The following is a 57,671-nucleotide window of genomic DNA, read 5'->3' on the forward strand; positions in this document are numbered from 1 at the left end:
GGGACAGATACTGGCTGACCGCGTCTCCCTTCATCATGCGCGGCAGGAAGAAGTTGATCGTGAGAGCCGCCCACAGCGTGAACAGGTAGAACGCGGCACGTCCACCAAGGAAGCGCCACGGGATGCGTGATCGACCGGCGATCACCTTCGTCGCCGTGGTTCCGATCTCGACGCCGTCGACGGGCTGCTGATCGACGGAATGCTGGTCGGTGGGATACCGGTCGGTGACGGGCAACTGGGGTTCGACGGCGGTCATCGTGCACCTCCGATGGTGTCGGCGAAGAATCGCTCAGGGTCAGGGGATGCTGCGCGCAGCTCCTGGGTGTACGGGTCCTTCGGACGCAGGATGACGTCGTCGGCCGGGCCATGCTCGACGACCCGACCCTGATTGAGCACCATGATCTCGTCACTGAAGTGGCGGGCGGTGGCGAGGTCATGCGTGATGTACAGCACACCCAACCCCTCCTCGCGCTGCAGGTCGGCGAGCAGGTTCAGCACTCCGAGACGGATGGAGACGTCGAGCATCGACACCGGTTCGTCAGCGACGAGGATCGAAGGATGGGATGCCAGCGCTCGAGCGATCGCGACGCGCTGACGCTGCCCGCCGGAGAGCTCATGCGGACGGCGATCGATCACGGTATCCGGATCCAGCCGCACGCGTTCGAGCAGACGGCGCACCTCCGCCTCGGTCTCCTCCTTCGGCACTACGGCGTCCAGACGCAGCGGGCGCTCCAGGTGGTAGCGGATCGAGTGGTACGGGTTGAGGGACGCGAAGGGGTCTTGGAAGACCATGCGCAGCTGCTGTCGATAGGTGCGAAGGCCCTTGCCGCGGCGTGGGATGGGCATGCCGTCGAGCAGTACTTCACCGCTGGTCGGCCTTTCCAACTGGGTGAGGATCTTCGCGATTGTCGACTTGCCGCTGCCGGACTGGCCGACAAGGCCCAGCGTCCGTCCGGACTCCAGCGTGAAGCTGACGTCGGAGAGCGCGGCGATCTGCCCTGCGCCCCGCACGTTGTAGACCTTCGTGATGTTTCGGACCTGGAGAATGCTCATCTGAGAACCACTCCCTTCTCTCCGGTGAGGCGCGGGAATGATGACAGCAGCGTCTGCGTGTACTCGTCCTGCGGAGCGTTCCAGATGCGCTCCGCGGTGTCGAGCTCAACGATCTCGCCCGCGCGCATGATCGCGATGCGGTCACTGATCTCCAACAGCAGCGGAAGGTCGTGTGTGATGAAAATCACCGAGAATCCGAACGCTTCGCGAAGCTGCGAGATCTGACGCAGGATCTCGCGCTGGACGAGCACGTCCAGCGCGGTCGTCGGCTCATCCATCACCATCAGCTGCGGTCGGAGTGCCAGCGCCATCGCGATCATCACGCGCTGACGCATACCGCCGGAGAGCTCGTGCGGGAAGGAACGGATGCGCTGGGCGCCCACCTTGACGATCTCAAGCAGTTCTATGACGGCCTCGCGGCGCTCCCGCCTGCTCATGCCAGGGCGATGAATCTCGAAGACGTCCTCGAGTTGGGAGCCGATCGTGGCGACGGGATTGAGCGCGTTCATCGCTCCCTGGAAGACCATCGAGATCTTGTCCCAGCGGAACCGGCGCATCTGCTCGGCATCGAGGGTGCCGACGTCGATGTCGTCACCCGTCCCATCATGGAAGGTGACGGATCCGCTCGTGATCACCGCTGGCGCCTTGAGGAGTCGCTGGATGCCGTAGGCGAGGGTGGTCTTGCCGCATCCGGATTCTCCGGCAAGGCCGAGAATCTCGCCGCGTTGCAGTTCGAGACTGACGTTCTTCACCGCCGCCACGGGCGGGTCCACGTCGTACACGACCGAGAAGTCGCGAACGGAAAGCAGGGGGTCTGACATGGGTATCACTTTCATGCCCACCACACCGCGAGACTTCACGTATGTCACGGAATCCGAGGAAAACGGTGACATACGCGAAGTCTCGCGGGAGGGTTTAGGACGTGGGGGTCAGGGCCGTCAGGATCTGGACGATTCCGGGCTGGGTCGGGTCGGCTGAGGCGTACTGATCGTCGTCGGTCGGCCACCCGGTGTAGTTGCGGGTGTTGTACTGCCCGAGCAACGGGTGCGAACCGAGCGGGATCGCCGGCACGTTCTCAGCGAAGGCCGTCTCCATCACCGTCAGAGCGGCTGCGCGATCCTCGTCAGAGGAGGCGTTCGCGTAGGTATTCAGTGCCTCGGTGACCTTCGGGTCATCGAAACGGCCAAAGTTGAACTGCGCCTTGTCGTCGACGATCCACTTGGGGTCCATCGTCGAGGTGTAGAGACCATAGGCGTTGCCGGTGTCCTCGAGCCAGTGGATGATCGCCTGGAACGTGCCCTCTTGGCGTGCGACATCCCAGCCGCCCCAGTCGGGCTGGTCGATCTTGACTTCGATGCCAAGGCCCTCGTCGAGCTCTTCCGCGATGAGTGCCTGCTCGGTGTTCCAGTCGCTCCATCCGGCGGGGACCGAGATCGAGAAGGACACTGCCTCGCCGTCGGGGTCGATCAGATCTTCGTCCTTCCAGGTGTAGCCGGCATCTGTGAGGATCTGCTTCGCCTTGTCGATGTCGACGGAGTAGTCAGTGCCCTGGTACTCAGGGATGATCTCGTCTTCGAGCAGGGATCCGAGTCCCGTCGCGTTCCAGATGACCTCGCTCGCGCCCTCACGGGCGATGTCGACGTAGGCCTGCCGATCGATCGTCCACGCCAGAGCTTCGCGAAGTGCCGGATCGTTGAACGGCTTGGTCTGCAGGTTGAAGAACAGCGTTCCGGCACCGGCCGTCGATGAGACGAGGTAGTGGTTGTCCTCATCGACTGCGAGGTAGCTGTCCTCGATCTGCGGGATGAACGCCTGCGCCCAGTCCGCTTCGCCGGATGCGAGCGCAGTTGTGAGTGCGGCGTTGTCGCCGTAAGAGACGTAGTGCAGTTCGGGGACCGCGAGCTCGCCGCCCCAGTAGTCGTCGTTCGCGGCGAGGGTGACTGATTCCGTGGTCCAGCTCGACAGCGTGTATGGGCCAGTGCCGACGACGAGCCCTTCATCGGTGAGCGGGTCGGTATTGGGGTCTTCGATGTTCTCCCAGACATGCTTGGGCACGATCGGGGTGTGCAGCACGCGTGACTGTGCGATGTACTTCGAGTCGGCGAAGTTCAGAGTGATCGCATCGCCGTCGACGGTGGCGCCGGTGTACTTGAGCCCCTGCGAATCGGTGAGCTTGCCGCTGAGGAACTGATCGAACGTGAAGATGATGTCATCGCCGGTGAAGGGTTCGCCGTCACTCCAGTTGACTCCGCTGCGGGGCACGACCGTGACCGCCGTGTAGTCGTCATTCCATTCGACCGATTCGGCCAGCCACGGAGTGGTGCCGAGGTCACCCGTCGGGTTGACGAGAGCGAGTGGCTCGAAGATCGCCTTCGCGTAGCCGTACTTCGAGGCGGAGGAGTCGCCGAGGTAAGGGTTGTGCGATTCGGTGGTGATCGCGCCGTCTGGCTTGGCGATAGTGAGCGCCGCGCGGGCGCCGTTCGAGTTGGAGCCGTTTGAGCTGGAGCCGTCGGAGGACGGCGAGGCGCAGCCGGCGAGGACGCCGGTGCTGAGGGCGGCGATCGCGCCGATGGCGATCAGAGATCTACTGAGCTTCATTGCTTCTCCTTGGACACGGTCTTTGTGCAGGGGGGTTTTTGCTTACTCATGAGAAAGTAAACTTCAGTGAGATTACCTACAAGTCAGTAAGCTTTGCAAGTACCCTTTGCCAGACCGTTACACTCGCCCAAGGAGGATGCCGTGGCAACTGATTCATCGGAGACGCGAACGCGCCCCGCCACGCTCGAGAAGCGCACCGAGATCCTGAAGGCCGCGATCGAGATCTTCGGCAACAAGGGGTCGACGAACGGCACCCTCTCCGACGTCGCGGAGCAGGTCGGGATGACGCACGCCGGGGTACTTCACCACTTCGGCTCGAAGCAGAAGCTGCTGCTCGAGGTACTCGCTTTCCGCGATCAGGACGATGTCGCCGAGCTGCTCGAGAAGCACATCCCTGGCGGGGCAGAGCTGTTTCTGCACCTCGTTCGCACGGCATTCACCAATGCCCAGCGGCCAGGCATCGTGCAGGCGTACACGGTGCTCTCTGCAGAGTCTGTGACCGACGGTCACGCGGCGCGCGACTTCTTCGAGGATCGCTACACGACTCTGCGTCGTGAGGTCTCAACGGCCTTCCACGCGCTGTGCGCACAGGAGGGCGTGATCGAGCCGGGCACGATCGCGGCTGCTTCCGCTTCGATCCTCGCGGTGATGGATGGGCTGCAGCTGCAGTGGCTGCTGCATCCGGATGTTGTCGAACTCGGCGAGGCGAGCGAGTTCGCGATCCGTGCGATCGTGAATGGGGTGCTGCGTCCAGGGCCGGAGCTGCAAAGTTACGTCGTCGCGGCATCCTGATCCCGGCATCGCACAGATAGAGTCGAGGCCATGAGCATCGACCTTGAGTCCCTGTACATCGACCTGCACCGGCATCCGGAACTGTCATTCCAGGAGACCCGCACAGCCAGCATCGCCGCCGAACACCTGCGCGATCTCGGGCTCGAGGTCGAAGAGGGTGTCGGCGTCACCGGCGTCGTCGCTCTGCTGCGCAATGGCGATGGCCCTGTGGTCTGGGCTCGCGCTGACATGGATGCGCTTCCCGTGCAGGAGCAGACGGGACTGGCTTACGCGAGCACCGCGACCGGCGTCGATCCCGCCGGACACACCGTGCCCGTGATGCACGCGTGCGGCCATGACATGCACGTGACCGCGATGATCGGCGCCGTCGAAAAGCTCGTCACCGAGCGCGCCGAATGGTCAGGAACACTGGTCGTGCTCATCCAACCGGCCGAGGAGTACGGCGCCGGAGCGCGGGCAATGCTGGATGCCGGGATCCTCGACCGCTACCCGAAGCCCGACATCGTGCTCGGTCAGCACGTCACGCCGTTCCCGGCCGGAATCATCGGCGTGCGCAGCGGCACGCAGATGGCGGCATCCGATGGTCTCACCGTCACCATGCACGGTCGCGGCGGGCACGGGTCACGCCCGCACACCACCATCGATCCGATCGTGATGGCGGCAGCGACCGTCATGCGGCTGCAGACGATCACCTCTCGCGAGGTCGACCCCAAGGATGTCGCAGTCGTCACCGTCGGCTCGATTCACGCCGGGCTCAAGAACAACATCATCCCCACTGAAGCGACGCTCGAGCTGAGTCTGCGCTACCCGAACGACGAGATGCGCGCGAAGGTTCTCGAAAGCGTCGAGCGGATCGTCCGTGCAGAGGCTTCGGCATCCGGCGCAGAGCGCGAGCCGGAGATCCGCACCGACCACACCCTCCCGGCGACGATCAACGACGAGGACTCGACCTCGCGGGTGACCACCGCACTGCGCCGCGTGCTCGGCGACGAAGCGGTGATCGATCCGGGCATGTTCACCGGCAGTGAAGACGTGTCATGGTTCGCACGGGATGCCGGCGCACCTCTGGTGTTCTGGTTCTGGGGCGGGCTGGACCCCGCTAAGTACGCCACCGCGGTTGCGAACGGCACTGTCGACAGCGAGATTCCGACGAACCACTCGCCGTTCTTCGCACCGGAGATCCACCCGACCATCGAGATCGGCGTGACGGCGATGTCGACGGCCGTGCGGGAGTTCTTCGGCTGAGCCGCCGCACGGGCGCCGACTCACACCGGCCGCAGGCTGGAGACGAAGAATCGCTGACACGTGAGGAAGAGAATCACCGTCGGCAGCGAGACGACGAGCGCCGCCGCAAGAACGACCGGCGGACCGAGGCTCGAGAATCCGCCGTTGATCTCGGCAAGCGCCGCCATCACCGGACGACGATCCGGGCTGGTCGTCAACGTGATGCCGAAGAGCAGATCGTTCCACACCCAGGTGAACTGGAAGATGAACGCGGCGAACAAAGACGACCGGATCAGCGGCAGGTGTATCCGCCAGAAGAGCAGCGACCACCCGGCGCCGTCCAGCTTCGCGGCCTCGGTGACCTCCGGAGGCAGCGTTGTCAGGTAGTTGCGAACGATGAAGAATGCGAACGGCACGCAAATCGCGGAGTAGATCAGGATCATGCCCAGGTTCGTGTCGTACAGGTTGGTCGAGACATACGCCTTGAAGAGTGGGGCGAGGAAGATCTGCAGAGGCAGCAAAGTGCCGAGGTAGATGACCCAGAACCACAGGGTCGGCCGCCTCGTCGGCATCACGATGACCGCGAATCCGGCGAGCGCTGCGGCGAAGACCGCGATCAGCGCCGAGACAGTGGAGTACAAAAGACTGTTCAGCATGCCGGCGCCGAGACCGGACTGCGTCCACGCCAGTGCGATGTTCTCGAAGAAGCCGAACCCGGTAGGGAACCACGAGGGAGCACCCGTGTAATCCTCGACCGGCACGAAGGCATTGACCAGAAGCAGATAGACCGGGATCAGCCAGAGGATGGCGAACACGATGACGACGACGTTGCGGATGGTTCTGCCGATCATTGTCATACCTTCTTCAACTGCGGGCGCAGATAGAACCACGACGCCGCAACGACGATGATGGCCAGGACGACAGCCACGGCCGCGCCGTACCCGTAGTCACCGATGATGAACGTCTGCCGATACATCGTCACTGCGAGGGTTTCGGACACCGCACCAGGGCCGCCCTTGGTCAGCAACCAGATGAGATCGAATACGCGCAGGCTGTTCGTGATGGAGATTCCGACAACCACTACGGTGACCGGACGCAGCTGGGGAAGTACGACATGCCAGAACAGGCGCATCCCACTCGCACCGTCGAGCGAACCCGCCTCGATCGTGTCGGGCGGAATGGACTGAAGGCCCACGAGGAAGAGGATGACGGCCACACCGGTCGCCTGCCAAGTGCTCGCCAGGATCATCACGATCGTGTTGGTAGGCCATTCCAGCAGCCAACCCGATGCCGGAGGGATGCCCCCGAAGAATGCGATCGCCTGATTGAGCGCTCCATCGGAGCGGAGGATGAAGCCCCAGATGACTGCCGTTGCCGTGCCGGAGAGCGCGTACGGGAGGATGAACGCATAGCGGAGCCAGCGACCACCGCGCATGCCGTTCGTGAACACCGCGACGAGAAGCCCGATACCGACGGGCAGGATGAGCGTCCCGATCGTCCACATCACCGTGTTCAGCAGTGACTGGAGGAACGTGGGGTCTTGGAAGAGACGCGCGTAGTTGTCCAGCCCGATGAACGTCGACGTGAAGCCGTTGTCTTTCGTGAGGCTCTGGTACACCGTCAGGACGAACGGAACGAGCAGCATGACGCCGACCAGCGCCACACCGGGCGTGAGGAACGGGATGGCGGCGGCTCGGTCCCGGATGTGTGCACCGTGCCGACCGGGTCGGGGAGCAGCCTTCTTCCCCGACCCGGCCGTCGTGAGCGCTTGTGTGGCGGTGCGCACTACTGCGCGGCCTTCCAGTTCGCCCATTCGGTGTCAGCCAGCGTCTGTAGCTTCTCAAGCGTCGGCATGATGTTGTCTTCGGATGGGTTGGCCATGAACGCGCCGAAGTACTGCACACTTCCTTCGATGAGCGGGGGCGGCCCGGCCTCCCAGAAGCGCACGAGCTCGGTGGGCTTCTCCGCGGAAACCGCATCGAGGACCTCGGTGAGGATGGGGTCGTCGGTCGTCACCATCGGGTTCGCGGAGGTGTCCTTGATCTCATCGGCCCAGGGCTGCTGCACGTCGGGGCTCAGCCAGTTGGCCATCGTCTCGAGCGCAGCATCCTTGTTCGGTGCCTTCTCTGCCACCGCGATCGTGCCAGATTCCACAATCACAGAAGGATCGACTCCGTCTTCCACGGCCGGCAGCAGATATGCGCCGTAGTCTTCCTCAGTCATCCCGGTGTCAGCGAAGATGCCGTTGCGCCACGTTCCCATCGGCACCTGGGCGACAGTTCCCTCGGCGAGGAGCGCGGGTTCGTTGTCCCACGCCACATCGGCCGCAGTGAAGTAGCCCTTCGCGTACATGTCCGACCAGATCTGCATAGCCTTCTGCGAAGTCTCGTCGGTGTACTTGGCTTTCCCTTCCATGAGGTCGGCGTAGAACTGCGGATCCAGCTTGGAGAGGATCTCGGCGTACCAGATGAACGAGGTCCACCCCGCCTGCTGGGTCGCAAAGAGCGGTGTGACCCCGGCGGCCTTGAGCTTGTCGTTGTTGGCCTCGAACTCCGACCAGGTCGTCGGCACTTCGATGCCGACGTCCTGGAAGACGTTCTTGTTGTAGAAGATCACCCAGTAGCTCTTGTACATCGGCATGCCGTACACCTTGCCGTCGTACGAGAAGCTGTCGCGGGTCTCGGGGTTCACCCAGCCCTTTTCTTCGGCCGACTCCCATTCCGCGGTCAGGTCTGCCAGTCCGCCGGTGCGAGCCAGCTCTTGCAGCCGGTACCCGTTCCACCACTTCACGAGATCAGTTGTGCTGCTGGTCTGCAGCGAAGAACGTACGACCTGCTGATAGTTCTCGGTCGAGGGCACATTCTGCGCCTCCAGGCCTATTCCGGTGATGCCTTCAAGCGCCTCACCGGCGAGGAGATACCCCTCCGCGAAGTCAGCGCGGTCGCCGTTCAGCGTGACGGTGGCGGAATCGGAGCCCTGCCCGCCGCCGCCGCCCGATGATCCCTGGGCGCAGCCTCCCAACGCGACGCCGAGCGCAAGCGCAAGGGTCGCAGTTCCCACCCGTCTCAGTGTGCTGTGTCTGCCGTTCATGCCTTGAATCCTCCTTGATAACAAGATGAGTGCCGGGTGCTTCTCTAGGGTTCGAGATCACGTGGCTGATGAAGTTTGGTAACGATACCACGCGCCGAGTCGAGACTGAAGAAAGATGTTTTCCGGCAGCAATCGAGCTCGAAATTGGCTATGGTAACGTTATCAAAAGTTCCCCAAGATGTTAAGGACGAGCACTGTGGCAGCAAGAACTCCCCGCACAAGCTACGAGAAGCAACCGGTGATCGTCGTCCCCGGAGACCATCACGTGTGGCGCGGTGACGAGGCGTGGCTTGAGGTGGCGCGCACTGCAGAAAGCGCAGGAAGTCAACCGCTCATCGTCGTGGATGCCTATCCTGGCACCGACATCGCAGCTCTCAGCGCGGCAATACGCGAGGCACTCCCCGGCTATACGGTCATCGATGTGGAGACCGAGGCCGCAAAGTCCGTCGACGCGCTCGACGAACTCCTCGCACGAAACCTGACGGATGATCGGGTCTTCGGAGTCCTGAGCCACCATCTCCTCGTCGAGTTCTATGACGAGGATCGGCTGAGCGCGATCGCCGGGAGGGTCTTGTCGTCGAATACGCCCACCGTCCTCATCGGCTGGGGGAGCGCGCTCGTTCCTCTCCCGCACTGCGTCCTGGTACTCGCTGACATGGCGCGGTGGGAGATCCAACAGCGTCAGCGCAACGGTGCCCCCAACTGGCGCAGCAACAACCACTCCGAAGACAGCATCCGCAAATTCAAACGTGGATACTTCGTCGAGTGGGCTGTCGCAGACCGACACAAGCGTTCGCTGTTCCCCCAGATCGATTTCGTGCTCGACACCAATCGATCCAGCTCCGCAGCGAAGCTCATCACCGCGGACACCTTCTTCGCCGCAATGGATACCGCTGTGCAGACGCCGTTCCGCGTCGTGCCGTTCTTCGACCCCGGAGTGTGGGGTGGGCAGTGGATGAAGGAGTCGTTCGACCTCGATCGGACGGCGGAGAACTACGCCTGGTGCTTCGACTGCGTTCCCGAAGAGAACAGTATTCTGCTCAGCATCGGCGACGAACTCTTCGAGTTGCCCTCGATCGACATCGTCTTCACTGAGCCACAGCGGCTCCTGGGAGAGCGCACGTTCTCAAGATTCGGTGCGGAGTTCCCGATCCGCTTCGACTTCCTCGACACGATGGGTGGCGCGAACCTCTCCCTGCAGGTGCACCCTCTCACCAGCTATGTACAGAACACGTTCGGCAAGCACTACACGCAGGATGAAAGCTACTACCTGCTCGATGCCGAAGAGGATGCTGTCGTCTACCTCGGCACGAAAACCGGCATCGACCCGGCAAAGATGACCGCAGATCTCGAGTCGGCCGCACGCGGCGAGATCAGTTTTCCCGCCGAGGACTACGTCAACACCTTCCCAGCGAAGAAGCACGACCATTTCGCGATCCCGGCCGGGACCGTGCACTGCTCTGGCGCGGGAACCATGGTTCTCGAGATCTCCGCGACGCCCTCCACCTTCACGTTCAAGATGTGGGACTGGGACAGGCTCGGCCTCGACGGCAAGCCTCGCCCTATCCACCTCGAGCACGCAATACCGAACATCCAGTGGAACCGCGACACGGAGTGGGTCGCCGACCAACTCGTCGGCCAGATCGACCAGATCGCATCGGGACCCGGGTGGACAGAGGAACGCACCGGTCTTCACGAGCTGGAGTTCATCGAGGTACGTCGCCACTGGTTCACCGAAGCTGTCAACGGCGACACCCACGGAACGGTGCATGTGCTGAACCTGGTCGAGGGCGCCGAGGCGGTCGTCGAGAGCCCGACCGGTGCGTTCGCGCCGTTCGTCGTGCACTATGCCGAGACTTTCATCATTCCGGCGGCAGTCGGGCCCTACGTCCTCCGGCCGCACGGCAAAGGCCTGGGCCAGCAGCTCGGCACCGTCACGGCATACGTGCGTGGAACTGAGCGCGACGCTTGAGGCTAACCTCGGCTCGCCCCGTATGCCGCCCCGATGAATGCGGCCTCTGCCGGGAACTGTGCAGGATGTAGAGCCACCGTCGAACTGTCGGGCCCGCCTTTCGTCATTCCGTGACGGAGGGCGGGCCCGACAATGTCCCATGATCTGGACATAGATCCACCCACGACCACGGCCGTGGCCTCGAAGCGCTCGGCCACCGGACCGAGCGCGACGCCGAGAGACTCGAATGCCTCGCTGAGCACCGCGGCAGCGGCGTCATCACCCTGGCGACTCCGCTGCGCGATCTCGCGCACATCGGGGACACTCCCTGACGCCAGGCCGACCGCGACAGAGTAGGCGCGCCGGATCGCCCGCCGCGACACGAACTCCTCCAGGGGACGGCCGAGATGCCGAAGCAGGTGAACACTGCCGTCCGGAGGGACGGACGGACCGGAATTGACCGGCTCCCCCCGGTCAAGGAACGCCGATCCCACACCGGTGCCCAGAGTGATGCAGACGACGCGGTCATGACCGCGGGCCGCTCCGACGACGAACTCCCCGACGCCGAACGCGTCGGCGTCGTTCAGGAATCGAACCGATGCCGGAGCGGGTCGGATCTGCGCACGCAGACCTTGCCGCACGTCGACACCGTTCAGGCTGTCGAACTTTCCGACATGCTCGAAGCGTCCGATCCCGCCCTCGTAGTCGAAGGGCCCGGGAATGGCTACGGCCCAGTCGGCGCCCTGTGCAACGCCGACGCCGGAGGCGGCATCGGCCATCGCCCCGATCAACTGCTCCGAAGACCCGGTGGCGTCGAATGAACGATGTGACACAGACTCCGGAACGATCGTCCAATCACGGTCGTCGATCACGGCAGTGGCCAGATGAGTGCCACCGATTTCCAGCACCGGCCACAACGTGCCTGTCATGTCACCCATCAGGATGCCTCCCCTGATCCAGCATCGGTCGGTGTCACGACGCGGCCGTCTCGTGCGGCTCTGGCCACCCCGATACCGCTTTCAATTCGGGCATAGAGCGTCGCCTGCCACGCGTGATAAAGATCAGGTTTTCCATCCCAGGTCACTGCATTCGGGCGATTGTTGACGTCCAATTCGTGCCACCATGACCCTCCCTCGCGATCGAGAACGTGTCGTTCTGCATATCTCCAGAACCGGATGTACCACTCGCGATACTTCGCATCTGCAGTGACCCGATAGAGCCAGAGCGCTGCCCCGATCGCTTCGGCGATCGTCCAATGCATCCGAGCCGGATTCACCACCGCCCCATCGAAGTCCACGCTATACACGAATCCTCCCCGCACATCGTCCCAGCCGTCATCCACCGCGCGGTCGAACAGGCTGATCGCCGCGTCGAGCGTCCATTCCGCTGTCGGCCGCACAGCGCGCAGCTGGAGGAGAAGTCGCGCCCACTCGAGCGAGTGTCCTGTCAGTGTGCCGTAGGGGCGAAATGGGTCATCCGGATGGTCGGCGCCGTATGGTCGATCGACGGTCCACGATGGTGTGTAGTGCTCAGGGATCCGCCAGCGGCTGGTCCCGGCGCCGTGGAGGATGAGCCGATTGGCGATGCTCTCGGCGCGCTGGGCGAACACCTCTTCTCCGGTGCGCTCGTAGGCAGCCAGATATGCCTCGGTCAGATGCATGTTGGCATTCTGGCCTCGATATTCGTCCGGTGAGGTCCAGTCTCGATCACACGACTCGAGAGCAGTTTGCGCGTCATCGTCCCAGAGGTGCTCGTCGATGGAGCGCCGGGCCTCTTCGAAGAGCTCTGCCCCACCCGCAATCCCCGCCAGCACTGCGCTGTTGCCTGCCAAAAGCACGAAGGCGTGACCGTACGCATCCTTTCGCGCCGAGACGATCTCATCGCAGTCTCCAATCGCCGCGAAGAAGCCGCCGTGCACTGGGTCGAGGAACTGCGAAAGCAGCAACTCCACCCCCTCCCTTGCCCAGGCCCCTGCGTTCTCTCGCCCGAGCATGTGCTCGATACTCAAGCAGTGGACGAGCCGACTGACGCTGTAGAGGTGTCTCGGTCGCTCCGGCACAGGCGCACCCTGATTGTCGCGCCAGCAGAATCGAAGACGCGCGTCGACATCGTCCATCGCGAAGAAGTCGATGAGCCTGTCGGTCTCGTGTGCGAGCCAGTCGTGATGCTGCGATGCATCCGGGTCGAAGATCATCTGATAACGATACCAACTCCGATAGACTGTGACGAGATCAGACGGTGCGACGCGCCTGTGATTCGTCCGTTGCTAACGTGTATGCAGCCGACATGATCGCGCATTCGATGCGAGGAGGGATGCACGTGGCCGACTCGATCGATCCGCCGCAGCGACTTGCCCCCACTGTGCGTGAGGTGGCGCAGCACGCCGGGGTCAGCCCGATGACCGTTTCCCGCACGCTGTCCGGCGGCAAGAACGTGCGCCCGGCCGTTCAGCAGCGCGTGATGGAAGCGGTCTCGGCGCTCGGCTACCACCGCAATGAGAACGCCAGAAGCATCCGCCCCGGCCACTCGTCGGGCCTCATCGGCGTCGCAATCACCAACCTCGCCAACCCCTACTACGGTCAGTTCGCCCTGGGCGTGGAAGATGTCGCCTCCCAGCACGATCGTCGAATCCTGCTCGGCAACACGGGTGAAGACCTCTCGCGTGAGACGCAGCTGATCTCCGACTTCATCGGCCGAAAGGTCGAAGGGCTCATCGTCGTCCCCACCGGCAAGGGCGGTGCGCACCTGCGCCCGGAGAGCCTGGGGCGTGTGCCCATTGTCCTGGCTTCTCGCACCGTCGACGGGCTGGACGTCGACACCGTGCTGCTCGATGATGTCAACGGTGCCTACGAGGCGACCAAAGCGACGCTCGAGTCAGGGCATCGACGAATCGGGTTCCTCGGGAATGTGGTGTCCGTGTCTACCGCGGCCCGCCGATATGACGGCTACGCCCGAGCGCTCGCCGAGTTCGACCTCGTGCCAGAACCGGCGTTGGTCAAACGCGGACAGCAGGACGTTTCCGATGCTCGAAGGGCGATGGACGCCCTGCTCGACCTCCCCGACCCGCCGACCGCCGTCTTCAGCGCCAACAACCGGAACACCATCGGCGCGATCTACTCGATCGAAAGACGCCATCGCGAAGGAACACTGGAGACCCCGCCCATGCTCGTGGGGTTCGATGACATCGAGCTCGCTGATCTGCTGACCGTTCCGCTGCTCACCGTCTCCCACGATCCGCGTGCGCTGGGGGCTCAGGCGGCGCGGATGCTCTTTGAACGCCTCGACGGGACCGTCACAGAGCCGCTGGCACGACTCGTCGAACTTCCTGTGGTGGTCGGTAAAGCGCCGGAGTAGAGCCGGTTAAACCTGCACGACGCGGGGCGGAGCTGGCGGCAACTGCCGCCGCGGCACGCCGTGCGCTTCGCGGTGCAGCCGCTCCATGCGACTGTCGAGCTCGCTCGCGGCATCCGCGGCATCCGACAGGCTCTCTACAAGGTGAGAGGGCACCTGGTTGGAGAACTTGTAGTAGATCTTGTGCTCAAGGCTCGCCCAGAAATCCATCGCTATCGTGCGGAACTGCACCTCGACCGGAACCATCAGCGGCCCGGTCGACAGGAACACCGGCACCTCGATGATCACGTGCAGGCTCTTGTAACCGTTGGACTTGGGCTCTTTGATGTAGTCCTTCACCGAGCGCACCGTGATGTCGTCCTGCTCGGTGAGCAGATCGAACAGCTGGTAGACGTCGGCGACGAAGCTGCACGTCACACGGACACCGGCGATGTCGGTGATCTCTTTACGGATGCGCGCGAAGTCCGGCTCTTCGATCCCCTTTCGGGCGACCTTCTCCACGATGCTGTCCGGCGTCTTGAGCCTGCTCTTCACGTGCTCGATCGGGTTGTACGCGTGATCGTGCAGGAACTCGTCGCGCAGGATTGAGATCTTCGTCTCGACCTCGCGCATCCCGAACTCGTACTCGCGCAGGAAGCGCTGGAACTCATCTCGCAACTCGCGGGCCTGGTGGATGTCGTCTTCGCTGACCTGAAGAGTCGTCATGAGATCGACGTTACGCGGCCGTCTTCAGAAGGGGCTGTGCGTTTCGCTGTGAGCACGTCTCACAGGCATGGATGTCGTGGCATCCGGACCGCGCATGAGGGTTCCATGAGCGTCCAGGCCCTGGCCGTATGGATTCCGTAAGGATGCCGTTTGGGCTCCGCAATCACGCGTAGCGTCGCTGGACGTGACGAACGAAACACGCGAGAACGCGGATGCGCCGCAGCTGGTCAAGCGCATTCTGCTCGGCGACCCCATCTCCTCCGAACAGGCCTCAGATCAGCTGCTGCCGAAGCGGCGAGCGCTGCCGATCTTCGCCTCAGACGCGCTGAGTTCGGTGGCGTACGCTCCGCAGGAGCTGGTGATGATCCTGCTGCTCGGCGGCCTGACCTTCCTGTCTTTCTCGCCGCTTGTGGCCGCGGCCGTGATTGTCTTGCTCGTCGTGGTGGTCCTCAGCTATCGCCAGCTGATCAAGGCTTATCCGTCTGGCGGCGGTGACTATGAGGTCGCCCGGCGCAACCTGGGCGAGATCCCCGGCGTCGTCGTCGCGGCGGCTCTGCTGGTCGACTACGTCCTGACGGTCGCGGTCTCCGTGGCATCCGGCGTGGACAACATCATCTCCGCACTGCCAGGGCTTGACCCATGGCGGGTCGAGATGGCGGTCGGCTTCGTCGTCGCGATCATCCTCGTGAATCTGCGGGGGGTGCGGGAGGCGTCGTTCGCGTTCGCGATCCCGACGTATCTGTTCATCGGATCCGTCGGCATCATGATCGTCACCGGAATCGCCCGTACGCTCCTCGGGGATGCGCCGATCGCCTCCAGCGCCGAGTTCACGGTTCACGCCGAGAGCCTCAGCCAGGCAGCGGTCATCCTGCTGATTCTGCGTGCTTTCTCCAGCGGATGCTCCGCCCTCACCGGCGTGGAGGCGGTCTCCAACGGCGTCCCGGCGTTCCGTGAACCTAAAGTGCGCAACGCGCAGTCCACACTCGTGCTGATGGGATCAATCGCAATCTGCCTGTTCGCCGGCCTCACCGCGCTCGCGCTCATCACTGGCGTGCACTACGCCGAAAACCCGTGTGACCTGATCGGGTTCGACTGCTCAAATCCGCAACCAAGCCTGATGGCGCAGATCGCCGCGGCGACCTTCGGCGGCGGCAGCATCCTGTTCTTCGTCATTCAGGCGACCACTGCCTGCGTGCTGCTACTTGCGGCGAACACCGCATTCAACGGCTTCCCTCTGCTGGGCGCTGTGCTCGCCCGCGACGGCTACGCTCCAAAAGCGCTGAACACCCGCGGTGACCGCCTGGTCTTCTCCAACGGCATGATCCTGCTCGGCATCGCCGCGATCGCCGTTCTCGTCATCTTCCAGGCGAAGCTGACCACCCTCATCCAGCTGTACATCATCGGTGTCTTCGTGTCGTTCTCGCTGGGCCAGATCGGCATGGTCAGGCATTGGCGGCGGGTGCTGCGCGGTGCACGGGTTACGGCATCCGATCGACGCAGTGCCCGCTCTGGCCTCGTCATCAATGCATCCGGAGCGACTCTCACCGTCCTCGTTCTCGTGATCGTGACGGTCACGAAGTTCACGCACGGCGCGTATTTGGTCTTCTTCGCCATCCCGATCCTCGCGTTCCTGATGATGGGCGTGAAGCGCTACTACCGTGACGTCGACCATGAGATCGCGATCGATGACATCACCCACTTCGGCGCGCAGGGAGATGTGGCTCTCGTGCTGGTCAGCCGCCTGCAGAAACCGGTCATCAAGGCAATCGACTACGCCGTGGCCGCCGGGCACAACAAGACCGTGGCGATTCACATCGCCGTGGATTCCGATGAGGCCAGCCGACTGCAGAAGGAGTGGGCGGATCATCTGATGCCGATCCCGCTGTTGATTCTGGAGTCGCCATATCGCGCATTCGCCGACCCGGTCGAGCAGTTCATTGCGCAGTATCGCGAGAAGAATGGCCCCTCGGTGATGACTGTCTACCTGCCGAGGTACATCGTCGGGCACTGGTGGGAAACGTTCCTGCACAACCGCCGCGCCCAGCGCCTCGCGAGCCAGCTCATGCTCGTACACGGCGTCACCATCACCCTCGTGCCGTGGCTGCTCGACTCCTCGGAAATAATCTATGGACGCCGTTCCCGGCCACTGCCCGGTCAGGAACGCGCAGGCCGAGCGGTGGCCAGCAACGGGCGGCGCGTCCGTCGACCGGCTGGCCCGCCTGAATCTGCCAGCAGCACGACTGCGTCGCCACAAGACTGAGGATGCCGGAAGCCTAGGATGCAAGGACGGAGGGAACATGAGCGTAGAGCGGATGCCTGAGCCTGGTGCCTCCGGCGGCGTGAGATTGCCGCGTCTCGACACCGGAGCACTGGGGTGGCGGCGCGAAGTAGCCGGGTACGCGGCGGCTCTCATCGGCGGAGCGCTGCTGTCCTGGCTGCTGTTCTCGTTGCGCAGTCCAGAGTCGATCACCTACGAAGTGCTCTCATATCAATTGCTCGTGGTCATCGTCGCCATGATCGGAGGGCTGCGACCGGCGGTGTTCGCCGCCCTGCTTTCCGGCATCGCGCTCGATCTGCTGTTCGTCGCGCCCGTGTTCACGATCGCGATCGCGCATCCGCTGCACATCGTGGCCCTCGCGCTGTACGTGATCATCGCCGTGCTGGTCGGTTTGATCGTCGCGCATGCAGCGAACCGTGCACGTGCCGCCCAGCGCGCCACCGCCGAAGCGGAGCTGCTCGCCTCGGTCGCCGGAAATGTGCTCCGCGGCGAGAGCGCTGTGCTCGCACTCGTGACCCGCACGCGGGCGGCGTTCGGGCTGAGTGGTGTGCGGCTCGTAGGAGCGGACGGCGAAGTCTTGGCGATGGACGGCGAACCCGTCTCCGATGGCCGTGAGACCACGATTCCGGTGGGCCACGGTGTTGACGGCGGGGCCCGCGCATCTCTAGAGCTGCACGGCGGGCCGCTTGATGCCCCGTCGCGCAGGCTCGTGGATGTGATCGTTGCGCAACTCTCCGCCGCGATCGAACACACCGACCTCAGTGCCACGGCACGTGAGGCTGAGGCACTCGCGGAGACCGATCAGGTGCGCAGCGCCCTGCTGTCCGCCCTCAGCCATGACCTTCGCCGCCCGCTTTCGGCCGCAGTCGCCGCGATCGGCGGGTTGCGCGGCGCGCACGAGCTCTCGGTATCTGATCGAGCGGAGCTGCTCGCGACCGCAGACGAGAGCCTCACGACGCTGTCGACGCTGATCACCGACCTCCTCGATGTGAGCCGAGTGCAGGCAGGCGTGCTCGCCGTCTCCGCGACACGGGTAGACGCGGCAGGCAGCGTCTTGTCTGCTCTCGACGAGCTCTCCCTCGGCCCCTCCGACGTCGAGCTCGCGCTGGACCCGGACCTTCCCCCGCTGCACGCCGATCCGGTGCTGCTGCAGCGGGTGCTCGTGAATCTGCTCGCCAACGCGCTGGCGCATTCGCCGGATGGCAGCCGCGTCACTGTTTCGTCGATTCGGGCTGGCGAGCGTGCCGAGATCCGCATCATCGATCATGGCGAAGGTGTTCCCCTCGAACGCCAGCGCAGCATCTTCCAGCCGTTCCAACGCTACGGCGACACCGACAACAACACCGGTCTCGGACTGGGCCTGGCCCTCTCGAAGGGATTCACCGAGGGGATGGGTGGGAGCCTGACGCCGGAGGATACCCCTGGCGGCGGTCTCACCATGGTCGTGTCGCTGCCACTGGCGGCCGAAACGCCAGACACGAAGGAGTCAGAGTGAAGCTCCTCATCGCCGATGACGATCCGCAAATGGTGCGGGCTCTGCGCATCACGCTCGCCGCACACGGATACGACGTCGTGGCTGCTGCAGACGGTGCCGCCGCGATCGCCGCGGCAGCGCAGAATCACCCCGACATCATCTTGCTCGACCTCGGGATGCCACGGCTTGACGGGATCGAGGTGATCCACGCGCTCCGCGGCTGGACCACAGCGCCCATCATCGTAGTTTCCGGCCGCACCGGATCGGCAGACAAGGTCGAGGCGCTGGATGCCGGAGCCGACGACTTCGTCACGAAACCATTCCAAGTGGATGAACTCCTCGCGCGCTTGCGTGCGCTCTCCCGGCGATCATCGCCCGCGACCGGCGAGGCGACAGTTCAGTTTGGCGATGTCATGATCGATCTGTCCGCGAAGGCCGTGACGCGAGCAGGCACACGGGTGCACCTCACGCCGACAGAGTGGCGGATGCTGGAGCACCTCGCCCGTCACCCCGGCGCTCTCGTCACCCGGCAGGATCTGCTCAAGGAGATCTGGGGCAGCGAGCAGGTCTCCGACTCCGGATATCTGCGGCTGTACATGTCGCAGCTGCGCAAGAAGCTCGAGCAGGAGCCGGCATCGCCCGCGCACCTACTCACCGAATCCGGGATGGGCTATCGCCTGGTGCTCTGAGGCCCCTACCTCGTTGCGGCGTCTGGGGCCCGCCGCGCAGCCACCATCGCCGCCTCGGTGCGGGTGGCAACGCCCAGTTTTCGCAGGATCGCCGACACGTGCACACTCGCCGTCTTGACGCTGATGAAGAGTCGCTCACCGATCTGCCGGTTGCTGAGTCCTTCGGCGACCAGGTCCAGCACCTGCTTCTCACGCGCGGTCAGCTCGAGCTCGTCGGCGATACGGTCGCTTGCACTGATTCCGCTCGCTCGTCCGAACGCCTCGACGCTCTCCCGAAGCGGCTCGTGTCCGATTGCCGTTGCCACTTTCGACGCATCCGCCAGCACCGCCCGAGCCTCACTTCTGTCGCCCGTCGCGACGAGCATCCGTGCCAGTTCGAGACGGGTGACGCCGCGCATTATCGCGGGGATGTCGTATTTCTCGGAGGCATCGATCGCCACACGCATCGCGTCGATCGATGGGGCGAGCATCGCGTCGAGGATCGTCGCCCATTCGTCGGCTCGAACGGTGGCCGGCAGTTCTGACCAGAGTCGGCGGATCGCCGCCACGGCCGCATCGGTGCTCCGACCGGATGCTCGCACCTCAGCAACGAGCCAGCCAGACTCGAGGAGCAGCCGGTACGCGTGCAGCAGCACGAAACCCTGGTCTTCCGTCATCGCGACGATGGCATCCAAGGCGTCAGACCACTGTCCGCGGGCGACGGCGAGCGCGATGTCGTCTTCGATGATCCGGTACCACGCCTGACGCTCGAGTTCGCCGGTGCGGCGCAGTGACGGCATCCACTCCTCGCGCAGACGCTCGGCCTCGTCGACCTTGCCCTGCCATGCGAGAATGCGGATGCGGGTGAGGAAGACGTACTGGTCGTTGAGCACCTGGGGCCTGCCGATCGGCACTGCCGACAACCGTGCCTTCGCACCGTCGATATCGCCGAGCGTGAGCAGCGGCTCGACCATGTTCTGCACCAAGAGCGTGCCCGTTGCGCGCTCGACGCCCAGCTCACGTGCCCGTGTGACACCGGCCTCCGCGACCTCGAACGCTTCGTGGTGTCGGCCGAGCAGCGCGAGGAGGTCCGAGTAGTTGACCCGGTAGCGCAGCTCGGCACCACCGTTACTCAGTGCCGCGAACCGATCTGCTTCACGGAAGTCGGCGAAGGCCTCATCGAGTTGACCCAGGTACCCCCGGCACGTCCCGCGGAGGTTGTGCGCAACGGAGATCTCGTATGGATCGTCGACACGCTGCGCGACTTCGAGCGCCTGCGTCGCAGTGATGATCGCTTCCCTCGGCATCGAGGCGAGCATATGCTTCCCGGCGATCTGGTTGAGAAGCGTCGCATGCAGTCGGTCATCGTCGACGGCGGCGTCGACGATCTCAAGGGCCTGCAAATAGAGCTCCTTCGAGCCGGGCAGTCCGAGATTGCTGCGGAACTGGGCCTTGTCCCGTAGCAGTCGCGCGTGCTCGGCTGGGTCGGCATCCGCATCCGCATCCATTAGGTCGAGGGCGCGCTCGGCGACGGACAACGCGCGCTCCGCTTCGCCCGCATTTCGCAGGATCGAGCCGAGCTGCCGCATCAAGTGCACGTGCGACATGCCGACGACGGTCTCGGCATCCGGCACCTGCTCCCACAGTTCCAGGGCCAGCTCCCCGAAGCGGGCCGACGTTGCGAAGGCGAACCGGTTCTTGGCTTCATGCATCGCAGCGACCGATGCGACAAGCGCACGGTCCGGTACCTGAGCGAGCCTCCAGTGATGCGCGAGCGAGGACCGATCGCAGCGGTCGAGCAAAGCGGCACGGGCTTCGAGAGCTTCGGCGTACCCGCGATGAAGTCGCGCGCGTTCCCCCGGCAGTAGATCAGCGTGCACAGCCTCGCGCAGCAGCGCGTGCCGGAAGGTGTATTGATCGTCGTCGACCGAGAGCATGCCGCCTCGTACCGCCGCCCGAATGGCGTCGTCGAAGCGCTCGTCTGGGAGGCGCGCGAGCTCGGCCAGCAGGGTATGGGACAGCGTCCCCTCGGCCCCCGACGCGACACGCACCACGTGCCGGGCGTCGTCGTCGAGCTGGTCGAACCGCACGAGCAACATTTCGCGCAGCGAGTCGGGAAGGGGCCCCGCGGCGCAACATGCAACCTCTTCGATGAAGAACGGCACACCCTCTGCGCGGTCCATCAAACGCTCCAGAGCAGCTTCGGTGAGCGCGCCGTCGGAGAGCTGCTCGGCGAGCTGCCGCGTGGCGTTCGAGTCCAGGCGCTGCAGAGGGAGTCGCTCGATGAGGCGTGCGCGCGTCGTCTCGGCGATGAACCGGCTCACGGCGTCGCCGCGTCGCACGTCATCGCTGCGGCAGGTGATGATCACGAGCACGCGACCGGACTGCAGGGTGCCCAGCAGGAACGAGAGCATGCCCAGTGTGGAGTCGTCGACCCAGTGCACGTCCTCGATCACGATGACCTGCGGTGCGCGTTCGGCGGACGCCTCGATCAGGGCGACGACCGCGCCGCGCATTGCATCTGGGCTCGTGAGCTCTCGCATCACCGCACCGTTGCCGAGTTCGGGGACGAGCATGCGCAGCGCCTCGGCACCGGCGCCGACCGCTGCGCGCGCCTCGGTCACGCCGAGCCGTTCAACGATCGAGCGAAGGATGCGGATGAGTGGCCCGTATGCGGAGCGGGCCGTGCCGAGATCGAGGCAGCGGCCGACGTGGACGTCGGAGTGCGCGGCCACCTCTGCCTGAAATTCTCGCAGCAGACGCGTCTTTCCGATGCCGGCTTCGCCCTCGATGAGTACCGCGGAAGGTTCACCCCCGGCGGCGCGATCGAACGCGCGCCGCAGTGCGACAAGGTCGGCGTCGCGACCCACCATCGCTGTGCTGTCCGTCGGAACCGTCACCACATCATGGTGCCACGCGCCACGGACATCAGGGCCCACGTTCTCAGATGTGAATGTATTCACCGCGAGGGTGGTCACCGCGCGTGCGCCCGCAGTGCGGTGTGGTCGCCAGCTACGCGTGGGCTGGCGGGTGGTGTACTCGGCGCGGCGGCATCCGCTCGTCGAGCGCCGAACCAGTTGCGCACCCGAGCGAGAAGAGGACGCTCGTACGCCACCACCCTCGACGGGTTCTCGGCGATGATGCGCCGCAGCTCGTTGGCGCGATCCACGCGTTCCTGCTCGGCGACGATACTGCTGTAAGTGTAGGACGGGTGCTCGTACATGGTGCTGACTCCTCGGTTGTGCGGTAGTTCCACACTCCGCTCTGAGGCACCACTAGGACATCGGGCAGATGCCCTATTTCCGCACCGTCGCCACCTCAGGCGGTGGCCATCGCCGCGTCGATGAGCACCTCAGCGGCTGCGCGCGCCTGGGCAGCAACCTTCGGTTCGGCAGAGATCGCCGCCGTACTCTGGGCACCCTCCGCGAGTATCGACAGCTGCGCGGCGAGCGCGTGGGGAGCACCGATCTCGGCGACGAGTCCTGCCATGTACTGCTGGAATGAGGCCTTGTGTGCGCGGACGATCTGCGCAATCTCGGGAGTCGTGCCGCCCAGCTCACCGAAGGCGTTGATGAACGCGCATCCGCGGAAGTCGTCAGCGTAGAACCAGCTCTCGAGGAAGTCGTACACGGCCAGCAGGCGCGCGCGAGGATTGTCGCCGGCAGCCGCCACGGCGCCGGTCAGCATGCTCTCCCACTCCTCATGCTTGCGCGCCAATACCGCCGCGATGATGTCGTTCTTCGAAGGGAACAGCGTGTACACGCGCTTTAACGAAACGCCGGCCGCTGCGCGAAGTTCGTCCATGCCGACCGCCGCGTAGCCTTTGGCGTAGTAAAGCTGCTCGGCGGCATCCAGGATGCGTTCGCGTGCTTCTTCCTCATTCATTTCTCCAGTGTACTTGACATGAGAACGATCGTTCTCTATCGTGGTCATTGTCACCAGAGAACGACCGTTCTCCTCCCAATCTGAAAGGTACGACCATGGGCAGCATCACCGTCGGCAACGAGAACAGCACCCCCGTCGAGCTCTACTACGAAGACCAGGGCTCAGGTCAGCCCGTCGTTCTCATCCACGGATACCCGCTGGACGGGCACAGCTGGGAGCGTCAGACTCGCGAACTCCTCGCGAACGGCTACCGCGTCATCACCTACGACCGCCGCGGCTTCGGCCAGTCATCCAAGGTCGACGCAGGCTACGACTACGACACCTTCGCCGCAGATCTGAACGCGGTTCTCGAGACGCTGGATCTGCAGGACGTCATCCTGGTCGGATTCTCGATGGGCACCGGAGAGCTCGCACGCTACGTCTCCCGTTACGGACACGAACGGGTCGCGAAGCTTGCCTTCCTCGCATCCCTCGAGCCCTTCCTCGTCGCCCGCGATGACAACCCCGAAGGGGTGCCGCAGGACGTGTTCGACGGGATCGCCGCTGCCGCTAAGAGCGACCGGTACGCCTGGTACACGCAGTTCTTCCAGAACTTCTACAACCTCGACGAGAACCTCGGCACGCGCATCAGCCAAGAGGCCGTCACCGGCAGCTGGAACGTCGCGACCAGCAGCGCCCCCGTTGCCGCATACGCGGTCGTGTCGGCCTGGATCGAAGACTTCCGCGGCGACGTCGAGGCGGTTCGCGCGAGCGGCAAGCCCGCACTGATCCTGCACGGCACGGGCGACAACATCCTGCCGATCGACGCCACCGCCCGCCGTTTCCACAAGGCCTTCCCCGAGGCCGACTACGTCGAGATCGAGGGCGCGCCGCACGGTCTGCTCTGGACTCACGCCGACGAGGTCAACTCCGCACTGGCAGCGTTCCTGGCCAAGTAACCAGGACGAAGGGGCGGATGCCACGGCATCCGCCCCTTCGCGTGCCCGGACTAGGGCGTCATTCGATCCGTCCGCGCACCGCGACCGACACCGTTCACGGTCAGCAGCGTGCCTGTTTCGGTGAACTCCTGCAGGATCTCGCTCTGCCGCTCGGATCCTTCGCGATGGGTGAGCAGGCTCACGACCACAGCAACGATCAGCGCGCAGATGAACGCCGGCAGCAGCTCATACATCTCAGGCCATACGGCCTTCCAGACGAACACACCGGCAGCTCCGACGAACATGCCGGCCAGCGCACCCCAGTTGGTGAGCTTGCGCCAGAACAGACTCAGCAGGATCAGCGGCCCGAACGCAGCCCCGAAGCCAGCCCACGCGAACGAGACCAGCCCGAGGATCGTGTCATTGGGCACGATCGCCAGCAGCCCGGCGATGAGAGCGACGCCGAGCACGGTCATTCGCCCGAGCATCATCAGCAATTTGGGCGACGGATCCTTCTTGACGATTCTGAAGAGGTCTTCCACGAGCGCGGAAGAGGCGACGATCAGCTGGCTGGAGATCGTGCTCATAATCGCCGCGAGGACCGCAGCCAGCACGAGACCTGCGACGAATGGGTGCAGCAGCGTCTGCGCCATCACCAGCACCACCGTCTCAGCGTTCGCGAGGTCGATGCCCTGGTGTGCCATGTAGGCGATGCCGACGAAGCCGGAGAACACTGCGCCGAGCAGCGAGATGATCATCCAGCTCATGCCGATACGGCGCGCCGCCTTCGCCTCACCGGGGTTGCGCAACGCCATGAACCGCACGATGATGTGCGGTTGGCCGAAGTAGCCCAGCCCCCAGGCGAGCGACCCGACGATTGCCAGAATCGTTCCGCCGGTCAGCGCCGTTCCGCCGATCAGCGAGATGTGGTTCGGGGCGAGATCTTCGACGTAGGTGGCCACTTCGCCGAAACCACCAACGGCGATGATCGCAGCAACCGGAACAACGATCAGGGCGATCAGCATCATCAGCCCCTGCACGACGTCGGTGAAAGAGGCTCCGAGGAAGCCGCCGAACAGCGTGTACAGCAGTGTGATGCCAGCCACCAGCACCATGCCGAGCAGGTAGTCGGAATTGAACGAGCTCTCGAAGAAGAAGCCACCGGCGACCATGCCGGAAGAGATGTACAGCGTGAAGAACACCAAGATCACGACGCCGGCGAGGATGCGCAGCAGCCTGGACGAGTCCCTCAGCCGATTCTCGAAGAAGCTCGGAATCGTGATCGAGTTGCGCGACACCTCCGTATAAGCACGCAGGCGCGGGGCCACGAGCAGCCAGTTCAGATACGCGCCGATCGTAAGGCCGACGGCGATCCACGCTTCGATGAGTCCGGAGAGATAGATGGCTCCTGGGAGCCCCATCACGAGCCAGCCGGACATGTCGGATGCTCCGGCACTGAGCGCCGCGACCCACGGGGGCAGGCTCCTCCCACCGAGCATGTAGTCCTCGTGGTCGGTCGTCCGGCGAAACGCCAGATAGCCGATAAGAAGCATGGCCGCGAAATACAGCCCCAGCGCAATGAAGATGAACACTTGATCGGACATCGTCGTCCCTTCGTAATGATCGGTGCAGTGACTCGATCCTGTCAGGGACGGATGCCGGGGGCCACCCCTACCCGACGTGGACCGTCAACACCTTGCTGGTGCTGACTCCGGCGGAGTTCACGAACTCGACGCGGTACGTGTGCGTCCCGGTCGCCCGATCGGAGACCGGTACCGAGATGCGCTGCGCGGCCGGCGTGTTCGCGACCAGCTCACCTTCTGTCAGCAGGACGTCATCCTCGAACAGCCGATAGCCGCTCGCGTTCGTACCCCACCACATAACAGCGGTGACCGTGTAGTTCCCGTCGCCGTCCCAGTTGCCCGCGGAGAGAACGGGAACGCCTGGCGCTGCATCCTTTACGGTGACCGTGACCGACTGCACGGCCGCGACGCCGCGGGAATTCACCAGCTCACCGGTGTACTCGTAGGTGCCGTCTGCTTTGCCCTCCACGGCGACGGTAACCGCCTGCGCCGCATCGCCGTTGTAGTCCAGTGGCACCGTCGCGATCAGCGTGCCGTTCTCGAACAGACGCAGCTTGGTGGCATTCTGCCCCCACCACAGGTTCATCGTTACGCTGAAGTCACCGTCGAGCAGACCGGTGTCGTGGCCGTTGTCGTGGGACAGCACGCCGCGGCCAGGAGCGGTCGTCGCATCGTCGAGCACGACGAGCGCGTCACGCGCATCGCTCAACTGCTGCAGCGCACCCACCACGGCCTCGCCGCTCGGGCTCGTCGCGGCGAGCACAATGTCTGCGCGTTCGATCGCGTCCTGCAGTCCGACCGTCGAATCATCGACATACTCAGCCGGATCGATCGCTGCGGCGGCATCCCGTTGCGCACGCAGTGACGTGGTGTCGGCGCCGGCTTCCGGCATCCGCACGAGCTCGAAGTCGTCGATCGTGCCCCACGCGCCAGCAGGCAGGGCGCCCGTCACACTCAGTGTTGCCACACCATCGGCGTCCACGTGCACAGCATCGGTCGTCGGAGTCGACCACGCACGCCACCCGTCGAGCGCGAACGCGACCGGAGTGCCTGTTTGCGCCGGTGTCGACAGTGAAAGCGTGACCTTCCCGTCGGCACCCTCGCCGTCACCCTGCAACGCGGCGCGAGCGACATAGTCGCCCTCCGGCAGTCCCGTCACTGTCTGTGACAGCTCGAAGGACGATGCGGATTCCGCATAGAAGTGCGCCGAGTACGAGCCTGCGTGCGGGTCGTCTCCTGAGCGCAGCGTCAGGCCGACCCCGGTCGTCGTCCACATGCTCGTGTCTGACTCCTCGAACCCAGGATTGAGCAGGTGGTTGTGCGCGGCGACCGTGATGGTGGCGGACGCATCAAGGCCGGCATCCGTTCGACCCACGACCGAGTACGTGCCGACTCCCTCGATGTGCTGCACGGCATCCGGCCACACGACCGTCTGCTGCTCAGAGGTTCCATCGCTGTACTGCACGGTGACCTCACCGGGCAGCGTCACGGCTTCGCTCTCGGTAAATTGCAGTGCGACCGGCTGCACCAACTCCACCTGTCGAGGAGCCGTCGCGCCGGTGCGCACATAGGAGAAGATATTCAGCACGGCGGATGCTGTGCCATCGAATCCGAACAGCGCTTGGTTCTCCCACGCGGATCCACCGAACCACTGACCGGCGTCTTCCGGTTCGTATTCGCCCGCGAAGCTCGATGCCCACCCGGAGCCGTCGCGCTCCCACAGCACGCGGTTGTCCTCAACCTGCGCCGGCGTGCCGACCGGAAGCCACGCCGGCTCCCAGTAGAAGACACCGATACCGGCATCTCCGACATCGGCGACGGCCTGCACGACCGCGCGTACGGCGTTCGCCTGGCCCTGCACGCTCACCGGGTACTGTGTCGCTTCCTCCGGCAGTTCGATCACGTTGCCGTGGCCGTCGCCGTCCTCGAGCGTGAACGCCCACGACGTTTCAGCGACCATGACTTTCTTGTCGTAGCTGTCGGCGATGTCCTTCAACACTGCGGTGAGATTGGCAGGGGTGCCGTGCCAGAACGGGTAATACGAGGATGCGAAAACGTCATAGTCGACGTCGCGAAGATCCAACTGTGCGGCGACATTCGCGTAGAAGCCGGCCCGCTCGGGGTTCGTGAAGTGCAGGGCGACCAGAGCATCCGGTGCTTCCGCCCGCACCGCGGCAGAGCCTGCGGAGAACACCTTTGACATGTCGTCCCAGCCGCGCACTCCGGCGACACCGCTGTTCGTCTCGTTCCCGATCTGCACCATCTGCACATCGACTCCCGCAGCGACCATCCGGCGCATGGCGTCGCTGGTGAAGACTCCAACCTGCGCCGCGACCTCGTCGGCGTTCAGCCCTTCCCAGGCTTTCGGCACCTGCTGTTTGGCCGGGTCTGCCCAGAAGTCGGAGTAGTGGAAGTCGACGAGCACGCCGAGTCCGGCATCTGTCGCTCTCTTGGCAATCTCGATCGCGCGGTCGACATCCACGTCACCTCCGCCGTAGCCGTTCCCTGACGCATCGAAAGGGTCGTTCCATACCCGCACGCGCACATCGGTGACGCCAGAGTCGACGAGGATCTCGAACAGGTCGCCCGGTGCGCCGTCGGCGTCACGGAAGACGACGCCGGACTCCTCCAGCGAGAGCACGGACGAGACGTCGACACCGCCGATGAAATCGCTGGGCAGATTCTCGACCCTGGGCACGGTGATCGTGGCCTCAACTGGCTCGACGGCGGCCACAGCGGTGTTACCCGCCGCTGGTATCGCGACGCCGATCATGGCGAGCGCGGTGACGGCGGAGAGGGCTGCCGAGAATAGGCGGCGTGTGCGACGGTGCATGACGACCTTTCGATTCTGAATGGATACGGGGATTCAGCCCTTGACGGCACCCTGGGTCAGCCCGCCGACAATGTACTTCTGCAGCGCGAAGAACAGCGCGAGCACGGGTAGCGCCGCCACGACGACGCCCGCCGCGAACAGGCCCCAGCGCGAGGCCAGCTGGTTCGACACCCACTGGTACATGCCGACGGCGAGAGTCCAGTTGTCCTCTGAGGTCAGGATGATTTTGGACAGGATGAAGTCACCGAAGCAGGCCAGGAACGACAGCAGTGCCACGACCGCGAGGATCGGCACGACCAGCGGCATGATCAGCTTCCAGAAGATCTGGGCGTGGCTGGCGCCGTCGATCTTCGCTGACTCGTCGATCTCGATGGGGATCGTGTTGAAGAACCCGTACATGAGGAACGTGTTCGCCCCCAATGCTCCGCCGAGGTACACGCAGATCAGCGCGATCTTCGAGTTGATGCCGAGCGCGGGCACGACCTCGCCGATCGTCAGCAACATCAGGAAGATGGCGATGAACGCGAGCGCCTGCGGGAACATCTGCACGACGAGCAGCGTCGTCAGGCTCACGCGTCGTCCGGTGAATCGGAATCGCGAGAACGCATACGCCGCGGAGGCCCCCATGACCACCGAACCGACGGCGGTGATGACGCCGATCAGCAGAGTGTTGCCGAACCACACCCAGTACCGGGACTCGCCGAGCGCGATGTAGTTCGTGATGTCGACGATCGCGAACAGGTCGTTGCTCGCTGCCAGGCTGCCCTTCGGATTGAGCGAGGCAGACAGAACGTACACGAGCGGGAAAGCGGCGAAAATCAGCACGACGACGGCGAGGATGTACTTCCAACCGACTTCGGCCCACCACCGGCGGCGCCTCGCGCCGGCCCTGGCAGCCGTGGCATCCGATGAAGAACCCGTCACCACTACTCTGGTCTGCGTAGACATCACTGGTACTCCTCAAGTTTGCGGGTCTGGCGGAAGCCCAGCACCGAGATGATTCCGACCACGATGAAAGCGACGATGGAAAGTGCGCTGGCGAGACCGTAGTCCGAAGCACCTCCGGAGACACCAGAGACGTCATAGATCGCCGACACCAGGATGTCCGTCGAGCCGAGCGCAAACGGTGCCCCTGGTATCGCAGGCCCGCCATTGTTGAAGGTGTAGATGACCGTGAAGTTGTTGAACGCCACCGCGAACGAGGCGATCAGCAGCGGCGCCGTCGACACGAGCAGCAGCGGCAGCACGATCGAGCGGAATCGCTGCCAGCGGTTCGCGCCGTCGATCTCCGCGGCTTCCAGCGTGTCGCCTGGCAGCGACTGCAGTGCGCCCGTGCACACCAGGAACCAGTACGGGTAGCTGAGCCAGACGTTCACGAAGATCACCGCGGCCCTGGTGAGCCATGGGTCACCGAGCCAGTTGATCTGGGCACCGAAGAGGAACAGGTCGTTGATGATGCCGAACTCAGCATTGAACATTCCGCGGAACAATAGTGCCGCCATGAACGCGGGGAACGCATACGGCAGGATGAACAGCGCCCGCAGCACGCGGCGCCCCTTCACCCGCGGATCGTTGTAGACCATCGCGAGGCCGAGTCCAATGGCGAAGCTCAGCCCGACCGACAGGATGGCAAACGCGAACGTCCAGATCGTGACGCTTCCGAGTGTCCCCGCGAGCGCTGAGTCGGTGAACAGTTTGAGGAAGTTCGCGAAGCCGACGTTCACGTACCAGCCGGTGGGCAGTGCCGCACCGCGCTCTGAGACGAACGAGCCACCGTCTGTCGCCGCATAGACGGTGTCGTTGGTCGTGTCGGTGATGGTCTGCGCTCCGGCATCCCACACCAGCGTGGACTCGTAAATCGCGCCGGAGGACCCATCACGGGTGCGGACGGAGCCGTCGTTGGGGTCGTCCGAGACAGGAACCCGAAGATCGCCGATCTGCGCCTGGAGCGCAGAGTCGGTCAGCACTGTGGCCCGTGGAACAACCGTCCATCCAGGCACCTCGCTGGGTGCGCCGGTGCTGCCAAGATCTGCGCCGGATGCCTCGGCGAGCGATTCGATCGCCGATCCGACCAGCACGTCACCGTCTTCGGTGGCGATCGCGAAGCCGAGCTCGTCGCCGCGCTGCACGACCGAGAGCGGGTAGGTGGGTGAGTCATCGACGCGGCGCTCGCCCTGGATGAGCGCGGCTTCGACGGCCTGCTCCTGCGTGCCGATGTGACCCGTGCCGTAGTTGGTGAATGCGATGTACGCGGTGTATCCGAAGATGAACACCTGGAACACGAGGAGGAAGATGAGCCCGGGCAGCAGGTACTTCATCGGCAGCGCGCGCTTGCCGAAATAGACGATGTCGGCGATGACGACGAGCAGCACCACAACGGCCAGCACGACCCATGATTCGGCGCGCCACGCGGAGATCGCGGTGAGGATGCCGAAGGCATTGACCAGCGCCATCAGCACCAGCTTGATGATGAACCCCCAGCCGGGCCCACGCCAGCGTTTCGCGTGGGGTTCGCGCAGCGGTGTGCGCTCGGTCTGAGCGGTCTGGATCGGTGCCTCAGTCGACATCCATCACTCCTTCGAAGGTCTAGAAGGCCGGGAGGCGCGAACGCCTCCCGGCCCGGCGGATCAACCGGCCAGCGTGGTCTGGAGGTCGGCGACCATGGTGTTCCAGGTCGAGACCGGCTCGGAACCGTTGATGATCTGCACCTGCGCGGCGTTCCACAGATCCCATACCGAACCCATCTCGGGGATCGACGGCATCGGCACGCCACCCTGGGCGGATTTCACGAAGCCGGCAGTGATCGGGTCAGACGAGACCTCTTCGGCGAGGGTCGACCACGCAGGAATGCGCGGGTCTGCCTCGTAGAGCGCGCGCTGAGCGTCTTCGGTGCCGAGGTAGTTCACGAGGAACTCCTGAGCGAGGAGGGCGTTCTTGCTCTCGCTGGAGAGGTAGAAGCCCTGCACGCCCACGAAGGGAGCAGCCGTCTCGCCGCCGGCGGACGGGATCGGGTTGACCGTGACGTTCATGTCCTCGAACAGGTTCATGACCCACGGACCCTGGATCGTGTACGGCGCCTTGCCCGTGGCGAACAGCTCGTTGTTGATGTCGTAGTCGACAGTCGTGGAGATGTAGCCGGTGCCGTTCGCACCGTTCGCACCGAGCCAGCTCGCGAAGCCTTCGCCTGCGGCTCCGCCCATGCCGACCTCGGTCGTGTACGAGCCGGACTCGTCCTGCACGAAGACGGGAGCTCCGAACGATGTCTGGAGACCGTACATCGTGTAAGCGTCGCCGGTCTCACCGGCCGTGTTGATCACGAACGGACGCTCGGCGCCCGAATCGATGCCGCTCTGGATCATCTCGTCCCAGGTCGCTGGGGCGGCATCTCCGACGAGGTCGACGTTCTGGATCAGTGCGACCGTCTCGAGTGAGTACGGCAGCGCGTAGAGCTGGCCGTCATAGGTCATGGCATCCAGCGCCACCTGCTCGAACTCGCCCGCGGTGTCACCGAGGTCGATCGTGTCGACGACACCCGCTGCCACGAGCGCGCCGAGCCAGTCGTGTGCACCGACAGTGAGGTCGGGGCCTTCACCCGTCGGCACCTGTGCGATGAAGTCGTTGCGGAGGTCTTCGAAGTTCTTCTGCACGAGAGTAATCTTCGCGCCGGTCTCCTCTTCGAAGGCCGCGGCGGCAACCGTCAGCGCTGCTTCGCGCTCGGCATCCGTCCAGATGACGAGTTCCGCGCCATCGCCGGCCGGCGCCTCTTCTGCCTCTTCAGGAGCACTTGAACTGCAACCGGTCAGGGCGACGGCTGCTGCCAGCGCGAAGGCGCCGACTCCGATGTACTTGCGCATTGCTGGTTCCAATCTGTTGTGGCCGGCGATGCGCTCTGTAAGCGTGCCGCATCGTCACGACCGGGGGGGGTGTGCGTCTGGTCGGGTGACCTAGCGCGATTCAGTTGTCAGGCGGTGCGGCTCTTCTCAGGGCTCTTCTCAGGGCTCTTCTCGGAGCGGATGACGGCGACGCCGCCCGCGGGAATCGTGAAGCTCTCTTCCACCTCGGTGCCGCTGAGGAGTTCCTGCCCAGTGACGGGGAGCACGGCATCCTCATCGCCATGGTTGACGGCGATCCGGTAGGTCGCGTCGTCGGCGTTACGGACGATGACCTCGAGGTCTTCGGGGAGCCCGGTCGGAGATATGCCGGCATCGGCATAGACGTGCTGCATGAGGGTGTTCAGACCCTCAGCATCCAGTCGGGTGCTGACGTACCAGCCCGCGCCCTCGCCATGAGAATTGCGGGTGATCGCGGGCTCGCCGGCGGCGGGACCCTCGGCGTAGCTGCCGAAGACATCGGCACTGTGTCCACCATCAACGACGTGGCCACCATCGACAACGTGCAGTCGCAGGGCTTCCTGCCAGTGATCGGCGTTCAGAGTGTCGCCGGAGGAGGTGACGACCGCCGCCGTCTGGCCCTCGCGCAGCGGCAAGTGCTCTTCGACGTCGACACCGAGCACGTCGCGCAACGGGGCGAGGAAGCCGCCAGGGTGCACGGCGTCGTTCTCATCGACGACGGCCGAGAAGTACGAGACGAGCAGCGTGCCGCCGTCAGCGACGTAGCGGGTGAGGTTCTCGGCATCCGACGCCGTCAGCAGGTACTGGGCGGGCGCGATGACGAGGCTGTAGGCCGAGAGATCCTGCCCAGGCAGCGCGAAATCGCAGGTGATTCCGTCGCGCCACAGCCGCTCATAGAAGGCGCGGATGCGCTCTTGGTGCGACAGGTCTTCGGTAGGACGCCATTCGAGATCTTGCGCCCAGAACGATTCGAAGTCCCACAGGATCGCGACGTCGGCCTTGACCGTGCTGCCCTGCACTTCTTCGAGTCGGCCGAGGTCGGCACCGAGCTGGGTGACCTCGCGGAAGACGCGGGAGTTCACGCCTGCATGCGGGAGCATCGCCGAGTGGAACTTCTCAGCTCCAGAGCGACCGGCGCGCCACTGGAAGAAGAGGATGCCGTCAGCACCGCGTCCGAGGTGGGTGAGCGAGTTGCGGGCCATCTCGCCCTGGCGCTTTGCGATGTTGCGGGGCTGCCAGTTCACGGCCGAGGTGGAGTGCTCCATGAGGATCCACGGCTTGCCGCCGCCAACCGAGCGACTGAGGTCTGCGGCGATGGCAAGACCGATGTGCGCGTCTTCGTCTGCGGCCCACAGGTAGTGGTCGTCGGAGACGATGTCGACCTCGCGGCCCCAGGCCCAGAGGTCAGTGGTCCAGCTCTGATTCGCCATGAAGTTCGTGGTGATGGGCTGGTCGGCGTGCACGCGGATCGCGTCGCGCTCGGCAATGAAGCAGGCACGCAACTGGTGATCGGTGAAGCGCGCGAAGTCCAGGCGCTGGGCCGGGTTCACAACGCTCGGAGCCGCAGCAGGGGTGTTGACGTGCTCCCATGCCGTGTAGTGCTGGCCCCAGAAGGCGGTGCCCCACGCGCTGTTGAACGCGTCGAGTGTGCCGTACTTCTCCTGGAGCCAGAGCCGGAAGGCCGCGGCAGAATGCGCGGAGTGGTCTTCGCCGACAGGAACGCCGTACTCGTTGTGCACGTGCCAGAGCACAACCGCCGGATGCTTCGCATAGCGGGCAGCGAGAGTGTCGGCGTAGCGAACGATTGCTTCCCGGTATGCGGGCGAAGAGTGTGACGCCATGCCGCGCGACCCGAAGCCCATGACGCGGCCATCGCGATCGATGACGCGGGCGTCAGGATGCTGCGCGAAGAACCACGCCGGCGGGGACGCTGTCGGGGTGCCGAGGTCGACCGCGATGCCGTTCTCGTGCAGGAGGCCCAGCAGCTCGTCGAGCCAGGAGAAGTCGAACTCGCCTTCGGCAACCTCGATGAGCGCCCAGGAGAAGATTCCGACGCTGACCATGTTGACACCGGCCTCGCGCATGAGCACGACGTCTTCGCGCCAGGTCTCACGTGACCACTGCTCAGGGTTGTAGTCGCCGCCGTAGGCGATTCCCCGAAGTTCGGGCCAGGCGTGGGGGGTGGTCATCGTCACTCCATTGGGTCGGTGCGTGGTGCTGTCTTCAGTCGGTTGGATCCGACTGGGACCGGTCTCAGTTTATTGTGTTGGCAAACTGGGACCGGTCTCAGTTCTACCTTATTGTCGCGTGGTTCGAGGCAGCCGCAGATCGAACCGTTACCGAACTGAGACCGGTCCCAGCATGTATTACACGTCCCAACCAGGGAGTGAGTAGAGTCGTTCCGGTGAGTGAAGTGACGGCGAAGCGAAAGCCGACGATCCGCGATGTTGCCGTGCAGGCCGGGGTTTCCCGCAGCACGGTCTCCCGCGTGATCAACGGCGGGCACTGGGTGTCCCCCGACGCGCGCGTTGCCGTCGATGCGGCGATCCTTGCCACCGGATACACCGCCAATCATCACGCACGCAGCCTCGCCACCGGGCGCGCAGGCTCGATGGCGTTCCTGCTCACCGAGCCGCAGCAGTTGCTCTTCGATGACCCGACCTTCGCGCTGCTGCTTCGTGGGGCGGCTGAAGCTCTCGCGCAACGGTCGATGACCCTGGTGCTCCTCGTCGCTGGGACACCCGCCGAGCGCGACAGCGTGGCGCACTTCATCAGCGCAGGACACGTCGACGGCGTGCTTCTCATCTCATCGCACGAGTCAGAGCCGCTGCTCGAGCAACTGCTCGACGACGGCATCCCGATTGTGAGCTGTGGCGTTCCGCTGGGGCACGAGAGCGAGCTGTCGACCATCTCGGTCGAAGAGGTCGCATCGGCGAGGACCATGGCCGCGTACCTGCATAAGAAGGGGTACGAGCGGATCGGCATGATCGCCGGCCCCGACGACACACCTGGCGGGCGGTACCGGCTGGTCGGCTTCCGCGAGGAGCTCGGCGACCGCTTCGATGAGGCGCTCGTGGAGACCGGCGACTACTCGTTCGAATCTGGTCAGACCGCGATGACCCAGCTACTTGAACGCGGCGTGGATGCAGTGTTCGCGGCGAACGACCGGATGGCTGCCGGTGCAATCGCCGCAGTGCGGCGGGCGGGTCTGCGGGTACCAGAAGATGTCGCCGTCGCCGGCTTCGACGACTCTGGCCTCGCCGCGACGCACGAGCCGTCCATCACGACCATGCGTCAACCGTGGGAGCAGATCAGCTCACAGATGGTGCACGTGCTGCTCGATGTGATCGCTGGGGCACCGACCCGGTCGGTGATCCTGGAGACTGAGCTCGTGGTGCGCGAGAGCGCCTGAGCCGGGCCTGAGCCGCGGCGGCTACCCGTCACGCGTGCAGCAGCGATCCACGCGCCGACGGCCTACTGCCCTCCGGCGCCAGCGCCGCGAGGATACGCACGAGCGTGGTGAGCCAGAGCAGCCCGAGGCCGATCACGACCGCTTCGAGCACAGTCACCGAGAACAGGTGGTAGCTATCGGCCAGCACGAACGCGACCACGAGCATCAGAGCGATGCCGACCGTGGTGAGCAGTAGCGGACGCGGCGGCCCAGGCATCACTGCAGTCGTCACGACTCCGGCGGCGACGAACAACACAAGGGTTCCGACAGCGGCGATGTTGTGCAGCACGATTATCTGCTCGAGCGGGAACAGCCCGACCCCTGCGAGCGCGATACCGGTCGCCATCCATAGCAACGCCACAGTCGCGATGCGTCCGAACCATTCATCACCACGGATGCGGTGCAGATCTCGCGCGATGTACATGCCGACGGTGGCGACGAGGATGCCGGCGACGACGAGCGTTCCGTTGAACACCCACGCTCCGTCGCCGATGCCGAGCTGTGAGAAGTTCACTTCCCACCAGTGCGGATCGGCGGCGGTGAGCATGGCGAAGAGAGTGCCGATCACGAGATAGCTGAACAGCAGCGCGGCGAGGTCTGTGGTGTGCAGGCCGATGCCTGCATCGAATGCGAGCCGTCCGCCGACGGCGCTCGCGACTCCGGTGATGATGCCGCCGCCGAGCGCGGGGACCTCCAGGCCCTGCAGCCCGACACCGAGCACCTCGCTGGCCAGCAGCACACCCAGCGCGGTCACTCCCGCGAAGGCGATGGTCAGGGCGACTGCCGAGGATGCCGAGATGACGATCTGCCACCGTGGCATCGCCGCGTTCTCACCGCGGCGATGCAGGAATGTACTGACGGCGAAGGCTGCCGCGGCAATAGCTCCGGCGATCAACGCGGCAGGCAAACCCATCGATCCGTCTCCGGCGATCGGCCGCGGGTTTCCCCACAGTACGAGTGTGCCGACTCCAGTGCCAACGAGGAAGCAGACGAGCGTCGCCCAGATCGCACGAGTCTCACGTGCCATCTGCTGCTCCTTGTCCATGCACCCATCGAACCACGCCGGCGACCAGCCGGCTGGGAAATCTAGCCGCGCATGGCGACGCCGCGGCGCCAGTACCCCATGAACGCCACCTGTGAGCGATCGATGCCGAGGTCCTTCACGAGGTGACGGCGGAGCGTCGTGACGACGCCGCTCTCCCCCGCGATCCAGAAGTACCGCTCGGCGGCCGAAGCAGAGGGCGCGACCTCCTCGCCGCTGCCCGAGTACTCCGGCGTCTCCCAGACCATTTCCTCGCCTTCGGCATCCTGCACAGTGATCTCGGTGTGGGCGCTGTCACCGAGATAATCGAGCACCGTCGGAATCACTCGCAACCCGTGTGCGGCGGATCCGCGCGGCAGCCAGTGCACCTCGACTCCGTCGGGAGCGTCGATGGCCAGGATGTCTTCGGCGACCGGCACTTCGATGAATGCCAGTCCGCGGAGGTCGCGCGGAGCGTCCTCCAGGATGCGGGCGATCGCAGGCGCCGCAGTCTCATCGCCGACGAGAATGACCGATGACGCCGACCCCGGGGCGTACTCGATGCCGCTGCGTTCTTCACGACCGCGACGAGGCCCTACGACCAGCAGCTCATCGCCCGCGGCAGCCGAGCTCGCCCACAGCGACGCGGGTCCGGTGAGTCCTGGCTGCAGGTGCAGCACGAAGTCGACGACGACCTCGGTGCCAGCATCCGTCACTCGTAGCTCGCGCACCGAATAGGTGCGCATCGAGCCGCGCTCCTCCTCCGGCACGGCGAGGTACGAACCCCACCAGTCGTCGTTGTTACGCGCAACAGGGGGCAGGATGCCGGAAGCCGGCGGGAAGACGAGCTTGATCCGCGCGTCATAGACATCTCCGGGCGTGCCGAACTCGGCGAGCTCCGAACCACCGAAGGTGACACGCACGAAATTCGGCGACACGCGATCGACTGCGCGCACCTCTGCGCGGGCGAGAACGTAGGACGGACGCTGCTTCGTTGTCGTCTCAGCGGACATGATGCCTCCCGATTGGCGTGACCATCGGCTTGCCTGAAACCGGGTCGGTAGTGATCTGATTCGCCATGCCGAAGACCTCTTCGACCAGCGTGTGGGTGAGAACCTCGCCTGGTGCGCCCAGGGCGTGCACCTGCCCGCTCTTCATCGCGACGAGTTCGTCGGAGTAGCGGGCGGCGAGGTTGAGGTCGTGCAGCACCATCACGATCGTGGTGCCGCGCGAGACGCTCAGGTCGGTGAGCAGGTCGAGCACCTCGACCTGGTGCGCGACGTCGAGGAAAGTGGTGGGCTCATCAAGCAGCAGAATGTCGGTCTCCTGCGCGAGCGCCATGGCGATCCAGACGCGCTGACGCTGTCCGCCGGAGAGTTCGTCGACGCTGCGGTCAGCGAGGTCGGTGGTACCGGTGGCCTCGAGCGCATTGGCGACGACCTCATAGTCGTGCGCGTTCCAACGTGCCAGCATTTTCTGATGCGGATGCCGTCCGCGGCCGACCAGGTCGGCGACAGCGATGCCCTCAGGGGCGATCGGAGACTGCGGCAGCAGGCCGAGCACGCGTGCGATCTCTTTGGTGGGGCGCGAATGCACGGATCTGCCGTCGAGGACGACCTGACCGGATGACGGTGAGAGCAGACGTGCGAGCGAACGCAGCAGCGTCGACTTCCCGCATCCGTTCGCCCCGACGATCGACGTGATCTTGCCAGGCGCGATGGTCAGGTCGAGGCCCTCGATGATGGTGCGGTCGCCGTAGCCGAGGGTGATCCCCTCGGCTACCAGAGTGTGGGCCTCGGTCACAGCGAGCCTTCCGAGCGGTTGGTGCGGATGAGTAGATAGATCAGGTACGGCGCGCCAAGCACGCCGGTGATGACGCCGACCGGATAGCGCGTCTCGAACAAGAACTGGCCGATCAGATCGCCGCCGAGCACGAGTACCGCACCGACGAAGGCCGACGGCAGCAGCAGATTCGCACCAGGGCCGGTGAGACGCGCGGCGATCGGTCCTGCCATGAACGCGACGAACGCGATCGGGCCGGTGGCGCCGGTTGCGAATCCGAGCAGCGCAACCGCGCCGATGATGAACATCAGCCGCGTGGCGTTCACTCGAACGCCGAGGCCGGAGGCCGAGTCATCGCCGAGCTGCAGCATCCCCAACGCCTTTGCTTGGCTGAAAAGCAGCGGCAGGATGACCACGCTGGCGATCGCGAGCGGGGCGACATCGTCCCATGACGCATTGTTCAGACTGCCGGTGAGCCAGCGCATTGCGGTCTGGATGTCCCACTGCGCGGCACGTGAGAGCACGTAGGAGACGACGCTCTGCAGCATGGCCCCGACGCCGATTCCGATCAGGATCAGGCGGATGCCGGAGAAGCCGCCCTTCTTCGAAAGCAGGTAGATCGCGAGCGCTGTGATCAGTGCGCCGACGAGCGCGAGCACGGACACCATCGGACCGCTGGCGCCGAGCACGATAATGCCGACCACGGCCGCAGCGCTCGCTCCTTCGGTGATGCCGATGATGTCGGGCGACGCGAGCGGGTTGCGCAACAGCGTCTGGAAGGAGACGCCCGCGATACCGAAGGCGAATCCGGCAAGAATCGCGAGAGCCGTGCGTGGCAGACGCAACTCGCCGACGGTGAAGGATGCTCCTGGCACCGTCTCTCCGAGGATGACGCGGATGACTTCGCCCGGAGTGTAGAAAGTGTTGCCGACCATGAGTGCGACGGCCGCGAGCGCGAACACCAGCACGCCCAGCACAACGCTGGCCGTGGCGTGGCGTCGGTGGCGAGATCGTCGTCCGGCCGCAATCACGGAGGTCCCCTTGGTCTGCAGAAGGGTCACAGTTCACGCACCTTCTGGCGACGCACGATCCAGATGAAGAACGGGGCGCCGATGACCGCGGTGATGATGCCGACCTGGATCTCTTCGCTTGAGGGGGCGATGACGCGTCCGATGACGTCGCTGGCGAGCAGCAGCGACGCACCGGCGAGGGCTGAGAAGGGCAATAGCCAGCGGTGGTCGGTGCCGATGAGCATCCGACACATGTGCGGGATGACGAGTCCGACGAATCCGATCGGGCCGGCGATGGCGGTGGCGGCTCCCGCGAGGATGACCGCGCCGACAGCCGAGATGAGTCGGGTGCGGAAGACGTTCTCGCCGAGGCCTGAGGCCAAGTCGTCGCCGAGCGCGAGCGAGTTCATGCCGCGTGAGCAGGCGAAGCAGATGAGGGCGCCCAGCGCGAGTACGGGTGCGGTGATCGCGATACGCGACCAATCCGCCCCGCCGACCCCACCGATCTGCCAGGACTGGAACGTCTGCAGCAGATCGACACGGGGAAGCATGATGGCGCTGATGAGCGAGCCGAGCGCGGCTGCGGTCGCGGCTCCCGCAAGTGCCAGCTTGAGCGGGGTGGCACCGCCGCGCCCGAGCGAGCCTACGGAGTAGACGAACACGGCGGCGACCGCGGCGCCGATGATTGCGAGCAACATGTAGCTGTAAGCGCTAGAGACGCCCAGGAATGCGATACCGAGCACGACCGCGAGTGATGCACCGCTGGTGACGCCCAGGATTCCTGGATCCGCGATGGGGTTGCGGGTCACTGCCTGCATGGTCGCGCCGGAGAGCGCGAGGGCTGCGCCAACCAGAATCGCGAGCGCTGTACGAGGGATGCGCTTGATGATCGCGGCCTGCGCGATGGTCTCGTCGTGTCCGCTCAGCGCCGCGACGATGTCATCGAACGAGACGGCGCGCACGCCGAAGGAGACCGAGAGGATGCTGAGGATGACGATGACACCGACGCCGATGAGCAGCCACAGGGCGCGCACGAGCGCCGGGCGCCGCAGATTCGCGGCGCCCGGCGTCAAAGTCGTGGCGGCTGAGGTCACTCCGAGAGCAGCGGGGCCTCGAGCATGGCGAAGTACTCGTCGATGCCCCACTTGATGGACAGCGGCGACGGGTTCGCGGATGCCGCGATCGGCGTCGCGTCAGGCAGGATGGCGATGCGACCTTCGGCGATTGCGGGAATCTTCGACAGCAGCGGGTCAGCCTGGAGTGTGGCGATCATTGACTCGTCGCCGTAGGTGATGAACACGTCGACATCGTTGAACTTGTCAGCCTCTTCCGAACTCGCCGAGAGGTAGAACTCGGTGCTGTCCGCGTTCTCCGTGAGGATCTCGGGCACGGGGAGTCCGAGGCTCGTCAGGAAGCCGGGGCGGGTGTCCGCGGGCGTGTAGAAGCCGATTTGACTGAGGTCGCTCGGGTCAAGATAAGTGAAGAGCAGCTTCGCGTCCTTGAGCGCGGGGTGCGCCTCGAGCGCAGCATCCGTCTCGGCGTGGATTTCCTCGATCAGGGCTTCGCCCTCTTCAGCGAGGCCAAGCGCAGTCGAGTTCATGGTGATCATGTCTTCAACGGAGGTAGCCCAAGGGATGTCGGGGTAAGCGACAACGGGCGCGATCTTGGAGAGGGTGTCGTACTCCTCCTGCGAAAGACCGGAGTACGAAGCGAGGATGACATCGGGGTTGGTGTCGGCAACAGCCTCGAAGTCGACGCCGTCGACCTCGTCGAACAACACCGGGACGTCGCCTGCGGCCTCAGCATCCGCGTCGCCAAGCAGCGACACGTCAACGCCGAGCTCGGTGAGCTCTTCCTCGACCCAGGGGAGTACGCCGTTGTCGTCGTCGTCGCCCCAGCTGACCTTGCCCAGGCCGACCGGAACGATGCCGAGTGCGAGCGGAACCTCGTGGTTGGCCCACGCGACGGCCGCGACGCGCTCTGGCTTCTCCGTGATCGTGGTCTCGCCGTACGCGTGCTCGATCGTAACGGGGAAGGCGTCAGCGGATGCCGGGTTCGAGCTTCCGGAGTCAGTGCTTTCGGGAGCGGAGCTTTCGGGAGCGGAGGTCGAGCAGGCTGCGAGGCCGACGGTCAGGACCGCGGCGGCGCCGATACCAAGAAGGCGGGAGATGCGCACAGGCTTCCCTTTCGGGTTCAGGGTGTGAGGGTGTGACGCGAGGGCGTCGAGACTTTGGTAAGCCTCGCCTAATCTAACACGAGGTTAGGGTGTCCTCAGTGTCGATATCAATCCGTGATACGTCCTAACGTGGGGTTATGCGGATGACATCGGCGGTGCGCAGCACGAAGCGTGCTCCCCTGCTGCAGGTCGTGAAGTCGGCCGTGGCAACGATCGGCGCGTGGTTGATCGCCGGGTGGCTGATCCCTGGACCACTCCCCGTGTTCGCCGCAATTGCCGCCCTGCTTGTCGTTCTGCCCAGTGTGAACCAGTCATTCACCAAAGCGGTCGAGCGCAGCATCGGCGTGATCGTCGGTGTCCTGATCGCAACGGGGCTGAGCCTTCTACTCGGGCAGCAGAGTTGGGTGGTGCTGCTGGCGATCGTCATAGCCATGCTTGTCGCCTGGATCTTCCGTGCGACGCCAGGCATGGGAAACCAGGTCGCGATCTCGGCGATGCTCGTACTGGCCCTGGGCTCGTCGAGTCCGGAGTATGCGCTCGATCGGATCCTGGAGACCCTCATCGGCGTCGCGATCGGCATCATCGTGAATGCGTTGATCGTGCCGCCCGTGCTCACGGCTCCTGCACGTCGGGATCTGGGGCTACTCGGCGCTGAGATCGCAGCCAGCCTCGACCGGCTGGCCATTGCTCTGCCGAGCCCGCAGGAACCCGCGAAGCTGCAGGAGCTGATGCTCGAGGCCAGGCTGCTGCGCCCGATGCAGGCGGCGGCCGAAGAATCCATCACCGCCGCGGAGGAATCGCTGACGCTCAATCCGCGTCGCTCAGCGCGCGGCGAACTTGCCGAGATGCGCGCGCTCTTGCAGCAGCTGTCGCCGATCGTGACGCAGGTGATCGGTATGACGCGCGCGTACTTCGACCACTACGACGACGCTCTCGCCGATGAACCGACCGTCCATGCGATCGCCGAGCAGTTGCGGCGGGCAGGGCACGATGTGCGGCTGGCCGTGCAGATCGCCGATATCGCGCCGGAGCCGAATTCTGAGACTTCAGCCATCCCCGCGTTGACGGCTCCGCTGCAGCTGAAACCGCCGGCATCCGGTCATTGGATCTTGATCGGCTCACTGATGGAAGACCTGCGCCGCATCCGCGAAGCGCTCGTCGAGGACTGACGGGTTCCCAATCCGTTTCTGCACCGTACGCGGACACGGGAAGTTATCCCCCGAACGCGTGAATCAGGGGCATCGACTCCTACCGTGGGCGTCATGTATCTCGACCACAGCTACTCCATGTTGCGTTCTTCCATCCGCGTACGCGTTACTGCGCCGACTGTGCCGCCGACGACGCGCACATTCGACATGTCGCAAAGGACATCGGAATCGTGGCTCATCGATGCGTTCTTGCTGGCGACCGGGCATCCAGAAGCGGAGGATTCCTACCACGATCAGCGTTATGACCGCGACGTGCGCAGAGTCACGTTCGGCGCCGATCCCACCGTCGACATTCCTGGAGCGGCAGACGGATGCCGGATCGAGGTGCTGAGCTCGCGGACTTCCAAGGTCGGCGAACCGTGCGTGCAGATCGTCGACGATGACGCTCCCGAGCACGCCAGTGCACACTGGCAGCACGCGCTCGCACCGTTGCGGCGTGCGCACGTGCAGCAGGAGCTCACGCGCAGATTCGGCATCGTGCTGCCAGAAGTGGATACGTCCGGCGTCGCTGAGCTGTCCGGGGAGCTGGGCCATTCCTCTCCGTTGTTGTCGCTGCTGCTCGAACTGCCGCCGGAGAGGCGCCTTGCGCTTCGCGCGCATCTGATGGATGCCGGATTGCTCGACCCCGCGCCGATGGACAAGGCGACCGCAGATGCACTGCTGTCGAGCCTGAGCTGGCTGGTCGATCGAATCGGGCCGGGTGGCGTTGAGCAGAACGAGCACGGTGCGCTTCCTGACTCGCTGGCGCGGGAGGCCGAGTCAGCCATGGACTGGGTGCCGATATCTGGCTCACCGCCGTCGCCAGGGCATGCGCTGCTCACCCTTGCGCGCACGGCCCGGTTCACCCGACGCCTGAAAGGTCGCATCCTGCCGACAGTGCGAACCAGAATGATCAAGGAGAAGCCGCTGCGTGCGCTCGCTGAGATGCGCGAAGCCTCTCAGCACGGCCGTGACTTCACCTACAGCTGGGCGCCGGAGCATGCCCGCACGCTGGCACTACTCGCGATCGCCGATGGGAGCGGCGCTGACACCGGTGGCGTCGTCCAACGCGTGACGGACGGGCTGAGAACGCTCACGAGCGCGGGTGACGGACCGGAGCACGAGGCGCAGAAAGCCGTCCGCGAGCTGATGGAGGTGCTGGCACCGCTCGGCGGCATCGGCAGCTACGGACTGCTCACTCCACCCGTGCGCGCGTTCGCGCGATCAGAGCTGTTCTGATGCTGACGCCGATCCGTTCGACAAGCGCAAATGACTCGATCCGAGGGGATAATCGAGCCATTTGCGCTCATTGAAACGTCCAGTCGATCTACGCTGGAGGCATGGCCGATCTGTCCGAAGTACTCGCCGATCTCGCGGCGCTCGACGACCCGAAGGTGCGCGCAGCGAATGAGAAGCGCGGCGACGATCACGGAATCAACCTGTCGCGGATGCGGGCGCTCGCGAAGCAGGTCAAGACGAACCATGCACTCGCGAGGGAGCTCTGGGCGACCGGCGAGACGCCACCGCAGCTGCTCGCGCTGTTGATCTGCAAGCCGCGGGAGTTCTCCGCTGACGAGCTCGACGCGATGCTCCGCGAGACACGGGCGCCGAAGGTCAACGACTGGTTCGTTAACTACGTCGCCAAGAAGACCCCGCTCGCCGAAGAGATGCGGCTTCGTTGGTTCGGCGACGCTGACCCGACAGTCGCTGCCGCGGCGTGGTCGCTGACATCCGAGCGTGTGGCGAAGACGCCGGATGGCCTCGACCTGGAGCAGCTGCTCGATCTCATCGAGCGAGACATGAAGGATGCACCGAAGCGCCCGCAATGGACGATGAACGAGACCCTCGCTCAGATCGGCATCCACCACCCACACTTGCGTGCACGCGCGCTGGAGATCGGCGACCGGCTGCAGGTTCTGGCCGATTATCCGACAGCTCCCGGATGCACCTCCCCGTTCGCACCGATCTGGATCAACGAGATCGTGCGGCGGCGCGAAGGCACCGGTTGACCCGATGTTGACCGCTGGCCCCAGGGCGGTCACACACGCGCGGCTGACTACGCTGGATGCATGAGCACGCACATCGCAGCCGCATCCGGCGAGATCGCACCCATCGTCCTGTTCCCCGGTGACCCACTGCGTGCGAAGTGGATCGCCGAGACGTTCCTTTCCGATGCGGTGCTGTACTCCGAAACCCGCGGGATGCTGGGATTCACCGGCACGTGGAATGGGCACCGCGTCTCGGTGCAGGGCTCAGGTATGGGGCAGCCGTCGATGGCGATCTACACCAACGAACTGTTCAACGAATACGACGTGCAGACGATCGTGCGAGTCGGGTCGTGCGGCGCGCTGACCGAGAAGCTCGCGGTGCGCGACATCATCATCGCGAACGGCGCCTGCACCGATTCGGGCATCAACCGCGTGCGCTTCAACGGACTCGACTATGCGCCGGTCGCCGACTTCTCGCTGCTGCGCGCGGCGGTCGAGGCAAGCGAGGAACTGCCGATCTCGTCGAGTGTTCACGTCGGGCTGCTGTTCTCGAGTGACCAGTTCTACAGCACCCGGCCTGAGCTGACCGAGCCCTTCGTGAAGCACGGCGCCCTGGGCGTCGAGATGGAGACGAGCGGGCTGTACACACTCGCGGCGTACTACGACCGCCGCGCGCTGAGCATCTGCACGGTCTCCGACCATCTCATCACGGGCGAAGAGACGACAGCCAACGAGCGCGAGCAGACCTTCGGCGACATGATCGAGATCGCGCTGCGCGCAGCGACCTCCTGACCACGGCGCACGGCGCCGCACGGCGCGTCGTTGTCATGTTGCGAGTCGGGTGAGGTTTCGAGGAGCATGGAACCATGCCCGATTCTCTTCCCCTGTGTCCCGAATGCTCCAGCGAGCACGCGTATGAGATGGGCGCGCTGCTCGTCTGCCCGATGTGCGGACACGAATGGTCCCCGACCGAGTCTGAGTCCGCCTCAGAAGATGCCGACACCGCTCCCGTCGTGAAGGACGCTGTCGGCAACGTGCTGGCCGATGGCGACACCGTCGTGGTGACCACCTCCATCAAGGTGAAGGGGTCGCAGGCGATCAAGGCAGGAACCAAGGTACGCGGTATCCGTCTCATCGATCCGGTCAACGGCCATGACATCGACTGCAAGGTCGACGGATTCGGCCCCATGCTTTTGAAGTCAAGCGTCGTCAAGAAAGCCTGAGGCTGCTGAGGGCCACGGCACCCGTCTCTGCGGTTCATAACTCCGCAGATTTGGACCAGTTCGGGCTGTTTCGGCCCGTGTGATCGTCATCACGCGCCAATTCTGAGGAGTTATGAACGCTGAGCGCGCATGCCGGTCAGCTCAGTGAGGGATGATCGAAGGACCATGACTTCCTCCGCGCGCCTCGATCCGACCTCCCTGCGCGACGATGCGGGAGCCGTCGACCCGGATGCCGTGTACATGGCGTTCGTCGAATGGGCTGAGTCCACAGGCATCCAGCTCTACCCGGCACAGGACGAGGCGATCATCGAGATCGTCTCCGGGCAGAACCTGATCCTCTCGACGCCTACCGGCACCGGCAAGTCGCTCGTCGCGATCGGCGCGCATTTCGCCGCCCTCGCTGAGGGCCGACGCAGCTACTACACGGCGCCGATCAAGGCGCTGGTGAGCGAGAAGTTCTTCGCGCTCGTCGACACGTTCGGGCCCGAGAACGTCGGGATGATCACCGGCGACTCGTCCGTGAACGCGGATGCGCCGATCATCTGCTGCACGGCCGAGATCCTCGCGAACCTCGCCCTGCGTCAAGGCCCTACGGCCGACGTCGGCCAGGTCGTGATGGACGAGTTCCACTTCTATGCCGACCCCGAACGCGGGTGGGCATGGCAGGTGCCGCTGCTCACGCTGCCTCAGGCTCAGTTCATTCTGATGTCGGCGACGCTCGGCGACGTCACTGCGTTGGCTGAGGATCTGACCCGTCGCACCGGCCGCGAGACCGCGACGGTGACCGGAGTCGAACGACCGGTGCCGCTGCACTTCTTCTACGAGATGACGCCCATTCACGAGACGGTCGATGACCTGCTGAATACCAGCCAGTCGCCGATCTACGTCGTGCACTTCTCGCAGGCCGCCGCCATGGAACGTGCCCAGGCGCTGTCGAGCACGAAGATCGCGACGCGTGAACAGCGCGACGCGATCGCCGCCCTCATCGGAGAGTTCCGCTTCACCACGGCTTTCGGCAAGACGCTGTCCAAGTTCCTGCGCGCAGGCATCGGTGTGCACCATGCCGGCATGCTGCCGAAGTATCGGCGACTCGTCGAGCAGCTCGCACAGCGCGGGATGCTGCGCGTCATCTGCGGCACCGACACCCTCGGAGTGGGCATCAACGTGCCGATCCGCACGGTGCTGTTCACGGCGCTGACGAAGTTCGACGGCACACGGATGCGGCAGCTGAATGCCCGCGAGTTCCATCAGATCGCAGGGCGCGCAGGCCGCGCGGGATTCGACACCGCGGGAACCGTCGTCGTTCAGGCACCGGAGCATGAGACCGAGAACGCCGCAGCGATCAAAAAGGCCGGCGACGACCCGAAGAAGAAGCGAAAGCTAATCCGCAAGAAGGCCCCTGACGGGTTCGTGTCGTGGGGGGAGCCCTCGTTCCGCAAGCTCATCGATGCGGAACCCGAGACCCTCACCTCGCACATGCAGATCACGAGCGCGATGATGCTCAACGTGATCGGCCGCGGCGGCGACGTGTTCGGAAATATACGCGCACTGATATATGACAACCACGAGCCACGAGCCCGACAGCGAATGCTGGCCATCCGCGCGCTGGGGATCTATCGGACGCTCCGCGAATCGGGCATCGTCGAGCAGTCGGCCGATGGCACGATCAGCCTCACCGTCGATCTACAGCCGAACTTCGCCCTGAACCAGCCGCTGTCGCCGTTCGCGTTGGCCGCGTTCGAACTGCTTGATCCGGATGCCGCCACCTTCGCGCTGGACATGATCTCGATCGTCGAATCGACCCTGGACGATCCTCGGGCGGTGCTGAGCCAACAGGAATTCCTCGCTCGTGGCGAAGCGGTCGCCGAGATGAAGCGCGAGGGCATCGAGTACGACGAGCGGATGGAGATGCTCGAGCAGATCACGTATCCGAAGCCGCTCGAGGAGCTGCTGGGCGCAGCGTTTGAGACGTACAGCGCCGCGCAACCGTGGATCCGTGACTTCGAACTGCACCCGAAGGCCGTCGTCCGCGACATGTATGAGCGAGCCATGTCGTTTGGGGAATATGTCGCGTACTACAAGATCGCACGGTCAGAGGGCGTGGTGCTGCGGTACCTCTCTGATGCCTATCGTGCGGCGTCGCAGACCATCCCCGAAGACCTCAAGAGCGAGGATCTGCGCGACCTGATCGAGTGGCTCGGTGAGCTCGTCCGGCAGGTCGACTCCAGCCTTCTCGACGAGTGGGAAGAGTTGCGCGCTGGCATCGATAACGGGGTGGTGGATCTGCCCCGTCATGATGACGCACCGATCGTGCCGCCGGCGCCGAAGCGTCTCACGTCGAACGTGCGCGCCTTCCGGATCCTGGTGCGCAATGAGATGTTCCGCCGGGTGCAGCTCGCCGCCCGTGAGGACGTCGATGCGCTGGCCGTACTCGATCCCACCTTCGGATCGGATGCCTGGGATGCCGCGCTCGACGGCTACTTCGCCGACCACGACGAGATCCTCACCGGTGCCGACGCGCGCAGCTCGAAGTTGCTGCTCCTGACCGAGGGACCCACGAGCTGGACCGTGCGTCAGATCATCGATGACCCCGCGGGCGACCACGACTGGGGCATCGCCGCGACCATCGATCTTGCGGCATCCGATGAGGCGGGCGAAGCCGTCGTCACGGTCACCGGAATCGATCGACTCTAGGCCCGCGGTCGGGGGCGGTCGATCCTCGAGATGACGTGGAGCGGCAGATCGATCGGATTCTCCGGCTCCATCTCGCCTTCACCCACGCGTCGGAATCCGGCCTTCTCCAGGGCTCGCCACGACGCGATGTTGCCCGCCACGACAGGCACGATGACCGCTGGACATTCGGGGTAGCTCGACCAGGTATCTGCGACGACCGCGCGGATGATCGCGCTGCCGAGGCCGCGCCCCGTGTGCGACGGGTCCGCGATGAAGTAGTCGACGGTCACCGCTCCCGCCGGTACATCGACGATCGCGCTGAGCTCTAAAAATTCCTCGGGATAGTCGGCGATGCGGGAGCGCTGAACGAGCGCCACGGGTTGCCCATCCAGCGACACGAGCAGGTCCTCCCCCGCTTCCTCGCCTCGAGTGCCGGGGCCGAAATCCCGCGCAACTCCCTCTGGCGTGAAGTCATGCTGCCAGTAGCGGTGCACGTGAGGTCGCTTCAGCCACTCCGTGAGCAACGGGAAGTCGGTCTCGACAACGCGGCGCCACGCGACCAGAGGGTCGTCCGCGGGATCGGCGCGATCGTTCATGGAACTCCTCCTTGATGCTGCTCGCTCGGCGATAAGCGGGATGAGCCAGATCTGAGCAACCTACACGACCGCCTGCAGCGCGGGGCTTATCTCGTCATCCGTGGGTCCTCGGTCGGGTCTGCGTACATCTGAGGGCATCCGACGTCGAGTGCCTCCGGACGCAGTTCGTAGTGCCAGGACTCGTTCCCGTAGGTCTGGCAGAGGCCGTAATCGGAGCCGTGCTGCGCGAGCCAATCCAGCGCGCGCAGCGGTCCGATGTCGACGGCATCCCCCGTGACATGGGAGGAATTCTCCGGTGTCGCCACCCACCGTGCCGCTTCCTCTTCCGAACCGTAGGTCACAACGGCCTCGCGTAGCAGTTGCGCCTGCAACGCCTCCGAGCGCCAGCCGCTGTTGACCCAGAACTCGACACCGTCCGCTCTCGCATCCGTCGCTGCGCTGCGCACCGCGGCGATCAACTCCGGGTCGAGCCCCGCCACCGCAGGGGACGTCTCGTCGAAGACCGAGGGCTGCCCGCCGTCGCGGATGGCCCCGTCGGCTTCGGTGACCTCACCCGAAGCCTCGACTCCGCCGCTTGACGCGAAGGATGGGGAGGACGCCGAGGATGCCACCGCCAACGACTGCTGCACGGCGAAAGCCGCGATCACCACGAAGGCAAGTGTGGCGAGGGCGACCAGGACCCGGCGGCGTCGAAGTGTCGAGGGAGGCACAGAGGTAGTTTTCATATCTCCAGTGAAGACAGCCCGCCGTTGCCCTGTCGTATGCGGTTCTTCATACGCTCGCGATATGCGCCGATGCGTAGGATTCAGCCATGCGTGTGTTGATCGTCGAGGACGAGCCCTACCTCGCCGAGGCGGTGCGTGACGGTCTCCGGCTCGAGGCGATCGCTGCCGATATCGCAGGCGATGGCGACACTGCCCTTGAGCTGCTATCGGTGAACAGCTACGACATCGCCGTGCTCGACCGCGACATCCCCGGGCCATCCGGCGACGAGATCGCGCGCTGGATCGTCGACTCCGGCAGTGGTATCCCGATCCTCATGCTCACGGCCGCGGACCGACTCGATGACAAGGCCTCCGGCTTCGAACTCGGTGCGGATGACTACCTCACCAAGCCGTTCGAACTGCGAGAACTCGTGTTACGCCTGCGCGCACTGGATCGTCGCCGCGCTCATTCCCGGCCGCCGGTGCAGGAGGTAGCGGGGCTCAGGCTCGACGCCTTCCGCCGTGAGGTGTACCGCGACGACCGGTACGTCGCCCTCACGAGGAAGCAGTTCGCGGTGCTGGAAGTTCTCGTCAGTGCGGCAGGCGGAGTCGTCAGCGCGGAAGAGCTGTTGGAGCGCGCCTGGGATGAGAATGCGGACCCGTTCACGAACGCCGTGCGCATCACCGTGTCATCCCTGCGCAAACGATTGGGAGAGCCGTGGTTGATCCGCACGGTTCCAGGGGTGGGTTATCGGATCGATGCGGATGCCGAAACGGATGCCGCAGATGGCTAGGCGCCCTGGCATGAGCGCGCGGCTGAAGCTCACGCTGAGCTACGCCGGATTCCTCATGATCTCGGGCGTGCTGCTAATGGCTGTTGTCGCCCTGTTCCTGTTGCGTTACGTACCAGATGGGCAGATCAGCGGGCCTGGACCATTCATCCCCAATCGCTCCGACCTGCTCCGCGCGTTCACCCCGCCGGCAGTCGCCGCACTCCTTTTCCTCCTTGCGCTCGGCTTGGTCGGCGGCTGGTTTCTGGCAGGACGGATGCTGGCGCCACTCACCCGCCTCAACGACGCCGCACGTCTGGCAGCCGAGGGATCACTCTCGCATCGCGTTGACATGGCCGGTCCGAAGGACGAGTTCCGCGACCTCGCCGACGTGTTCGACACGATGCTGGCCAGGCTCGAAGCGCACGTCGAGGAACAGCGACGCTTCGCCGCCAACGCCTCGCACGAACTGCGCACGCCGCTGGCGATCTCGCAGACGATGCTCGAGGTAGCGCGAGACGACCCTGATCGCGACGTCGACGTACTCATCGATCGACTGAAGGATGTCAATGCGCGGGCGATCGCGCTGACCGACGCGCTTTTTCTGCTGGCGCGCGCCGATCGCGGCAACTTCGAACGACGCAGTGTGGACCTGTCTCTCCTGGCAGAAGAGGCCGTGGAGACCCTGCATCCGCTCGCCGACCAACGCGGCGTCATGCTCCGCATCCGCGGTACGACAGCCGTCACCGGCGGGTCGCCGACGTTGCTTCAACAGCTCATCGTGAATCTGGTCCACAACGCGATCGTGCACAACCTCACCGCTGACGGCTGGATCGACGTGCACACCGAGTCGGGACCCGCGGATGCGGTCGTGATCATCGAGAACACCGGCGAGGTCATCCCCGCGGGCCTCCTCGCGACACTGCGCGAGCCGTTTCAACGCGAGACGGCCCGATCCCGCAGCAAGGACGCGGCCCACGTGGGTACCGGCCTCGGCCTCGCGATCGCCGAGGGGATCACTCGCGCCCACGGCGGAACGCTAGAGCTGGAGTCACGAAGGAGCGGCGGGCTCGTCGTCACGGTGCGACTGCCCGCGTTGTGAGGCCGGCGGCACCTCGATGGGCTGAGAACGCACGCTCGGGCGGAGAAATACGGGAGAATTCTCCGCCCATCACTGCGAAGTCCGCCCGTCCGCGCGGGCGTGGCCCCGCAGCATCCGCTCAGCGACCGCGCCCAGCGCCTGGCGCAGCTCGTCGCCCTCGAGCACCTCGAACTCGATGCCACTCATCCCGATGTAAAGCGCAAACTCCTCGGGCGTACGGGACCCGGCGGTGAGAATGCTGGTGCCGTCGCCGCTGTCGACGACCTCGGCGATGGTGGCACCGAAATGCTGCGACACCACGGCTGCCGGCGCGTGCATCCGCAGCCGTGCGCGATAGGGGTACGGCGCCGTCGTGATGCTCCGAGTGGTGAACTGTCGCAGCGCCTCATCGGGGATGTCACGTTGCGGAAACTCATCCCGAAGCATCGCCGGCCGCCGCAGACGATCCACCCGCAGTGTGCGCCACGCCTCCCGCTCTGAGTCCCAAGCGACGAGGTACCAGCGCTCGGCGGTGTGCACGATGCGGTGCGCCTCGATGATCCGCACCGCCTCGACGCCGTCATGGCGCGTGTAGTCGATCCGCAGTCGCCGCCGCCCCGCGATCGCCGTGGCGAGAACGGTGATGACCTCGAAGTCGATGTCCTGTCGTCCCCCAGTGAGCGGCACCATCGCGCGCTCCACGTCGACGATCTGCTGTCTCGTCGATGGCGACAGCGACTGTTCCAGCTTCGCGAGGGCGCGCGCCGCGGCATCCTCCATCCCGGTGACCACGCTTGTCGCGGCCATCCGCAGCCCGATCGCGATCGCGACCGACTCATCGGGGGCGAGCGCGAGGGGCGGGACTTCTGCGCCGGCGCCGAGTCGATAGCCGCCGTGCCGCCCGCGCGTCGCTTCGACGCCATACCCGAGCTCGCGCAGATCGTCGATGTCGCGCCGCAGCGTGCGGTCGCTCACTTCGAGGCGCGCGCGCAACTCGGCGCCGCTCCACTCTCTGCGCACCTGGAGCAGTGAGAGGAGGGCGAGAGTGCGTCCGGTGGTTCGAGTCATGCCCTCATTCTGTTCTTGTATCAGGACACATTGTGACCGTTTACGGCGAGAGAGTGAAGACATGACCACGAACCAGACCGACGCTCGCGTCCAGCCCTTCCGCATCGAGATCGACGACTCCGCCGTCGACGACCTCCGCTCACGTCTCGCGAACGCCAGGTTTGAGCAGCCGCTCCCGGTCGACGACCGCAGCACCGGTATCCCGTCATCCGAACTGCGGACCCTCATCGCCCGCTGGGCGGCCCACGACTGGCGTGCGACCGAAGAACGGCTCAACGCCTTGCCCCAGATCATCACGAACATCGACGGTCAGAACATCCACGCGGTGCACGTGCAGTCGCCGCATCCGGATGCAACTCCGCTGCTGCTCATGCACGGTTGGCCCGGATCTTTCCTCGAGTTCGAGAAGCTGATCGGCCCGCTGACGGATCCGGTCGCGTATGGCGGCGAGGCATCCGATGCGTTCGATGTGGTGATCCCGTCACATCCCGGCTTTGGGTTCTCGATGCCGCTGGTCGGCCGTGATTGGAAGCGCAGCGACATCGCCGTCGTGATACTCGAACTGATGACCCGTCTCGGCTATGACCGCTTCGCCGTGCAGGGCGGTGACATGGGCGCCGGTGTCGCTCCGGAGTTGGGGCGCCTCGCACCCGACCGCGTGATCGGCGTGCACGCGAACGGCTCGCTCGGCACGTTCGTCGGTCAGATCGACGACGAGACTGCGGCTTCGCTCACGCCGTGGGAACGGGATCGACTGCGTCGGGTTGGCGAATTTATGCAGAAAGAGTTCGGCTACATCGCGATCCAGTCGACGCGGCCCGCACTGATCGGCGCGATGCTCGCAGACAGCCCCGTCGGTCAGTTCGCGTGGATCCTCGACAAGTTCCAGGAATGGACCCACCCCGCCGAAACTCCTGCAGCTGACCTCGTCGGCGAACAGTTCCTGTTCGACAACGCCTCGCTGTACTGGCTCACGTCCACCGGCGGCACGGCGGCATACGTCGGCTACGCCCAGGATGCCGGATGGGGCGCAGTGCCGGAGAGCTCGGGCGTGCCCACCGCCGTGATCGTGTTCGCACACGACGTGGGGCTGCGCTTCGCCGAGGAGAAGGCGAACAACATCGTGCGCTGGACGGACGTCGAGGGTCGCGGTGGGCACTTCGCCGCCCTCGAGGAGCCCGAACTGTTGCTGGGCGACGTGCAGGAGTTCTTCCGGTCGTTGCGCTGAGCCGACCTCGCGCCGCCTCGGGCTTCGCACCACCTCGGGCCTCGCGCCGCCCGGGGGTGCGTCGCCTTGGGCGGAGAACGCACCCATGGGCGGAGGAATTCTTTGGATTCCTCCGCCCATCACTGCGAAGTCCGCCCAACCGTGCGCGGCCTCGACGCTCGCGAACGCGAACGCGCGGCATATCTCGCGCAGCAGGCTCAGGCGACCTTGGCGCGTCGCGTCGCGGCAAGCTCCTGACCGTAGACCTTGGCCGACTTCTCAGCCTCACCCTTCAGCTCAAGAGCGACGTCGGCGAAGGCATCCATGGCCGGATTCACGCCGACGAGCGTGAACGGGCGCTGCACGACGCGCAAGTCGAGGCCCCAGACGTCTTCGAGCGCGCGACGCAGCCACGCAGTGGAGTGGTCCCAGCCTTCCTTGGGCGTGCCGGGGCCGTAGTTACCGCCGAGCACGGTGACGAGGGTCGCGGGCTTTCCCTGAAGCGCGGTACCGGTGGGGTCGGTGCGCGAATCCGTGTAGGTCAGGTCGAACCAGGTCTTGAAGTGCTGCGAGACGCCGTAGTTGTACAGTGGCACCGCGAACAGCAATGCGTCGGCGTCGATCAGCTCGTCGGCGAAGGTTGTCGCGAGGGCTCGCGCCTCGTTCTGGCGCTCCGTGCGCTGCGCTTCGTCGACGAATCCGGACGTGACGGCATCCGTCCACGCCGTCGCGGGGACCGGATCGGCAGCGACGTCGCGACGGGTCACCGTGGAATCCGGGTGGGATGCTGTCCACTCGGCTTCGACGAGGTCGGCAAGCGAACGGCTGGCGGACGTCGCGGGCAGGATGCTGGCATCCAGGCGGAACAGGGACATGAGGCGACCTTTCATTTTCGGAGTCGCTAGGTTTTTCTTAGCGACTTGCGTTAACGTAGCACAGGTATGATGGGGCTATGGCGGAAGCTGAAACAGCGATCCACGTGTGTGACGCCGCGGTCACACTGGCCTTCAGCGTGCTCGGAAAACGCTGGAACGGCATGATCATCTCAACGCTCGGTAGCGGCCCGACCACGTTCGTCACCCTGCGCCGCGCGGTCGCAGGCATCAGTGACACCGTGCTCTCCGACCGTCTCGCCGAACTCGCCCAGGCCGGGCTCATCGCCCGCACCGTCGATGATGGTCCACCGGTCACGGTGTCATACGCGCTGACCGCAAGTGGTGACGGTCTGCTGCCGATCCTCGGCCAACTCGGCACCTGGGCATCCGCAAACCTCGAGGTCCCCGCGCACTGACGGTGGCACCGGCGATGCTACGAACGTCGGACGTTGTTGCAGCTGTCGGAGCAATCAGGCCAAACGTTCCGTCAGGTGCAACACCCTCCGACAGATGTAACAGGCGAGGCAGAACTCACCAGGGGTTCGGCTTGTAGTCCTTCAGGAACACCCCGTGCACATCGACCCCGGCCTCGCCCTGCACGATCGGGTCGTAAACTCGGGCGGCGCCGTCGACAAGGTCGAGCGGGGCGTGGAAGCCCTCCTCAGCGAGGCGCACCTTGGTGGCATGCGGGCGCTCGTCGGTGATCCAGCCAGTGTCGACCGCGGTCATCAGGATGCCGTCCTTCTCGAGCATCTCGCCGGCGCTGGTGCGCGTGAGCATGTTCAGCGCAGCCTTGGCCATGTTCGTGTGCGGGTGCCCTGGACCCTTGTAGCGGCGCGAGAACTGCCCCTCCATCGCCGAGACGTTCACCACGTACTTACGGTGCGCGTCGGATGCCGCCATCGACGCCCGCAGACGGCTGATCAGCAGGAACGGCGCGGTCGTGTTCGCGAGCTGCACCTCGAGCATCTCGAGCGGATCGACCTGCTCGATCGACTGCACCCAGCTGTTCACGCTGTTGATGTCTGGCACGAGACCGCCGGCATCGATCGCCGTACCGTCGGCGTGCTTCGCCAGCGACGACGACCCGGGCGCCATCGCGAGGCGCGCGAGGTCTTCGGCGGTCAGAGCCTGCCCACCCTGCTCGGCGACGGTGCCGCCGAGGGCTGCGACAGACAAGAGCGGATGCGAGGCGACGGATGCCGCGAGGGCCTGCGGATGCGGATCGGCAGTGTGCCCGAACGTCTCCATCTCGGGCAGCGGTCCGTCCGGAAGCGGCTGTATCTCGGCATCCGCCAGCAGTGAGTATGCCCCCGGCGAGCGCCGCACAGTCTGCGCAGCGTTGTTGATGAGGATGTCGAGCGGGCCCTGAGCTGCGACCGAATCGGCGAGCGCGATCACCTGAGCGGGGTCGCGCAGGTCGATGCCGACGACGCGGAAGCGGTGCAGCCAGTCAGCTGAGTCGGGCAGAGATGAGAACCGACGGACCGCGTCGCGGGGGAACCGTGTGGTGATCGTGAGGTGCGCGCCGTCGCGGAGCAGCCGCAGCGCGATGTGCATGCCGATCTTCGCGCGTCCTCCGGTGAGCAGCGCACGCTTCCCAGTGAGATCGGTGCGAGCGTTGCGCTTGCCGTGGCTGAAGCGCGCACACTCGGGGCAGAGCTGGTGATAGAACGCATCGACCAGCGTGTACGGCTGCTTGCAGATGTAGCAGTTGCGGGGCTTGAGCAGCTCGCCCGCGATCGGAGCATCCGTCGACGTCTGCAGGTCGTGGCCGCGCGTTTCATCGTCGATGCGGTCGGGGGCGCCAGTGGCGGTGTTTGCAACGACCGCCCTGTCTGCCTCGGCGATCGCGTCACGGATCTCCTTGCGGCGCACACGCTTGACGGCCTTGAACATCGCGGCGGTCGCACGGCGGACGGCGACATAGTCGGGATGCTCTTCGTCGATCTGATCCATAGAGGCGAGTACGCGCAGTGTGGTCTCGAGATCCGACGGGTCGAGACCGTCGCCGAGGTCGCGGTCGTCGGCTACAGGCGCATCGGTCATTGGGCTGATTTTACGCGAGTGCGCTGGGAGAGTGCTCCCCGGGCAGACACTGCTGTGCGTCCGCCGATGACAGACGTCCGACTCCCGGCGTAGGGTCGCGTTATGGACCACCGCGCACACGCCATCATCCCGGCCTACCTGCTCTCGCGCCTGGCCGAGTCTGGGCGCTTCCCTCGAGCGGCAGATGCCGCACGCCAGACGCTGCTCGCCGGGCGCCCGCCGTACCGCGCCCGCATCAACCTGTCGATCGATGCAGACGGCGACCTCGTCGCAGAGCTGACGGATGCTCCGAACCGCACGATCAGCGACGCGCAGAACACCGAAAAGCTGCCCGGCCTCGTGATGCGCACCGAAGAGGAAGCGCCCGTCGACGACACCGCGGTGAACGAGGCCTTCGACGGCCTCGGTGCCACGTTCGAGCTGCTGCTTGCGGCGTTCCAGCGAAATTCCCTCGATGGTCTTGGCGCGGATCTCGACGCTACGGTGCACTACGGCGTTGACTATGACAACGCCTTCTGGGACGGCGAGCGCATGGTCTTCGGAGACGGCGACGGCGA

At 65.0% G+C, this 57,671-nt stretch carries 50 protein-coding genes (2 of these 50 only partly in view); 20 read left to right on the plus strand and 30 right to left on the minus strand.

Features of this window, described 5'->3' with window-relative positions; genetic code table 11:
* The 4 genes from AC1C2Q_RS07980 to AC1C2Q_RS07995 all read right to left on the minus strand — a co-directional run.
* Nucleotides 1-256, minus strand: the start of a protein-coding gene (locus AC1C2Q_RS07980) for an ABC transporter permease (protein ID WP_495430551.1). It extends 863 nt beyond the left edge of the window; the window shows 256 of its 1,119 coding nt (coding positions 1-256); it begins with the start codon at nt 254-256; its stop codon lies beyond the left edge, outside the window.
* On the minus strand, nt 253-1,053 hold the full coding sequence (locus AC1C2Q_RS07985) for an ABC transporter ATP-binding protein (protein WP_495449655.1): 801 nt from the start codon (nt 1,051-1,053) through the stop codon (nt 253-255). Before AC1C2Q_RS07985 ends, AC1C2Q_RS07980 begins: the two co-directional genes overlap by 4 nt.
* Nucleotides 1,050-1,874 carry an ABC transporter ATP-binding protein gene (locus AC1C2Q_RS07990; RefSeq protein WP_495449656.1) on the minus strand — a complete coding sequence of 275 codons (825 nt, stop codon included), beginning with the start codon at nt 1,872-1,874 and terminating at the stop codon, nt 1,050-1,052. The genes AC1C2Q_RS07985 and AC1C2Q_RS07990 overlap by 4 nt, the downstream gene beginning before the upstream one ends.
* A 94-nt stretch (nt 1,875-1,968) precedes the next feature.
* The gene (locus AC1C2Q_RS07995; protein ID WP_495449657.1) at nt 1,969-3,651 is read right to left on the minus strand and encodes an ABC transporter substrate-binding protein; all 1,683 of its coding nucleotides are present in this window, start codon (nt 3,649-3,651) and stop codon (nt 1,969-1,971) included.
* Between the two features lie 141 nt (nt 3,652-3,792).
* Between AC1C2Q_RS07995 and AC1C2Q_RS08000 the strand changes: the two genes are divergently transcribed.
* Together AC1C2Q_RS08000 and AC1C2Q_RS08005 are read left to right on the plus strand one after the other, a co-directional pair.
* Nucleotides 3,793-4,443, plus strand: a complete 651-nt coding sequence (locus tag AC1C2Q_RS08000) for a TetR/AcrR family transcriptional regulator (RefSeq protein ID WP_495449658.1) — start codon at nt 3,793-3,795, stop codon at nt 4,441-4,443.
* Between the two features lie 30 nt (nt 4,444-4,473).
* Nucleotides 4,474-5,688, plus strand: coding sequence for an amidohydrolase (locus AC1C2Q_RS08005; RefSeq protein WP_495449659.1), 1,215 nt, complete (start codon nt 4,474-4,476; stop codon nt 5,686-5,688).
* A gap of 20 nt (nt 5,689-5,708) precedes the next feature.
* Here the strand turns inward: AC1C2Q_RS08005 and AC1C2Q_RS08010 are convergent, their stop codons facing one another.
* From AC1C2Q_RS08010 to AC1C2Q_RS08020, 3 genes are read right to left on the minus strand one after another with little or no spacing between them, the layout of a single operon-like run.
* A complete protein-coding gene (locus AC1C2Q_RS08010) occupies nt 5,709-6,518 on the minus strand; it encodes a carbohydrate ABC transporter permease (protein WP_495430557.1) in 810 nt (269 codons plus the stop codon).
* A 2-nt stretch (nt 6,519-6,520) separates the two neighbouring features.
* On the minus strand, nt 6,521-7,480 hold the full coding sequence (locus tag AC1C2Q_RS08015) for a carbohydrate ABC transporter permease (RefSeq protein WP_495449660.1): 960 nt from the start codon (nt 7,478-7,480) through the stop codon (nt 6,521-6,523).
* On the minus strand, nt 7,453-8,727 hold the full coding sequence (locus tag AC1C2Q_RS08020; protein ID WP_495449661.1) for an ABC transporter substrate-binding protein: 1,275 nt from the start codon (nt 8,725-8,727) through the stop codon (nt 7,453-7,455). The genes AC1C2Q_RS08015 and AC1C2Q_RS08020 overlap by 28 nt, the downstream gene beginning before the upstream one ends.
* A 226-nt stretch (nt 8,728-8,953) precedes the next feature.
* Between AC1C2Q_RS08020 and AC1C2Q_RS08025 the strand changes: the two genes are divergently transcribed.
* Nucleotides 8,954-10,729, plus strand: a complete 1,776-nt coding sequence (locus AC1C2Q_RS08025; protein ID WP_495449662.1) for a class I mannose-6-phosphate isomerase — start codon at nt 8,954-8,956, stop codon at nt 10,727-10,729.
* Between the two features lie 2 nt (nt 10,730-10,731).
* Here the strand turns inward: AC1C2Q_RS08025 and AC1C2Q_RS08030 are convergent, their stop codons facing one another.
* Both AC1C2Q_RS08030 and AC1C2Q_RS08035 read right to left on the minus strand, forming a co-directional pair.
* Nucleotides 10,732-11,646, minus strand: a complete 915-nt coding sequence (locus tag AC1C2Q_RS08030; RefSeq protein ID WP_495449663.1) for an ROK family protein — start codon at nt 11,644-11,646, stop codon at nt 10,732-10,734.
* Nucleotides 11,646-12,902 (minus strand): AGE family epimerase/isomerase, encoded by a 1,257-nt coding sequence (locus AC1C2Q_RS08035; RefSeq protein WP_495449664.1) that lies wholly within the window; start codon nt 12,900-12,902, stop codon nt 11,646-11,648. Before AC1C2Q_RS08035 ends, AC1C2Q_RS08030 begins: the two co-directional genes overlap by 1 nt.
* Before the next feature lie 125 nt (nt 12,903-13,027).
* On the opposite strand from AC1C2Q_RS08035, the gene AC1C2Q_RS08040 reads away from it, so the two are divergent.
* Entirely contained in the window at nt 13,028-14,062 is a 1,035-nt protein-coding gene (locus tag AC1C2Q_RS08040) for a LacI family DNA-binding transcriptional regulator (RefSeq protein ID WP_495449665.1), read from the plus strand.
* Nucleotides 14,063-14,068: 6 nt separating this feature from the next.
* Here AC1C2Q_RS08040 and AC1C2Q_RS08045 read toward each other — a convergent pair whose 3' ends face one another.
* Nucleotides 14,069-14,764: a GTP pyrophosphokinase gene (locus AC1C2Q_RS08045; protein ID WP_495449666.1), complete on the minus strand. Its 696-nt coding sequence runs from the start codon at nt 14,762-14,764 to the stop codon at nt 14,069-14,071.
* Nucleotides 14,765-14,948: 184 nt separating this feature from the next.
* On the opposite strand from AC1C2Q_RS08045, the gene AC1C2Q_RS08050 reads away from it, so the two are divergent.
* The 3 genes from AC1C2Q_RS08050 to AC1C2Q_RS08060 are packed head-to-tail and all read left to right on the plus strand — an operon-like array spanning nt 14,949 to nt 19,205.
* Nucleotides 14,949-17,024 carry an APC family permease gene (locus AC1C2Q_RS08050; RefSeq protein ID WP_495449667.1) on the plus strand — a complete coding sequence of 692 codons (2,076 nt, stop codon included), beginning with the start codon at nt 14,949-14,951 and terminating at the stop codon, nt 17,022-17,024.
* 37 nt (nt 17,025-17,061) lie between these two features.
* Nucleotides 17,062-18,537 (plus strand): sensor histidine kinase, encoded by a 1,476-nt coding sequence (locus AC1C2Q_RS08055; protein WP_495449668.1) that lies wholly within the window; start codon nt 17,062-17,064, stop codon nt 18,535-18,537.
* Entirely contained in the window at nt 18,534-19,205 is a 672-nt protein-coding gene (locus tag AC1C2Q_RS08060) for a response regulator (RefSeq protein ID WP_495449669.1), read from the plus strand. Before AC1C2Q_RS08055 ends, AC1C2Q_RS08060 begins: the two co-directional genes overlap by 4 nt.
* Before the next feature lie 5 nt (nt 19,206-19,210).
* On the opposite strand, the gene AC1C2Q_RS08065 is transcribed toward AC1C2Q_RS08060, so the two are convergent.
* From AC1C2Q_RS08065 to AC1C2Q_RS08075, 3 genes are all read right to left on the minus strand, one after another.
* Nucleotides 19,211-22,084: a helix-turn-helix transcriptional regulator gene (locus tag AC1C2Q_RS08065; RefSeq protein WP_495449670.1), complete on the minus strand. Its 2,874-nt coding sequence runs from the start codon at nt 22,082-22,084 to the stop codon at nt 19,211-19,213.
* A 74-nt stretch (nt 22,085-22,158) separates the two neighbouring features.
* A complete protein-coding gene (locus AC1C2Q_RS08070) occupies nt 22,159-22,407 on the minus strand; it encodes a hypothetical protein (RefSeq protein WP_495449671.1) in 249 nt (82 codons plus the stop codon).
* 95 nt (nt 22,408-22,502) lie between these two features.
* Complete coding sequence (locus tag AC1C2Q_RS08075) at nt 22,503-23,069, minus strand: TetR/AcrR family transcriptional regulator (protein WP_495449672.1); 567 nt, start codon at nt 23,067-23,069, stop codon at nt 22,503-22,505.
* A gap of 95 nt (nt 23,070-23,164) precedes the next feature.
* On the opposite strand from AC1C2Q_RS08075, the gene AC1C2Q_RS08080 reads away from it, so the two are divergent.
* Complete coding sequence (locus AC1C2Q_RS08080; RefSeq protein WP_495449673.1) at nt 23,165-24,007, plus strand: alpha/beta fold hydrolase; 843 nt, start codon at nt 23,165-23,167, stop codon at nt 24,005-24,007.
* Nucleotides 24,008-24,057: 50 nt separating this feature from the next.
* Here the strand turns inward: AC1C2Q_RS08080 and putP are convergent, their stop codons facing one another.
* The 6 genes from putP to AC1C2Q_RS08110 form a co-directional block, all read right to left on the minus strand.
* Nucleotides 24,058-25,590, minus strand: coding sequence for a sodium/proline symporter PutP (gene putP / locus AC1C2Q_RS08085; RefSeq protein ID WP_495449674.1), 1,533 nt, complete (start codon nt 25,588-25,590; stop codon nt 24,058-24,060).
* A gap of 67 nt (nt 25,591-25,657) precedes the next feature.
* The gene (locus AC1C2Q_RS08090) at nt 25,658-28,402 is read right to left on the minus strand and encodes a glycosyl hydrolase 53 family protein (RefSeq protein WP_495449675.1); all 2,745 of its coding nucleotides are present in this window, start codon (nt 28,400-28,402) and stop codon (nt 25,658-25,660) included.
* 33 nt (nt 28,403-28,435) lie between these two features.
* Complete coding sequence (locus AC1C2Q_RS08095; RefSeq protein ID WP_495430574.1) at nt 28,436-29,350, minus strand: sugar ABC transporter permease; 915 nt, start codon at nt 29,348-29,350, stop codon at nt 28,436-28,438.
* Nucleotides 29,350-30,969, minus strand: a complete 1,620-nt coding sequence (locus AC1C2Q_RS08100) for an ABC transporter permease subunit (RefSeq protein ID WP_495449676.1) — start codon at nt 30,967-30,969, stop codon at nt 29,350-29,352. The genes AC1C2Q_RS08095 and AC1C2Q_RS08100 overlap by 1 nt, the downstream gene beginning before the upstream one ends.
* Before the next feature lie 60 nt (nt 30,970-31,029).
* Nucleotides 31,030-32,256 carry a sugar ABC transporter substrate-binding protein gene (locus AC1C2Q_RS08105; RefSeq protein ID WP_495449677.1) on the minus strand — a complete coding sequence of 409 codons (1,227 nt, stop codon included), beginning with the start codon at nt 32,254-32,256 and terminating at the stop codon, nt 31,030-31,032.
* 107 nt (nt 32,257-32,363) lie between these two features.
* Nucleotides 32,364-34,442, minus strand: a complete 2,079-nt coding sequence (locus tag AC1C2Q_RS08110; RefSeq protein WP_495449678.1) for a beta-galactosidase — start codon at nt 34,440-34,442, stop codon at nt 32,364-32,366.
* Between the two features lie 215 nt (nt 34,443-34,657).
* Here AC1C2Q_RS08110 and AC1C2Q_RS08115 point away from each other — a divergent pair, with 215 nt between their 5' ends.
* Nucleotides 34,658-35,665, plus strand: coding sequence for a LacI family DNA-binding transcriptional regulator (locus tag AC1C2Q_RS08115; RefSeq protein ID WP_495449679.1), 1,008 nt, complete (start codon nt 34,658-34,660; stop codon nt 35,663-35,665).
* Nucleotides 35,666-35,693: 28 nt separating this feature from the next.
* On the opposite strand, the gene AC1C2Q_RS08120 is transcribed toward AC1C2Q_RS08115, so the two are convergent.
* From AC1C2Q_RS08120 to AC1C2Q_RS08145, 6 genes are read right to left on the minus strand one after another with little or no spacing between them, the layout of a single operon-like run.
* Complete coding sequence (locus AC1C2Q_RS08120; protein ID WP_495449680.1) at nt 35,694-36,731, minus strand: DUF998 domain-containing protein; 1,038 nt, start codon at nt 36,729-36,731, stop codon at nt 35,694-35,696.
* Nucleotides 36,732-36,790: 59 nt separating this feature from the next.
* Entirely contained in the window at nt 36,791-37,738 is a 948-nt protein-coding gene (locus AC1C2Q_RS08125; protein WP_495449681.1) for a siderophore-interacting protein, read from the minus strand.
* Nucleotides 37,728-38,528 carry an ABC transporter ATP-binding protein gene (locus AC1C2Q_RS08130; RefSeq protein ID WP_495430582.1) on the minus strand — a complete coding sequence of 267 codons (801 nt, stop codon included), beginning with the start codon at nt 38,526-38,528 and terminating at the stop codon, nt 37,728-37,730. The genes AC1C2Q_RS08125 and AC1C2Q_RS08130 overlap by 11 nt, the downstream gene beginning before the upstream one ends.
* Nucleotides 38,525-39,568 carry a FecCD family ABC transporter permease gene (locus AC1C2Q_RS08135; RefSeq protein ID WP_495449682.1) on the minus strand — a complete coding sequence of 348 codons (1,044 nt, stop codon included), beginning with the start codon at nt 39,566-39,568 and terminating at the stop codon, nt 38,525-38,527. The genes AC1C2Q_RS08130 and AC1C2Q_RS08135 overlap by 4 nt, the downstream gene beginning before the upstream one ends.
* Nucleotides 39,565-40,611: a FecCD family ABC transporter permease gene (locus tag AC1C2Q_RS08140; RefSeq protein ID WP_495449683.1), complete on the minus strand. Its 1,047-nt coding sequence runs from the start codon at nt 40,609-40,611 to the stop codon at nt 39,565-39,567. The genes AC1C2Q_RS08135 and AC1C2Q_RS08140 overlap by 4 nt, the downstream gene beginning before the upstream one ends.
* Nucleotides 40,608-41,693, minus strand: coding sequence for an iron-siderophore ABC transporter substrate-binding protein (locus AC1C2Q_RS08145; protein ID WP_495430585.1), 1,086 nt, complete (start codon nt 41,691-41,693; stop codon nt 40,608-40,610). Before AC1C2Q_RS08145 ends, AC1C2Q_RS08140 begins: the two co-directional genes overlap by 4 nt.
* A gap of 137 nt (nt 41,694-41,830) precedes the next feature.
* Here AC1C2Q_RS08145 and AC1C2Q_RS08150 point away from each other — a divergent pair, with 137 nt between their 5' ends.
* The 6 genes from AC1C2Q_RS08150 to AC1C2Q_RS08175 all read left to right on the plus strand — a co-directional run bounded on the left by AC1C2Q_RS08150 (nt 41,831) and on the right by AC1C2Q_RS08175 (nt 48,785).
* On the plus strand, nt 41,831-42,862 hold the full coding sequence (locus AC1C2Q_RS08150; RefSeq protein WP_495430586.1) for an FUSC family protein: 1,032 nt from the start codon (nt 41,831-41,833) through the stop codon (nt 42,860-42,862).
* Between the two features lie 93 nt (nt 42,863-42,955).
* Nucleotides 42,956-44,119, plus strand: coding sequence for a hypothetical protein (locus AC1C2Q_RS08155; RefSeq protein WP_495449684.1), 1,164 nt, complete (start codon nt 42,956-42,958; stop codon nt 44,117-44,119).
* Nucleotides 44,120-44,220: 101 nt separating this feature from the next.
* Nucleotides 44,221-44,889, plus strand: coding sequence for a DNA alkylation repair protein (locus tag AC1C2Q_RS08160; protein WP_495449685.1), 669 nt, complete (start codon nt 44,221-44,223; stop codon nt 44,887-44,889).
* A gap of 60 nt (nt 44,890-44,949) precedes the next feature.
* Entirely contained in the window at nt 44,950-45,660 is a 711-nt protein-coding gene (gene deoD / locus AC1C2Q_RS08165) for a purine-nucleoside phosphorylase (RefSeq protein ID WP_495449686.1), read from the plus strand.
* A 74-nt stretch (nt 45,661-45,734) separates the two neighbouring features.
* A complete protein-coding gene (locus AC1C2Q_RS08170; protein ID WP_495449687.1) occupies nt 45,735-46,091 on the plus strand; it encodes a zinc ribbon domain-containing protein YjdM in 357 nt (118 codons plus the stop codon).
* Between the two features lie 165 nt (nt 46,092-46,256).
* The gene (locus tag AC1C2Q_RS08175; RefSeq protein ID WP_495449688.1) at nt 46,257-48,785 is read left to right on the plus strand and encodes a DEAD/DEAH box helicase; all 2,529 of its coding nucleotides are present in this window, start codon (nt 46,257-46,259) and stop codon (nt 48,783-48,785) included.
* Here the strand turns inward: AC1C2Q_RS08175 and AC1C2Q_RS08180 are convergent.
* Both AC1C2Q_RS08180 and AC1C2Q_RS08185 read right to left on the minus strand, forming a co-directional pair.
* Complete coding sequence (locus AC1C2Q_RS08180; RefSeq protein WP_495449689.1) at nt 48,782-49,360, minus strand: GNAT family N-acetyltransferase; 579 nt, start codon at nt 49,358-49,360, stop codon at nt 48,782-48,784. The two genes, AC1C2Q_RS08175 and AC1C2Q_RS08180, sit on opposite strands and share 4 nt — an antisense overlap.
* Before the next feature lie 86 nt (nt 49,361-49,446).
* Nucleotides 49,447-50,070, minus strand: a complete 624-nt coding sequence (locus AC1C2Q_RS08185; protein WP_495449690.1) for a M15 family metallopeptidase — start codon at nt 50,068-50,070, stop codon at nt 49,447-49,449.
* 101 nt (nt 50,071-50,171) lie between these two features.
* On the opposite strand from AC1C2Q_RS08185, the gene AC1C2Q_RS08190 reads away from it, so the two are divergent.
* The gene (locus AC1C2Q_RS08190; RefSeq protein WP_495430608.1) at nt 50,172-50,858 is read left to right on the plus strand and encodes a response regulator transcription factor; all 687 of its coding nucleotides are present in this window, start codon (nt 50,172-50,174) and stop codon (nt 50,856-50,858) included.
* Between the two features lie 10 nt (nt 50,859-50,868).
* Nucleotides 50,869-51,936, plus strand: coding sequence for a sensor histidine kinase (locus AC1C2Q_RS08195; RefSeq protein ID WP_495449691.1), 1,068 nt, complete (start codon nt 50,869-50,871; stop codon nt 51,934-51,936).
* Nucleotides 51,937-52,005: 69 nt separating this feature from the next.
* Here the strand turns inward: AC1C2Q_RS08195 and AC1C2Q_RS08200 are convergent, their stop codons facing one another.
* The gene (locus AC1C2Q_RS08200; protein WP_495449692.1) at nt 52,006-52,983 is read right to left on the minus strand and encodes a helix-turn-helix transcriptional regulator; all 978 of its coding nucleotides are present in this window, start codon (nt 52,981-52,983) and stop codon (nt 52,006-52,008) included.
* A 61-nt stretch (nt 52,984-53,044) separates the two neighbouring features.
* On the opposite strand from AC1C2Q_RS08200, the gene AC1C2Q_RS08205 reads away from it, so the two are divergent.
* The gene (locus AC1C2Q_RS08205; RefSeq protein WP_495449693.1) at nt 53,045-54,211 is read left to right on the plus strand and encodes an epoxide hydrolase family protein; all 1,167 of its coding nucleotides are present in this window, start codon (nt 53,045-53,047) and stop codon (nt 54,209-54,211) included.
* A gap of 197 nt (nt 54,212-54,408) precedes the next feature.
* Here the strand turns inward: AC1C2Q_RS08205 and AC1C2Q_RS08210 are convergent, their stop codons facing one another.
* Nucleotides 54,409-55,065, minus strand: coding sequence for an FMN-dependent NADH-azoreductase (locus tag AC1C2Q_RS08210; protein WP_495449694.1), 657 nt, complete (start codon nt 55,063-55,065; stop codon nt 54,409-54,411).
* Nucleotides 55,066-55,142: 77 nt separating this feature from the next.
* Between AC1C2Q_RS08210 and AC1C2Q_RS08215 the strand changes: the two genes are divergently transcribed.
* Complete coding sequence (locus AC1C2Q_RS08215) at nt 55,143-55,481, plus strand: winged helix-turn-helix transcriptional regulator (RefSeq protein ID WP_495449695.1); 339 nt, start codon at nt 55,143-55,145, stop codon at nt 55,479-55,481.
* Between the two features lie 115 nt (nt 55,482-55,596).
* Here AC1C2Q_RS08215 and AC1C2Q_RS08220 read toward each other — a convergent pair whose 3' ends face one another.
* Entirely contained in the window at nt 55,597-57,114 is a 1,518-nt protein-coding gene (locus AC1C2Q_RS08220; RefSeq protein ID WP_495449696.1) for an SDR family NAD(P)-dependent oxidoreductase, read from the minus strand.
* 102 nt (nt 57,115-57,216) lie between these two features.
* Between AC1C2Q_RS08220 and AC1C2Q_RS08225 the strand changes: the two genes are divergently transcribed.
* A protein-coding gene (locus AC1C2Q_RS08225) for a M4 family metallopeptidase (RefSeq protein ID WP_495449697.1) crosses the window boundary here: on the plus strand, nt 57,217-57,671 show its 5' portion. The gene runs 598 nt beyond the window's last position; only the first 455 of its 1,053 coding nucleotides appear in the window; its start codon is at nt 57,217-57,219; the stop codon falls past the right edge of the window.

The sequence above is a fragment of the Microbacterium sp. Y356 genome (assembly GCF_059445355.1).

Bases quoted from the DNA above. Each gene is read 5' to 3' on its own strand.
- AC1C2Q_RS07985 (WP_495449655.1), bottom strand. From the start codon at position 1,053: ATGAGCATTCTCCAGGTCCGAAACATCACGAAGGTCTACAACGTGCGG.
- AC1C2Q_RS07990 (WP_495449656.1), bottom strand. From the start codon at position 1,874: ATGTCAGACCCCCTGCTTTCCGTTCGCGACTTCTCGGTCGTGTACGAC.
- AC1C2Q_RS07995 (WP_495449657.1), bottom strand. From the start codon at position 3,651: ATGAAGCTCAGTAGATCTCTGATCGCCATCGGCGCGATCGCCGCCCTC.
- AC1C2Q_RS08005 (WP_495449659.1), top strand. From the start codon at position 4,474: ATGAGCATCGACCTTGAGTCCCTGTACATCGACCTGCACCGGCATCCG.
- AC1C2Q_RS08010 (WP_495430557.1), bottom strand. From the start codon at position 6,518: ATGATCGGCAGAACCATCCGCAACGTCGTCGTCATCGTGTTCGCCATC.
- AC1C2Q_RS08015 (WP_495449660.1), bottom strand. From the start codon at position 7,480: ATGGGCGAACTGGAAGGCCGCGCAGTAGTGCGCACCGCCACACAAGCG.
- AC1C2Q_RS08030 (WP_495449663.1), bottom strand. From the start codon at position 11,646: ATGGGTGACATGACAGGCACGTTGTGGCCGGTGCTGGAAATCGGTGGC.
- AC1C2Q_RS08035 (WP_495449664.1), bottom strand. From the start codon at position 12,902: ATGATCTTCGACCCGGATGCATCGCAGCATCACGACTGGCTCGCACAC.
- AC1C2Q_RS08045 (WP_495449666.1), bottom strand. From the start codon at position 14,764: ATGACGACTCTTCAGGTCAGCGAAGACGACATCCACCAGGCCCGCGAG.
- AC1C2Q_RS08055 (WP_495449668.1), top strand. From the start codon at position 17,062: ATGAGCGTAGAGCGGATGCCTGAGCCTGGTGCCTCCGGCGGCGTGAGA.
- AC1C2Q_RS08070 (WP_495449671.1), bottom strand. From the start codon at position 22,407: ATGTACGAGCACCCGTCCTACACTTACAGCAGTATCGTCGCCGAGCAG.
- AC1C2Q_RS08075 (WP_495449672.1), bottom strand. From the start codon at position 23,069: ATGAATGAGGAAGAAGCACGCGAACGCATCCTGGATGCCGCCGAGCAG.
- AC1C2Q_RS08080 (WP_495449673.1), top strand. From the start codon at position 23,165: ATGGGCAGCATCACCGTCGGCAACGAGAACAGCACCCCCGTCGAGCTC.
- putP (WP_495449674.1), bottom strand. From the start codon at position 25,590: ATGTCCGATCAAGTGTTCATCTTCATTGCGCTGGGGCTGTATTTCGCG.
- AC1C2Q_RS08090 (WP_495449675.1), bottom strand. From the start codon at position 28,402: ATGCACCGTCGCACACGCCGCCTATTCTCGGCAGCCCTCTCCGCCGTC.
- AC1C2Q_RS08095 (WP_495430574.1), bottom strand. From the start codon at position 29,350: ATGTCTACGCAGACCAGAGTAGTGGTGACGGGTTCTTCATCGGATGCC.
- AC1C2Q_RS08100 (WP_495449676.1), bottom strand. From the start codon at position 30,969: ATGTCGACTGAGGCACCGATCCAGACCGCTCAGACCGAGCGCACACCG.
- AC1C2Q_RS08105 (WP_495449677.1), bottom strand. From the start codon at position 32,256: ATGCGCAAGTACATCGGAGTCGGCGCCTTCGCGCTGGCAGCAGCCGTC.
- AC1C2Q_RS08110 (WP_495449678.1), bottom strand. From the start codon at position 34,442: ATGACCACCCCCCACGCCTGGCCCGAACTTCGGGGAATCGCCTACGGC.
- AC1C2Q_RS08120 (WP_495449680.1), bottom strand. From the start codon at position 36,731: ATGGCACGTGAGACTCGTGCGATCTGGGCGACGCTCGTCTGCTTCCTC.
- AC1C2Q_RS08125 (WP_495449681.1), bottom strand. From the start codon at position 37,738: ATGTCCGCTGAGACGACAACGAAGCAGCGTCCGTCCTACGTTCTCGCC.
- AC1C2Q_RS08150 (WP_495430586.1), top strand. From the start codon at position 41,831: ATGCGGATGACATCGGCGGTGCGCAGCACGAAGCGTGCTCCCCTGCTG.
- AC1C2Q_RS08155 (WP_495449684.1), top strand. From the start codon at position 42,956: ATGTATCTCGACCACAGCTACTCCATGTTGCGTTCTTCCATCCGCGTA.
- AC1C2Q_RS08160 (WP_495449685.1), top strand. From the start codon at position 44,221: ATGGCCGATCTGTCCGAAGTACTCGCCGATCTCGCGGCGCTCGACGAC.
- deoD (WP_495449686.1), top strand. From the start codon at position 44,950: ATGAGCACGCACATCGCAGCCGCATCCGGCGAGATCGCACCCATCGTC.
- AC1C2Q_RS08170 (WP_495449687.1), top strand. From the start codon at position 45,735: ATGCCCGATTCTCTTCCCCTGTGTCCCGAATGCTCCAGCGAGCACGCG.
- AC1C2Q_RS08175 (WP_495449688.1), top strand. From the start codon at position 46,257: ATGACTTCCTCCGCGCGCCTCGATCCGACCTCCCTGCGCGACGATGCG.
- AC1C2Q_RS08180 (WP_495449689.1), bottom strand. From the start codon at position 49,360: ATGAACGATCGCGCCGATCCCGCGGACGACCCTCTGGTCGCGTGGCGC.
- AC1C2Q_RS08190 (WP_495430608.1), top strand. From the start codon at position 50,172: ATGCGTGTGTTGATCGTCGAGGACGAGCCCTACCTCGCCGAGGCGGTG.
- AC1C2Q_RS08195 (WP_495449691.1), top strand. From the start codon at position 50,869: ATGAGCGCGCGGCTGAAGCTCACGCTGAGCTACGCCGGATTCCTCATG.
- AC1C2Q_RS08200 (WP_495449692.1), bottom strand. From the start codon at position 52,983: ATGACTCGAACCACCGGACGCACTCTCGCCCTCCTCTCACTGCTCCAG.
- AC1C2Q_RS08205 (WP_495449693.1), top strand. From the start codon at position 53,045: ATGACCACGAACCAGACCGACGCTCGCGTCCAGCCCTTCCGCATCGAG.
- AC1C2Q_RS08210 (WP_495449694.1), bottom strand. From the start codon at position 55,065: ATGTCCCTGTTCCGCCTGGATGCCAGCATCCTGCCCGCGACGTCCGCC.
- AC1C2Q_RS08215 (WP_495449695.1), top strand. From the start codon at position 55,143: ATGGCGGAAGCTGAAACAGCGATCCACGTGTGTGACGCCGCGGTCACA.
- AC1C2Q_RS08220 (WP_495449696.1), bottom strand. From the start codon at position 57,114: ATGACCGATGCGCCTGTAGCCGACGACCGCGACCTCGGCGACGGTCTC.